Source organism: Mesorhizobium sp. CNPSo 4684, from assembly GCF_057784315.1.
Window position 1 is genome coordinate 1 of sequence record NZ_JBWLUX010000029.1, and the last position, 57671, is coordinate 57671.

Consider the following 57671-nt stretch of genomic DNA (forward strand, 5'->3'; position numbering starts at 1 on the left):
TTATCGACCACAAGCACGGGAAACTGGTTCGCCGAAGCGCCGCGCCAACCAAACCGCTTGGCGCTGCGGCGAACTCAACATAAGGCGAAAACTGTTACCTATGTATCCGGTTCAAACTGTTACCCATCTATCGGCTGGACACCGGCAGGACAATGAGGGGCAGCGCCAACTTTGACCACTGTTCTGAAAGCGGTTCAGTTCACACCGCGATGCCGTACCGCTCAAGATCGGCTCGAAGCGTTTTTGCATCCGTGAACAGCACCGCCTGCCAGCCGGCCGCCTTGGCGCCGTCGACATTTCTGGGGCTGTCGTCGATGAACAGCGTGGCTGACGGTTCGAGGCCGAACGCGGCGACATGGTGATCGTAGATGGCGCGGTCGGGTTTGATCTCACGGATGTCGGCCGACACGGTGACGCCGCGCGGGCGGCTGAGGAAGTCGAAGCGCAGCCGCGCCTCGGCAAGCGTGTCGGCGGCGAAGTTGGTCAGCATCGTCACGTCGTGGCCGCTCTCGATCAGGCCCAGCATGATGGCGACGCTGTCCTCATAGGCATGCGGCACCATCTCGTGCCAATGGCGGCGGAAATTGCGGATGTTTTCAGCGTGATCGGGGTGCTCGGCGATCAGCAACGCCTCCGCTTCTTCCCACGAGCGGCCACGGTCCTGCTCGATGTTCCAGTCATGCGTGCAGACATTGTCGAAGAACCACTTGCGCTCCTGCGCATCCGGGATCAGGCGGCTGAACGGAATGTTGGGATCGTAGTGGATCAGCACGCGGCCGATATCGAACACGATGTGGCGGATTTCAGTCATTTTTATCCCTTCGAGGTGAGCCGCTTTTTGGTCGCGCCCGGTATCGCCGCTTCGATTACCTTTTTCATGACGGTCGGCAGCGCCTCCCCGGAAATGTCATGGGCCAGCGACCAGAAATGTCCTTCCGGGGCATCACCTCTAATGTGGGCATGAAAGACTTCGAGCTCGAGCGCGAAGTGGGTGAAAACATGCGCGATCTCACCGGCGCGCCGCCAGTCGGCGGGGAAGGGCGCCGCTTCCGCAGTCGTCGCGCCATCCACCCGAGCGGTCCATCCGGTGGTCGGCACTTCGGTCATCCCGCCGAGCAGGCCTTTATCCGGACGTTTGCGCAACAGGATGGCGCCGTCGCTGCGTTCGGCAACGAAGGCGGCGCCGCGCCTGAGCGGCTTGTCGGCTTTCGGCAGGCGAACCGGAAAACGCTCGGGGTCGCCCGACAGGATGGCGGTGCAATCCTCGCGCAGCGGGCACAGCATGCAGCGCGGCCGCTTCGGCGTGCAGATTGTGGCTCCGAGGTCCATCATCGCCTGCGCGAAGTCGCCCGGCCTTGTCTGCGGAACCAGTCTTTCGACCAGCGCGCGAATTTCAGGCTTTGCCTCGCTGAGCGGCGTTTCGATCGAATAGAGCCGCGAGATGACGCGTTCGACATTGCCGTCGACCACCGCCGCCGGGCGGTCGAAGGCGATGGCCGCGATCGCCGCCGCCGTATAGGCCCCGATGCCCGGCAATTCCCTCAATCCCGTTTCATTGTCCGGAAAGCGCCCGCCTTGGCTCGCAACGAGATCGGCGCAGGCCTTGAGATTGCGCGCCCGCGAATAATAGCCGAGCCCGGCCCAGGCCTTCATCACGTCCTCGGTCGGCGCCGCGGCCAGCGCCTCGACATCGGGCCATTTCTCGACGAAAGCGCCAAAATAGGATTTTACCGCTTCGACCGTGGTCTGCTGCAGCATCACTTCCGACAGCCAGATACGGTAGGGATCCGCCTGTGCGCCGCCGGCCGCCGCACGCGGCGCGATCCGCCACGGCAACTCGCGATGGTGCAAGTCGTACCAGACGAGCAGGCGGGTCGGGATGTCAGAAGCGGCTCTGCCGCTGTCTCCAGACGCAACTGTGCTGCTGTCCTCGGACGCGGCTTTGCCGCTGTCCTGGGATGCGGGCTTGCGGGTCTGTTCGTGCAGTGCCATTGATCGCGGGCTGGCTCTTGGCTGGTGAGGAGCGTGGCTGGAGAACGTACATGGCAGGGAGAACGCCCTACGGCAATCCCGTTCCGGTGAGCGATCTCGCCACCCAGATTCTCGACCCGGTGCTACGCAAGCGAGCCGGCATTTCGATCGGGCTGGTGCAGTCGTGGGAAGAGATCGCAGGCCCCAGGCTTGCCGGCTATTCGCGCCCTGAAAAGATCCAGTGGCCGCGCCGCATGCACGAAGACGATCCGTTCGAGCCGGCGACGCTGGTCATCGCCTGCGAAGGCATGGCGGCGCTGCATCTGCAGCACGAGACCGGCGAAATCATCAACCGCGTCAACGCCTTCCTGGGCTTCAACGCGATCGGCAGGATCCGGATCGTGCAGAAGCCGGTGCTATCGGAGAAAGCCCGGCCGAAGCCGGCTCCGAGGCCGCTGACATCGGTCGAAAAGGCCAAATTGTCTGATACGGTCGGCAAGATCGAGGATGAAGGCTTGCGCGCTTCGCTGGAGCGGCTGGGCGCCACCATTCTCGGCGAGAGGAAGCGGCCAGGGTAGTCAGCCGGTCATGAACCCGTCACCAATCTCGCGCATTCGTGATGATGCATGTAGAGTTAGGCGATTGGAATGGGGACAGCGATGCCTTAATTCCCGCCAACTCTCGCCTTTTCTAGCCTGTGCATTGCAAAATCCAACCATAGTCAGGTGATTCGCATGAACCGTAGCTTGTCCCGCAGAAACCTCCTGTCTTCGCTGGCCGTTGTTCCGGCAGTGGCACTGCTCGCCGCATGCAGCGACTCCGGCGAGGACGCCAAGGCAGCGGACGTCAAGCCTGCAACGCCTGCCGTGCCAGCCGCGACGCCTGCCACGCCGGCCGCCGCCAAGGCACCGGACTCGACGGGCGACGTCAACATGGCCGAGCTGCTGAAGCCCGGCGCTCTGCCCGACAAGCAGCTCGGCAAGGACGACGCCAAGGTCACCATCGTCGAATATGCCTCGATGACTTGCCCGCATTGCGCGCATTTCGCCGCGACCACCTTCCCTGAGTTGAAGACCAAGTACATCGACACCGGCAAGGCTCGCTACATCCTGCGCGAATTCCCGTTCGATCCGAGCGCCGAGGCCGGTTTCATGCTGGCACGCTGTTCAAAGGACAATTATTTCCCGATGGTCGACGTGCTGTTCAAGCAGCAGGCCAACTGGGTCGGCGTCAACAACACCAAGGATGCGCTGCTTCAGATCTCCAAGCTCGCCGGTTTTACACAGGAGTCCTTCGAGGCCTGCTTGACGGACCAGAAACTTCTGGACGATGTGAGATCGGTCCAGAAGCGCGGCGCCGATGAATTCAAGGTCGACTCGACGCCGACCTTCTTCATCAACGGAAAGACCTACAAAGGTGCGATGTCGATTGAGGAAATATCGGCCATCATCGACCCTCTGCTCTGACGTCCAGGCGGCGCCGGAGCGACTGCGCTTTGGCGTCTGCGCACCTCTGCGACCTGTAGGCAGGCGCGAATGAAGTTTTCGCGCCTTCGCCTCCTCGGCTTCAAGTCCTTCGTCGAACCCGGCGAGTTCGTCATCGAACGCGGCCTGACCGGCATTGTCGGGCCGAATGGCTGCGGCAAGTCGAACCTTGTCGAGGCGATGCGCTGGGTGATGGGCGAAAGCTCCTACAAGAATATGCGCGCGTCCGGCATGGACGATGTGATCTTTTCAGGGTCGGGAACGCGCCCCGCACGCAACACCGCCGAAGTCACGCTGTTCCTCGACAACAGCGACCGCACGGCGCCCGCCGCTTTCAACGACGCCGATGAGTTGCAGGTGTCGCGCCGCATCGAGCGAGAGGCCGGCTCGCTCTACCGCATCAACGGCAAGGAAGCCCGCGCCAAGGACGTGCAGCTTCTGTTCGCCGACCAGTCGACCGGCGCGCGCTCGCCCTCGATGGTCGGTCAGGGCCGCATCGGCGAGCTGATCCAGGCCAAGCCGCAGGCGCGCCGCGCGCTGCTCGAAGAAGCCGCCGGCATTTCCGGCCTTCATACGCGCCGTCACGAGGCCGAGCTTCGGCTTAAGGCGGCCGAGCAGAATCTGGAGCGATTGGACGACGTCGTCGGCGAGCTGGAGAGCCAGATCGAAAGCCTGAAGCGCCAGGCGCGCCAGGCCTCGCGCTTCAAGAACCTGTCGGCCGATATCCGCAAGGCGGAAGCCACGCTTTTGCATTTGCGCTGGACGCTGGCCAAGACCCAGGAAGGCGAGGCGCGCTCGGCGCTGGCCGTCGCCACCGCACTGGTCGGCGACCGCGCTTCGGCGCAGATGGCCGCCGCCCGCGAGCAAGGCATTGGCGCGCACCGGCTGCCCGATCTGCGCGATGCCGAAGCCGCCGCTGCCGCCGCCTTCCAACGCCTGTCGATTGCCAAGGCGCAGATCGAGGAGGAGGCCGGCCGCATCCGCGCCCGCCAGGCCGAGCTCGAGCGCCGCCTGCAGCAACTCGACGGCGACATCGCCCGCGAAGAGCGCATGGTGCGCGACAATGCGGATATCCTCGAGCGCCTGCGCGAGGAAGAGGCCACGCTCAACTCCGAAAATGCCGGCGCTGCCGAACGCGAAGCCACCACTCGGGCCGCTTTCGAGCAGGCCGGCGCGACGCTCGTCCAGAGTGAAACAAAACTCGCCGCGCTGACCGCCGAACGGGCCGAGGCGGCCGCCTCGCGCAACCAGATCGAGCGCACGCTGCGCGAGACCGCCGAACGCCGCGACCGTTTTGCCCGGCAGCTCGCCGACGTCGATCGCGAATTGTCCGAGATCCTGTCTAAGGTCGCGGGCTTGCCCGACCCTGCCGAGAAGCGTGCTCTGGTCGAGGATGCGCTCGCCCGGCTGGAGGAGACCGAGGCCGGCGCCATTGCTGCGGAACAGGCGGTCGCCGAGGCGCGCGCCGCTGAGAGTGCCGCCCGACCGCCGCTGCAGGACGCCAGGGCAGAACTGGCCGGGATCGAAACCGAAGCGCGCACGCTGGCCAAGATCCTGAATGCCGCCAGCGGCGATCTTTTCCCATCGGTGCTCGAACAGCTCAGCGTCGAGCGCGGCTATGAGACGGCCCTGGGTGCTGCCCTTGGCGAAGACCTCGACGTGCCGCTCGACCGCAGCGCGCCGGTGCATTGGGGCGAAAGCCAGGTCCAGCCAAGCGATGCGGCTTTGCCGGAAGGCATTAAGAGCCTCGCCAGCGTGGTGCGCGCGCCTTCGCAGCTTGCACGCCGGCTGGCGCAGATCGGCATCGTCGAAGCCGCCGATGGCCGCCGCTTGCAGGCCCTGCTAGCGCCCGGCCAGCGGCTGGTCAGCCGCGACGGCGCGCTGTGGCGCTGGGACGGCTTGACGGCAAGCGCCGATGCGCCGACCGCTGCCGCTCAGCGGCTGGCGCAGAAGAACCGGCTGGCCGAACTCGATGCCGAGGCGGTGCAGGCGACGCAAATCGTGCGCGAGGCCGAAGCTGCCCTTGCCCAGGCCGAACAGGCGCTGCGTCAGGCAAGCGAGGCCGAAAGAAACGCCCGTCAGGCCGGACGCGATGCCCAGCACGGGCTGGACGCCGCGCGCAACGCGCTGGCCGAGGCCGAAAAGGCCGGCGGTGAGCTGGCAAGCCGTCGCGCCGCCCTGGACGAAGCGCGTGCGCGCATCGTCGACAGCCATGAAGAGACGGCCGCCGCCTTTGCCGAGGCCGAAATGCTGCTGCAGGACGCGCCCGATCTCGGCGACCTGCAATTGCAGCTCGAACAGTCCGCCGCCAATGTCGGCAGGGATCGCGCAACCCTTGCCGACGCGCGCGCCGTGCATGAGGGCCTGCGCCGCGAGGCCGAGGCGCGCACGCGCCGGCTTGATGCCATCGGCGCCGAGCGCAGCAGCTGGCTGCAGCGGGCCGAAAACGCCTCGACGCAGATCGCCTCGCTCGGCGAGCGCAGGGCCGAAGCCGAGGCCGAGCGCGAGACGCTGGCCGATGCTCCCGACGAGATCGACGCCAGGCGCCGCGCGCTGCTGTCGCAACTGACCGAGGCCGAGACTTTGCGCAAGGCCGCTGCCGACCGTCTGCAGGAAGCCGAGAACAAGCAGGCGGAGCTGGACAAGGCCGCCACCGCGGCAATCCAGTCGCTGGCCGACGCCCGCGAAACCCGCGTCCGCGCCGAGGAGCGGCTGACCGCTGCCGACGAACGCCGGCTCGAGGTCGAGGCGCGTATCCAGGAAACGCTGAACACGCCGCCGCATCTGGTCATCCGCCACACCGGTCTGGAAGCCGATAGCCCGATGCCGGAAATGGCCGAGATCGAGCGCCAACTCGACCGGCTGAAGGTCGAGCGCGAGCGGCTTGGCGCTGTCAATCTGCGCGCCGAGGAAGAGCAAAAGGAACTGTCGGACCGGCTGGAGACCATCGTTTCCGAGCGCGAGGACATCATCGAGGCGATCCGCAAGCTGAGGCAAGCGATCCAGAGCCTGAACCGCGAGGGCCGCGAGCGGCTGCTCGCCGCCTTCGACGTCGTCAACGGCCATTTCCAGCGGCTGTTCTCGCATCTGTTCGGCGGCGGTACGGCGGAACTGCAGCTGATCGAATCCGACGATCCGCTTGAAGCCGGGCTCGAAATCCTGGCACGTCCGCCCGGCAAGAAGCCGCAAACGATGACGCTGCTCTCCGGCGGCGAGCAGGCGCTGACAGCGATGTCGCTGATCTTTGCCGTGTTCCTGACCAATCCGGCGCCGATCTGCGTGCTCGACGAAGTCGACGCACCGCTCGACGATCACAATGTCGAGCGCTTCTGCAACCTGATGGACGAAATGGCCGCGACCACCGAGACGCGTTTCGTCATCATCACCCACAATCCGATCACCATGGCGCGCATGAACCGCCTATTCGGCGTCACCATGGCCGAGCAGGGCGTCAGCCAATTGGTCTCGGTCGACCTGCAGGCCGCCGAGGCGATGCGCGAGGCGAGCTGACGCGTCGGCTTGGCCAGTGGCCTCAACCCCGGCTTTCGACTATAGCACCAATGGAATGCAGCCAATCGCCCTGATGGCTGGCTTGGTCATGTGTCTGGAGAACGTTGTTGCCTGTACTCGTCACCGGAGCCGCGGGGTTCATCGGAAGCCATGTCTGCCATCACCTGCTGAACCGCGGCGAAGCCGTCGTCGGCGTCGACAATATGAACGACTATTACGACCTGGCGCTGAAGGAAGGCCGGCTCGCCCGCCTCAAGCCACACAACGGCTTTTCCTTTCACCAGCTCGACATCGCCGAGCCGGGCGCTCTCGCCGATGCGCTGGCCGGACAAGGCATCGTCAAGGTCGTGCATCTGGCAGCACAGGCGGGCGTGCGCCATTCGCTGGATAATCCCAGGCTCTATGTCCGTTCCAACGTGGTCGGCCATCTCGAAGTGCTCGAATTCTGCCGCGCAACGGTCGGCTTCGAGCATCTGGTCTATGCCTCGTCAAGTTCGGTCTATGGCGGCAACCGCAAGGTGCCGTTTGCCGAGACCGACCAGGTCGACAGGCCCGTCTCGCTCTACGCCGCCACCAAGAAGGCTGACGAGCTGATGAGCCACACCTACGCCCATCTCTTCGGACTGCCGCAAACCGGCCTGCGCTTCTTCACCGTCTACGGTCCGTGGGGCCGGCCCGACATGGCCTATTGGCTGTTCACCCAGGCGATGCTCGAGGGCAAGCCGATCCGCGTCTTCAACGATGGCGAGATGTGGCGCGATTTCACCTATATCGACGATGTCGTGCGCGCCATCGTCGCCGTGCTCGACAAGCCGCCGGCGGAAGTGCCGCCATGCCGGATCTACAATATCGGCAACAACCGGCCCGAGCGGCTGGACGATTTCATCGCCACGCTGGAGCGGCTGCTCGGCGTAACCGCGATGCGCAACAACGAGCCGATGCAGACCAGCGACGTCGAGCAGACCTATGCCGACATGACGGCGCTGGAACGCGATTTCGGCTTCCGGCCGAGTGTCTCGATAGAGGACGGGCTGAAGAAATTCGTCGACTGGTACCGGTCGGAATGGATGGCGAGGTCGGCAGGCCGCTGACTGCAGAAAGCCGGCCATCAAGGCGGTGATGGCCATGGCCTCCGACCCCAGAAATCATCCCGCGCGCGAGACGTCGACGGTGCAAGCATCGCCAGCCAAACCGGCTGAAGCGGGTCCCGGCCTGTTCGGCCGCGCAGCACGCATCTTTCGCCGCAAGACGAACTGATTGTCTTTCGGATCAACGCGCAACTTCGGTCGCTTGAAAACGATGGGACGCGTGGCGTCCCTCACCTCAACTCATTCTCCCAAACAAGTTGCGCGAACGCGTTTATCGGAGGCCAAAGAAGCTCAGTATCGCAATCACGATGACCACCGCTCCGACGAGCCAAATTATGTTGTTCACAATATCTCTCCCGAAAATTTGTTGCTGAGAGTGAACTCGTCAGAGCCTACTAATGTTCCCGCATTTTTTCTGCGTCGAAACGAATGGCCGCCATCCGTTTCGTCTGCCGTCAGACTAAGGTCCGAATAGGGTATGACTGAAGTCCTGGCGTCAGAGCCATAGGTCGAAGGCGAGCAACCTATGCCCTCGCAATACATTGCAACCAGGCTGCCGAGTATGAGTCCCTTCATCGGCGGTCAATCGGGTGCCCGCCATTCTCCATAGACTAGCGGGCGCCCGATTGTCGTGGGACCGCCAATCGGCGTGACGTTTCAACAACGAGGCTAATAGTGACCTTTGTCCAGAGATCCGTGCGTGAACGCGCAACCACCCGACCCGCAAACGACAACGACAGTCCTACGGAAGTTTCTTCGGTCCTTGATCTTATACCGCGGGCTGACGACGACAAGGTCGCTGACCTTGTCAGGCGAACAGAGCGCCTGGCAATCGCCGTGCTTATCGCGATGGCGATTTTGCTGATCTTGGCACCGGTGGCCTACTTTGCACTTTCTTACGGAATCTGAGGCGGCCTGCTTGGTCGTCTTCTCGGAAATCGTGAAAGGCCGAGGGTCTTCCTCGCAAGACAGATGCTTTACACCACAGATCAGGTGATCGAACGCGACTACATAGAGGGTTGCGCGCAGCACTGCTTTGTTGGGCTGCGCAACTCCTCGTGGTCAGCTTTGAAAGAAAGCGTCCTGCCAACAAGACCTGGTGTCGCAATTCCCTCTTTCGACATGCCGTATTGCGCGGGAGCGTCGGTCACTGATCGCGCCGCGTGAACCGACGACGCCACCCCGGAACCAAAGGGATGGGAGGTGGTTATCCCCGCGAAGGGATGATTAGCAGATGGATATATTGCAATGAAAACAATGATCGTGAGCGCTTTGGCGCTGTTCATCGCGATGCCGGCGATAGCTTCGGCAGCCGAAGCTGACGTAATCATCACGACCCACCATCGACATCACCACAAGACCGTCAAGATCATCAATGACCAGGGTCAACGCCTTCATCACCGTAAACACGGCACGGTTGCCTTCTACGACCACGGCCGCAGACATCATCGTCCGGATACTGTGATCGTGACCGGCTCGATCGAGCGTCGCCACCATCGGCATCATCATCCCGTCATCATCCAGGACGACAGCGACTACTGATCCTCTTCGCACGGCCCGGCTCTGTGAATGGAGTCGGGTCGCGTGGGGAGCCAGATAGCCGCTGACGACAGCCATTCATGGCATCTGTAAATCATTGATTTCAAAAGGCGCGTAAATTGGCTGGGGCGCCAGGATTCGAACCTGGGAATGTCGGTACCAAAAACCGATGCCTTACCACTTGGCGACGCCCCAGCAGGCGGGCTTTGCCCGCTGCGCGCGGCCTTATAGGACGAGCGGCACGAAAGCTCAATGCCGAGTTGGCCCTGTGCAAAACTGATCCACCGCTTGGCACGGGCGCTCGCTATTCGCCCCAGACCGCCAACTCATTGCCGGCCGGATCAGTGAAATGGAACCGCCTGCCGCCCGGAAACGAGAAGATCGGCTTGACGATCGTGCCGCCGGCATTTTCCACGGCGTCGAGGGTTGCTTCCAGGTCTTGCGAATAAAGCACCGGCAGCGGTTTGGCCGGCGCCTCCGCGCCATCGGCCTGGAAACCGCCGTCGAGCCCTTCGCCAAAGGCCGAATAGGTCGGCCCGTAATCGGTGAACGACCATGAGAAGGCCGCGCTGTAGAACGCCTTGACGCTGTCCAGCGTTCCGGCGGTCGCAGGCAATTCCAGATAGTCGAGTTTTCCGTTGAGTTTCATCACGCTACTCCCAACTTGTTCATGATATGTTCTATATCGCGGGCGGCTGGTCGGCAAGTCTTTTTGACGCAGCTTTTGCTTAATCGATTGTAGTGGCCGGGCTTGGCTGACCACGCCTTGCCTTTCGCACTGCAGCATAATAACGCTCGGGTCGGACGCGGGGGAACCGGGCTTTGGCTTCGGTGTTGTTTCTTCCAAGGACTTGGAGGGCGAGCATGACCAAATGGGTCTACACCTTCGGCGATGGCGCCGCGGAGGGACGTGCGGGTGACCGCAATCTTCTCGGCGGCAAGGGCGCCAATCTGGCCGAGATGTGCAGCCTTGGCCTGCCGGTACCGCCGGGTTTCACCCTCACGACCGAGGTCTGCAACGCCTATTACGCCAACGGCAACACCTATCCGCCCCAGCTGAAAGCCGATGTCACAAAAGCGCTGGACCATATCGGCACGCTGACCGGGCGCCGTTTCGGCGATCCGTCGAAATTGTTGCTGGTCTCTGTGCGCTCCGGGGCGCGGGCTTCGATGCCGGGCATGATGGACACAGTGCTCAATCTCGGCCTCAACGACGAGACCGTCGAAGCACTGGCCACCGATTCCGGCGATGCCCGCTTTGCCTATGACAGCTACCGCCGCTTCATCCAGATGTATTCCGACGTCGTCATGGGTCTCGACCACGAAGTGTTCGAGGAAATCCTCGAGGACCAGAAGGCGAGCCTCGGCCATGAGCTCGACACCGAACTGACCGCTGAGGAATGGCAAGGCGTCATTGCGCTCTACAAGGCCAAGGTCGAGGAGGAACTCGATAAGCCGTTTCCGCAGGACCCGCACGAGCAGCTCTGGGGCGCGATCGGCGCGGTGTTTTCAAGCTGGATGAACAACCGCGCCATCACCTACCGGCGCCTGCATGACATCCCGGAAAGCTGGGGCACGGCGGTCAATGTCCAGGCCATGGTGTTCGGCAACATGGGCGAGACGTCAGCCACCGGCGTCGCCTTCACCCGCAATCCCTCGACCGGCGAAAAGATGCTCTATGGCGAGTTCCTGGTGAATGCGCAGGGCGAGGATGTCGTGGCCGGCATCCGCACGCCGCAGAACATCACTGAGGCGGCACGCATCGCCGCCGGCTCCGACAAGCCGTCGCTGCAGAAGCTGATGCCGGACGCGTTCCGCTCTTTCGTCGACATCTCCGACCGCCTCGAACAGCACTACCGCGACATGCAGGATCTCGAATTCACCATCGAGCGTGGCAAATTGTGGATGCTGCAGACGCGCTCCGGCAAGCGCACCGCCAAGGCGGCGCTCAAGATCGCTGTCGAAATGGCGCGCGACAGGCTGATCACCACCGAAGAGGCGGTCGCCCGCATCGATCCGGCCTCGCTCGACCAGCTGTTGCATCCGACCATCGATCCAAAGGCGCCGCGCGATGTCATCGGCGTCGGCCTGCCGGCTTCTCCGGGCGCGGCGACCGGCGAGATCGTTTTCTCGTCGGCCGATGCAGAAGAACTGAACACGCAAGGGCGCAAGGCGATCCTGGTGCGCATCGAAACCAGCCCCGAAGACATTCACGGCATGCATGCTTCGGAAGGCATCCTGACCACGCGCGGCGGTATGACCAGCCACGCCGCCGTGGTGGCGCGCGGCATGGGCAAGCCTTGCGTGTCGGGCGCCGGCTCGCTGCGCGTTGACTACAAGGCCGGCACGCTGATGTCGATGGGCCAGACCTTCCGCAAGGGCGATATCATCACCATCGACGGCAGCAACGGCCAGGTGCTGAAGGGCGCCGTGTCGATGCTGCAGCCGGAACTGTCCGGCGATTTCGCCGCCATCATGGAATGGGCCGATGCGACGCGCCGCATGAAGGTGCGCACCAACGCCGAGACGCCGCTCGATGCGCGCATGGCGCGCTCCTTCGGCGCCGAAGGCATTGGTCTGTGCCGCACCGAGCACATGTTCTTCGACGGCGAGCGCATCGTCGCCATGCGCGAGATGATCCTGGCCGATACCGAGAAGGACCGCCGCACCGCCTTGGCCAAGCTTTTGCCGATGCAGCGCTCGGATTTCCTCGAACTGTTCGAGATCATGGCCGGCCTGCCGGTGACGATCCGGTTGCTCGACCCGCCGCTGCATGAATTCCTGCCCAAGACGGAAGCCGAGGTGGCCGAAGTCGCCGCTGCCATGAATGTCTCGCCGGACAAGCTCAGGCAGCGCACCGAGGCCTTGCACGAGTTCAACCCGATGCTCGGCCATCGCGGCTGCCGTCTCGCGGTCTCCTATCCCGAGATCGCCGAGATGCAGGCGCGCGCCATTTTCGAGGCCGCCGTCGAGGCCGGCAAGAAAGCCGGCGCGCTGGTCGTTCCCGAGATCATGGTGCCGCTGGTCGGCCTGGTGAAGGAGCTCGATTACGTCAAGGCGCGCATCGATGCCGTCGCCAAAAGCGTGATGGAAGAGACGGGCGTCAAGATCGACTATCTCACCGGCACGATGATCGAGCTTCCGCGCGCGGCGATCCGCGCACATGTCATTGCCGAGTCGGCCGAGTTCTTCTCCTTCGGCACCAACGATCTCACCCAGACCACCTTCGGCATCTCGCGGGACGATGCGGCCTCCTTCCTTGAGACCTACCGCCGGAAGGGCATCATCGAGCAGGATCCATTCGTCTCGCTCGACATCGAGGGTGTCGGCGAACTGGTGCGCATGGCGGCCGAAAAGGGCAGGGCGACGCGGCCCGACATCAAGCTCGGCATTTGCGGCGAGCATGGCGGCGATCCGGCCTCCATCCGCTTTTGCGAAGAGGTCGGCCTCGACTATGTCTCGTGCTCGCCCTACCGCGTGCCGATTGCGAGATTGGCCGCCGCGCAGGCCGCGGTGCAGATTGCCAAGATGGTCGCGCCGCGCCCCAAAAAGAGCGCCGCGGCATCCTGATTTCGACATAGTTCTTTCCGCGTCAATGAGACGGCCACCTGTACGGTGGCCGCTCCGGGCTAAGCTTACGATTTTGTAAGCAAATTCACGCTGATGTGCGCGGCTCAGCACGCAATCCCGACATCGTTTCTGCCCAATTTCACGGTCCCCCAACCCGCCCGGTGCCGAGAAACAGATGTTGCAGATTTCGCCCAAACCCTTCCGCTCGATCCTGATCCTCCAGACCAAGTTCATCGGCGATATTGTTCTCTCCTCCACGCTCGCCAGGAACCTGCAGCTTGAATATCCCGGCGTCAGGATCGTTTTTCTCTGTGAGGCCCGCCTCGCCAGTTTCGTGACGGCGCACGGCATCGCCTCGGAGGTCGTGACCTTCCGCCGCGCGGCCATGCGCGGCACCCCGCTGGAGCGGGGGCGGGAACTCTATTCGATGATCAGCAAGCTGCGCCAATTTCGCTTCGACCTGACCATCGACCTCACTGATTCAAAGACCTCGCGCATCATCGTCAGGTTCCTCAATGCCAGGACCCGCATCGGCTACAATCCCTCGGAAAGGCCGCTGCGTTGGCATGAGCGTCAGCCGGCCAATCTGTTTGCCAGGCCGTTCGGCTTTGGCGAGCAGCACTATCTCTACCGCTATCTCTCGCCGCTCGAGCCGCTTGGCGTGGCTCTGCGCGTGCGCGCGCCGTCGATCCGGCCCTTGCCGCTGGAGACGGCGAGGGTCCAGGCATTGCTCGACAGACATCGTTTGCGCCCGAACGGTTTCATCGCCGTGCATGCCGGCGCGAGCTTTCACGGCCGGCGCTGGCAGCCGGAACGCTTTGCCGCTGTGATCGACACGATTGCGCGCGAGACCGGACTGGACTTTGTGCTGGTCGGCGGACCGGACGAGCGCAAGCCCGCCGAGCAGATCCTCGCTCAGGCCGCGTCGCCAATCGTCAACCTCGTCGGCGCACTGTCGCTGGAAACGCTGCTGGCGGTGTTGCAACAGGCGCGACTGTTTGTCGGCAATGAGAGCGGCCCCATGCACATGGCGGCAGCCGCCGCAACGCCGGTTGTCGGCCTGTATGGCCTGACCAGCCCGGCCGTTTGGGGGCCGGTCGGCGTGCCCAGCCTCGCTTTGCAGCCGTCCATGCCGTGCAATTGCGTCGCGGGCAGCCTGTGCAATCCGCTCGATCCCAGCAAGGCGTGCTGCGTCTGGCGCCTGGAGGTCGAACCGGTCGTCGCCGCGGTGCGCCAAGTCCTGTCGCGGACGCAAGTGGAGCTGGAACACGCCGTCTGATGGTGCGCGGCGGTCACATTGTCGGGATATCGGCTTTCTGCATGGCCGATATCCCGATTTCCGCCTTGTTGCGGGTCTTGGGATGCGGCTATGACAGCGCCGATTCTGAAACAAAACAGGCATCCCTTGCAAAAGCTGCTTTGCGCCATCGCTCTATCGGTCTGGGCCGCGTCGGCGGCCCACGCGGCGCCGCTTGTCGAGCCGACGCTGCGCCTCAAGGCGGACGCGAGCGGCAATGTGGGCCGCGTCGCGCTCACGCTCGACGCCTGCGGCGGGCAGACCGATACGAGGATACTTTCGGCCCTGGTGGAGAACCGGATTCCGGCGACGATCTTCGTCACCGGCATCTGGCTGAAGCGCAATGCCGCCGCCGTCGAGATCATGCGCGCGCATCCCGATCTGTTCGAACTGGAAAACCATGGCGGCCATCACATCCCGGCCGTCGACACGCCGCAAAAAATCTACGGCATCCGCAGTGCCGGCAGCCCTGAAGCGGTGCGGGCCGAAGTCGAGTCGGGCGCGGCGGCTCTCGCCCGGACCGGCGAGCCGGCGCCGAAATGGTTCCGCGGCGCGACCGCCGAATATAGCCCGTCAGCCATCGCCATGATCCGCAAGCTCGGCTTCAAGATCGCCGGCTTTTCGATAAACGGCGATGGCGGCTCGCTGCTCGGCGCAAAAGAAACCGCCCGCCGCATTGGCGCCGCCAGGGATGGCGATGTCATCATCGCCCACATCAACCAGCCGACCCACGCGGCCGGCGAGGGCGTGGTGCAAGGTCTGCTGGCGTTGAAGGCGAAGGGCCTCATCTTCGTCAGGCTTGATGATGCCGATGGCGTCGGCAATGACGGAACGACGGATTAGCCGTAACTTCGTCATCCACGGGCGAAGCAGGAGCGAAGCTCCGTCGCGAAGACCCGAGGATCCATGCCGTGACATCGACCCAGAACGCCACGGAGCATGATCTGCACCGTGGCAACGCTTTGACGTAACGGCATGGATCCTATGGTCTGCGCCGCGTCGCTTCGCTCCTTGCTTCGCCATAGGATGACGACGCGACGGGGGTTCTGGCTGACCTTCAACGCATGCAACCCGCCAACGCAACCGCGTCGGTACGTGCCAGGATAAGTTCGAAAACGCTCAAGCCGGCGTGGCTTCGATCGTCACCCTGTTGGCGTAAAACGCGCCGTGGTCGCGAATCTCGACCATTTCGTCGAAGGGTCGCTCATAGGCCCACATCGCGTCCTTGCCGGTTTCGCCGGCCGGCAGCACGCTCCAGTAGCTGGCGTCGCCCTTGTAGGGGCAGTGGGTCGACAGGACGGTTTTGCCGAGCTGGGTGAAATCGATGTCTTCGAAGGGGATGTAGAAATGCTGGGGGTAGGGTGGTTCGGACAGAAGCTTCGCCCGCGTCGATGAGGCGATAACCGTATCGCCGGCACGCACGACCACGGTGCCGCGATAGGGTTCGACGGTGATGACCTTGCCGGGATTGCTCTGGAAGCCGGGGGCGGGGTTGGCGATCTGGTCCATGCGGGGGGTTCTCCTTGTCCGGTTGGGAGCACGAGGGGGGATTGCTTCCCATGCCCTAAAAGTGTGTGCGGAGAACCAGTTGCGCAAGGCCATCGTGACAGCCAGGCGTGCCTGGTCGGTCGTTGAAACGATCACATATATGCGAACGTCAGGCCGCGGTCTTGAACACGTCCATGAGGCCGGCATAGGCAGCGGCAATGCCGGCCACCGGATTGGTGCTTCTTGACGTGGTCTCGACCTTCAGCGCGCCGCCGCCGGTCGGCAAAGTGAGCAGCAGGAACTGGCGATTGCCGCCATCGCCGATCGATGCGGCGGCGACATGCTGGCCTTCGCCTTCGTTCTGGACGCACATTTTGAACAGCAGCGTGCCGCCGACCGCCTCGAGGGCGCCGCCGACCACCTCGACAAATTCGTCCTCGGAAACCTTTTTGGCTTCCGGCACCAGATCGGCCAGACTTGCGGCCAGCGTATCTTCAAGCTCTTGGTCGTCGAGCTGAATGTCATCCAACTGCACGTCGTCCAACTGCACGTCTTCGGCCTGGCTCTCGTCCAACGGCCTGTCGTCGAGCTGCGCGTCCATGCGAACCTCTTTCAGTCGCCTATCGCACCCCTTGCCCCGTTAACGAACGTTAACACCGACGATGGCCGGATTGTGGCGGTTTCCCCAGGGATTCGATCACTGCTTGCTTCAGCCGTTAACGGTTGGAGACTTGATGACTGGACAATCTGTCCGTTCGTCTCACAATGGAACAAAAACGGAAGAACGAGGAACCAATGGGAGGAACCAGATGCTCGGACTGATGCAGGAATGGCCGCTGCTCTGCCACAAGCTGATCGACAATGCCGAGCGGCAACACGGGACGCGAGAGATCGTGTCGCGCTCGATCGAAGGTCCGGTCGTTCGCACCACCTATGCCGAGATCCATCGCCGCGCGCTGAAGGTTGCCCAAAGGCTCGAACGCGACGGTTTTGTGCTCGGCGACCGCATCGCAACCCTGGCCTGGAACACGGCGCGCCACATCGAGGCCTGGTACGGCATCATGGGCATCGGCGCCATCTATCACACGCTGAACCCGCGTTTGTTTCCCGAGCAGATCGTCTGGATCATGAACAATGCCGAGGACGAAGCGATCTTCGTCGACCTGACATTCGTGCCGCTCTTGGAAAAGATCGCCGGCGCCGTCAAATCGCTGAAAAAGGTGATCGTGCTGACCGACAAGGCGCATCTGCCCGAGACGACGCTGCCGAATGTGGTCGCCTATGAGGACTGGCTGAACGAGGCCGATGGCGACTTCGCCTGGAAGACGTTCCCTGAAAACACTGCCGCCGGCATGTGTTACACCTCCGGCACGACGGGCGATCCCAAGGGCGTGCTTTACAGCCACCGTTCGAACGTGCTGCACGCCATGATCGCCGCAATGCCCGACGCCATGGGCATCTCCGCGCGGGACACGATTCTCCCCGTCGTGCCGATGTTCCATGCCAATGCCTGGGGCCTTGGCCAAAGCGCGCCGATGATCGGCGCCAAGCTGGTCATGCCTGGCTGCAAGATGGACGGCGCCTCGATCTGCGAGCTGCTCGACACCGAGAAGGTGACTTTCAGCGCCGCCGTGCCGACCGTGTGGATGATGCTGCTGCAACATCTGGAAGAGACCGGCAAGAAACTTCCCCATCTGAGCAAGGTCGTCATCGGCGGCTCGTCCTGTCCGCGCGCCATCACCAGGAAATTCCAGGACAATTACGGCGTCGAGGTCATCCATGCCTGGGGCATGACCGAAATGTCGCCGCTCGGCACGCTGTGCACCATGAAGCCGCAATATCAGCAGCTCGAGGGCGAGGCCCGGCTCGATGTCCAGGGCAAGCAAGGCTACCCGCCCTTCGGCGTCGAGATGAAGGTGACGGACGATGACGACAAGGAACTGCCCTGGGACGGCAAGACCTTCGGCCGGCTGAAGGTGCGCGGCCCGGCCATCGCCAGCGCCTATTATGGCGGCGTCGGCGCCGAGCAGTTCGACAAGGACGGCTGGTTCGACACCGGCGACGTCGCCCATATCGATTCCGGCGGCTACATGCAGATCACCGATCGCGCCAAGGATGTGATCAAGTCGGGCGGCGAGTGGATCTCGACCATCGACCTGGAAAACCTCGCTGTCGGCCATCCCGACGTCGCCGAGGCCGCCGCTATCGGCGTCCATCATTCGAAATGGGGCGAACGGCCCTTGCTGGTCGTGGTCGCCAAGCCGGGCAAGGAGCCGAGCAAGGCCGACATCCTGGCTTTCATGGCCGGCAAGGTGGCGAAGTGGTGGATGCCCGACGACGTCGCCTTCGTCGGTGAAATCCCGCACACCGCCACCGGCAAGATACAGAAGATCACCTTGCGCAAGCAGTTCAGCGACTACCGCCTGCCGACGGATTGATCGGGACCGTGCGATTCTTTGACCTTCGAAAACGTTAGAGCAGGGATGTTCAATTTGCGGCTGCTTTGCTCTATGCGTCTGTGCGGGTTGGGGCGGTGCTGAAGACAATGGAAATCGACGAGCGGCAGACATCGAAGGCGGCCGGCTGGTCGCGGCGCACGGGCGCTTTTGCCCTGGTGCTGCTGCTGACCGTGCTGGCCGGCCATCATTTCGAACTGGTCGAAACGCCGGCCTTCCTGTGGGTGCTGGCGATCGTCGCCCTGCTTGCCGCGTTCGCTTTGCTGTTTGCCGGCCTCGCTCTGTCCAGGTTGTGGCATTTCGGCGGCCGTGGCGGGCGCGACCTCTCGGTCGGCGCCTTGCTGGCGCTGCTGGTGCTGACGCCCTACGGCATCGCTGCCTATTGGGCGGCGACCACGCCGCCGCTCAGGGACATCTCGACCGATCTCGACAATCCGCCGGTGCTCGACACCAGCGACCGCACCAAGGATATGAACCTGCTCGCGCCGCCAACCCCGGGCGAAGCGCGCCTGCAGACCGACGCCTATCCGCTGGTCACCGGGCGCAGCTACGATCTGCCGTTCGAAACCGTCGTCGACGCCGTCGAAACCGTGCTCGACCGCCGCGACTGGCAGCTTACCGCACCTTATCCGGTGACGGACGGCCAGGACGAGGTAACGATATCGGCCGTGGCCCGGAGCTTCGTGGTCGGCCTGCCCGCCGACGTCGCGATCCGGGTGAGCAATGACGGCGACACCATCGTCGTCGACATGCGCTCGGCCTCCCGCTACGGCCGCTACGATCTCGGCGACAACGCGGCGCGTATCGTTGGATTCCTCGCCGAACTCGACCAGGAGGTTGCCGGCCAGGTTGGGGCGGCACCGGCTGAGTGACATCCAGAGCACCTGACGGCCAATCGGAATCGCTTGGCGCCGCAAAAATGCGGATTGAGACCGCGGGCAGACTACTCGGCCGGGTCGAATTTGCCTTGCAACAAGACTGTCACGACCGGCCCAAGCGGATTGGCGATCCGGCTTTCCAGGACTTCGATGAGTTTGTGGCCGACGTCTGCCATGTCTACGGAATGAACGCCGATCTTCGCCGGCAGGAAGCGCGCCAGACGCGTGTTGTCCCGGGTGACGATGTGGACGTCGCGGCCGGGCTCTAGACCCCGCCTGCCGAGAGCGTGCAACGCTCCCAGAAGGCCCAGTTCGTTGGCGCATGCCAGGCCCGTCGGCGGATCTGATGACGCCAGCAGGCGATCGAACCAGGCTACGCTCGATTCCATCGTGAACGTGCCGTGACCGATCAGCGATTGGTCGATCGGAATACCGGCCTCGGCCATCGCCCTGCCATAGCCGGCAAGACGCATGGCGCTCGCCTGATCCTTCGCCACGAGGAGTTGCAGGGCAATACGCCGGCAGCCCTTGTCCATGAGCCGTTGCGTCGCATCGTAGGCAATCTGCTCATTGTCGATATCGACATAGGGATACGCGAAGTCCAGGTCGGTTCTTCCAAACGCCACGAACGGGATGCGTTGATCCAGCAGTAGCTTGACGCGCGGATCACCCGAGACCATGCGCGTGATGATCAGGCCGTCCGCGCTGCGCGCGTCGAGCAGGCGCTGTACGCTTTCGACGGGATCGTCATCGGGCGTGGTCGAATAGATGGACAGACTGTAGCCTGCTTGCCGCGCCGCCAGCGTCATGCCTTCGATCAAGGGAAGCTTCGCCAGATCGGACAGGTAGTCGCGTGTCTCCATCGGCAGCACTGCCGTCAGCATCAGGGTTCGTCCGGTTTTGAGCGCGCGACCGTGATGATTGGGAACATACCCGACCCGCTTCGCCACTTCCTTGACGCGGGCTATGGTCGACGGCTGCACTTCCGGCCCATCCTTCAGAGCGCGGGACACCGTGGTCACCGAAAGGGAAAGTTCTGCCGCGATCTGTTTTAAATTGGCCATATCGCCCGACTTCATCTGCGAAAGCGCCGGCTGATCCTGCTGGGCATCGCAACGTTACCGGATTCGACCTGAGGGTCAAATCCAGGCCTCCAGCCTGAACGGACCTGCCGGCGTCAGCTTGACTATAGGGCGGTTTTCGGTAATCGTAACGTTACGATTAACAAAAAAAGCCTATCTTGTCGGCATTTTGATAAATCCGGAGGAGGAGAAATCATGTCCCGGTTACTACGCATTTCCCTGGCAGCGATCGCAGTCTCGGCGGCCTTGCCCGTCTATGCCCAAACGGTCACCATCACCACGGCGGGCGGCGACTATGGCAACGCCATAAAGGAGGCCATGTGGGCTCCCGCTGCAAAAGAGCTCGGCTATGATGTCCGCGAGGAGACGCAAAGCGACGGCCTGGCTGCCGTCAAGATGCAGGTAACCTCGGGTGCGGTTACGACCGACATCATCCACCTCGGCTCACCGGAAGGCGCGCAGGCGGCCGCACAGTCGCTACTGGAGCCGCTCGACTACAAGATCATCGATCCCAACTCCGTGCCGGCCGGCGCAAAGTCCGACTACTGCTATCCGTTCGACTCCTATGGCACCGTCATGTCGTGGAACACCAAGACCTATGGCGACAATCCACCAAAGACCTGGGCGGAGTTCTGGGACGTCGCCAAGTTCCCGGGCCGTCGCGCGCTGCGCGCCAATGCGCAGGACTTGATCGAGATCGCGCTGCTCTCGGACGGCGTGGCACCGGCGGACGTCTATCCCGTGCTCAGCACGCCGGAGGGTTTGGAGCGCGCCATCAAGCGGCTTGACGCGATCAAACCAAATGTCTCGGTGTGGTGGACCTCCGGAGCGCAGTCGGCGCAATTGCTGAAAGACGGCGAGGCGGATCTGGTCGTCACCTGGAATGGGCGAGCCCAGACGGTGAAGACGGATGGCGGCGCGATCGACTATACGTTCAAGGGTTCCGTCATCGGCACGGACTGCCTTGCGGTGCCGAAGGGGGCGCCGAACAAGGAGGCTGCCATGAAGCTCATCGCGGCGATGACGCAGCCCGCACGGGTGGCGAAGCTGACCGACTTCATCGCCTATGGTCCGGTCAATCCTGCCGGCTATGAGGGTGGTCTTATCCCCAAAGATCGCCTCAAGACCCTGGCGACGGCGCCTGAAAATGCCGGCACTTCGGTGTTTTCGAACGCCGACTGGTGGGTCAAGAACGGCGAGGCCGCCCAAAAAGCCTTCGATGAGATGATGGCCCGCTGAGTCTCAGCTCTAAGGCTGAAGCACATGATGAAGTCGCTCCCGATCACCATCGACAGCGTTCGCAAGACCTATGGATCTTACGTCGCGCTGGACGATGTCTCGCTCGACATTCAGGCTGGCGAATTCCTCACGCTGCTCGGGCCCTCCGGGTCGGGCAAGACCACGCTGCTCATGGCTCTGGCCGGTTTTGTCCGGCCCGATTCCGGTAAACTCCTGTTGGATGATCGCGACATTACCCGCCTGGCCCCCAACAAGCGGGACATCGGCATAGTGTTCCAGAACTACGCCCTGTTTCCCCACATGAACGTTCTGGCAAATGTCGAATATCCGTTGGTGCTGCGCAAGACGCCGAGAGCACAGGCGCGTCAGCGGGCCCTTGACACCTTGGCCCGCGTGAAGCTGGAGGGTCTGGCGGAGCGCAACATTGCCGCATTGTCCGGCGGCCAGCGCCAGCGCGTAGCGCTGGCACGGGCAATCGTCTTCGAGCCACGCGTGATGCTGATGGACGAGCCGTTGTCGGCGCTCGACAAGAACCTGCGCGAGACCATGCAGTACGAGATCCGGCGTCTGCACGACGATCTGGGGATCACCACGATCTATGTGACGCATGACCAGCGCGAAGCACTGATCATGTCAGACCGGGTTGCGGTGATGAATTCCGGCCGCATTCAGCAGATCGACACACCACAGCGGATCTATGATCGTCCGTCGACCCGCTTCGTCGCGGAGTTCATGGGTGAGGCAAACATTGTGGCTCCGGGCGCGGTGCGCAGAATAGACGGCACCGATGCGTTAGGCGAAGCTTTGATGATCCGCGCGGAAAGCTTCCATCTTGATGCGAAGCTCGTTGGGCGGGACGGGATGGCGCTTGAGGGAACGCTGCGCGCCAAGGCGTTTCGCGGCGAGAACTGGCTTTTGACGCTGGCACTTGACGGCGGGCAAGAGATTCTTGTCTGCATTCCGGCGGCGCTGGCCAGTGGCTGCGCCGAGCTTGCCACCGGTCAGCGGGTGACCGCCTATGCACCAGCGGCGAAAGTCCACGCGATACCGGGAGCGAGAGCGTGACCGTCATCGCCGATCCTGCGCTCGCGGCAGACGCTCGGCGCGAGTGGCGGTTCTTCCTCTCGCTTTCGCTGCCGGCGCTTTTCATCGTTGGACTGGCGGCGATACTGCCTATCCTCTGGATCATCCGGCAATCCTTCCTGACCACGGGGGGCGAATACACCGTCGGCAATTACGAGAAGGTGCTGTCGAGTGGACTGACATGGTCGGCGCTCGTCACAACCCTTGAGCTATCCCTGGGCACTCTGGCGATCTGCATTCTTCTCGGCACCCCCCTGGCGCTCGCCCTGGCCAGCGCCAGACCGAAGGTGGCCAATTTGCTGATGGCCTTCGTCATGCTGCCGTTGTGGACCTCCATTCTGGTGCGGACCTATGGTTGGCTCGTGCTCTTGCGGCGCGATGGCCTGATCAACGCGGCATTGACCGGTTCAGGCCTGACAGCGGAGCCATTGCCGCTGGTCTACAACTTCACGGGAACGCTCATCGGCATGGTTCACTACATGCTGCCGCTCTTCCTGCTGCCCGTTTATGCAGCGATGCGCGATATCGACGCAAACCTCATTCGCGCGTCGGCGAGCATGGGCGCTACCCTCGGGCAAGCGATCCGCACGGTCATTCTGCCGCTTTCTGCCGGCGGTATCTTCTCGGGTTCGATGATCGTCTTCATCTACACCATAGGTTTCTTCATAACGCCGGCGGTGCTTGGCGGCGGCAAGGTAAATCCGCTCTCCATCCGGATCGAGCGCACGCTTTCGACCTTTCAGGATTGGGGGTCGGCGAGCGTCTTGGGTATTCTGTTGCTCGTTCTCATGGCGCTGATCGGCATGATGTTCCTCGCGGCGCGGCGACTGATGGCGCGCAACGATGTCGGCGCGACCGATGCTTGAAGCCTATCCGGACAACAGGCTGGCCCGTATCCTTCTGTGGAGCTTCTGCGCGCTCGTAATGATTTTCCTGATGCTGCCGACGCTCGTCGTCGTCCCGCTCTCCTTTTCGGCATCCAATCTTCTCGAGTTCCCGCCGCACGCATACTCGTTGCGCTGGTACGAGACGTTCTTCGGTTCGGCGACATGGATGGCCGCGCTCAGGACGAGCCTGATCCTGGGGACATTGACGGCGACGGTCGCGGTGCCGCTGGGGCTGCTGGCCTGCATCTCGATGAACAGGCTCGGCGGAAAGGCCGCCCTGACCATTCAGGGCGTTCTGCTCACCCCGTCCATTGTGCCGGGCATCCTGCTGGCGATCGGTCTGTTCTTTGTCCTGGCGGCGCAACGTCTGGTCGGAACGCTGTTCGGCGTGCTGGTTGGACACGTTGTGCTGGCCATCCCGGTCGCGTGCATTGTGTTGCTGCCGGCACTGATCCGCTTTGACTGGAACCAGGTTCAGGCGGCGCGCAGCCTGGGCGCAAACTGGGCAAAAGCCATTGGCGGCATAATTGTCCCGCAACTCCGGATCAGTCTGTTGTCGGCCACGCTGATGGCCTTCCTGACCTCGCTTGACGAGTCAGTCATTTCGATCTTCGTCGCCAGCGGTCAAAACAGCACGCTGCCGAAGCTCATGTTCCTGTCGCTGCGCGATCAGATCGATCCAACGATTGCGGCGATCTCGACATTGTGGACGGTCATCGTCGTGGTCGCCGTCCTGATCGTGACCCTTCGCCAAAAATCCTGACCGAGACTGGAAACATGCCTCCCAATCAGCACGCAGCCGACGATCCAGCTTATCATTCAACGGACATACCCCAAGTGGGGTTGGCGATCATCACCGGGTCGGCAAACTGGGGGCTTGCCTTCCCGGAAGATGTCGAATTCGAGGGCGTGCGGACCTTGCGGCGGGACATGAGTTTTGAAACGCCTTTCGGTCGCACCGACAACTGGAAGCTGCTCGAGTTCGATGCGTCGATTACCACTGAAGGCAGAGCGAAACGTGCCTTGTGCATGTATTCGCACGGCAATCCCCGCGACCATATCGACCATTCCTGCCATCGCCGCGCGTTCTGGGTATTGATGAACGCGGGTGTACGGCAAGTGCTGTCCTGCTCGACCATCGGCGCCGTCAACAAGGCGATCAAGCCAGGCGACATGGTGGTGAATGCCGATATCATCGAACTGACGCAGACCCCGTTTTCACTGCTTCCCGGCCGCCAGAGCTTCGATTGCTCGGGCAAGCAGATTGTCTGCCCAAGATGTGCGGCAGTTCTGGTCGAAACCGCCCGCCGTCATTGGCCGGCCGAATGCCGCGTTTATGGCATCGAACAGCAGCTGGTCGCCGGCCACTGTTACGGGCCACGGCTGACCACACCTGCCGAAGCCCTAGCGTTTCGAAACATGGGGGCGGATGTGCTCAACCATTCGATCGCCCCCGAAGCTACCTTGTCACGCGAGATCGGAGCATGTTTCGTGCCCTGCGCGTTCGTAACGGCTGGTTTCAACGATTATATGGACCGCAATCGCCAGCAATTGCTGCAGGAGGACGTGTTGCCAAACCTCTCCATGACGGCCTCGCGGGTCGCGCTGGAGACCGCGGCGCGACTTCCGGCCAATCCGGAATGCTCTTGCCATGGTCTGAAGTCGCCTCAACCGGAAGAACGTTCCAGCCGGTTTTAGCCAACCGGCGTAAAAATACCATCTATGGCCGCATCACCCTCCGTGCTGACCAAGCCGCGCGCCACCAGATCCTCGAGATGGGCAAGCACCGACAGGCCGGCGGCGCCATGCAGGCGCGGGTCGGTGTCCCTGTAGATCGCCTTGACCATGGCGGGAATAGCCCGGTCGCCGCCCCGGATCCGCTCCAGGATCGCCCGTTCGCGCATCTTGCGGTGGGTTTTGAGCCCGCGCATGAAGCTGCGCGGCGCGGTCACCGGGCCGCCATGGCCGGGCAGCAGCAGGCGGTCGCCGCGCGCGATCAATCTGTCGAGCGAGGCCATGTAGTCGGCCATGGCGCCGTCCGGCGGCGCCACGATGGAGGTCGCCCACGCCATCACATGGTCGGCTGAAAACAGGATGCCGGTGCCTTCCAGCGCAAATGCCGCGTGATTGGCGGTGTGGCCCGGCGTCAGCACGGTTCGGATCGCCCAGCCGTCGCCCTCGATCAGCGAATCGTCGGGCAGCGCGATGTCCGGGACGAAAGCCGTGTCGGCGCTGGCGTCGAGCGGGTTGGTCTCGCCGATCCGCAATGGCCGCGCCGGGCGGTGCGGCCCTTCGGCCAGCACCGGAGCACCAGTGTGCTCCTTCAGCCGCGTGGCCAGCGGAGAATGGTCGCGATGCGTGTGGCTGACGAAAATGTGGCTGACCGGCCGGTTTGCGATCACCTCGAGCAGCGTCCGGAAATGCGCCTCGTCATCCGGACCCGGGTCGATCACTGCCAGCGTGTCGCGGCCGATAATGTAGCTGTTGGTGCCGTGAAAGGTGAATGGACCGGGGTTTTTGGCGGTGACGCGCAGAACGTCCGGCGCAACGGTGACGCCCTGGCCATAGGCCGGATCGAAGCTGGTGTCGAATTTGAGCGCCATGGCGGTGTCGTTGAGCTCAGGTCAAGGGGACGGCAAAAGCGATTGCCGCATAGCACGGAAGCCAATATAGGAAAAAGCGAGGCCGCGACCCGCGGCAATCCGGATTGGGGAAGACCATGGCACTTGCAACGACGATGCGCCCGCTTGTTTCTCTCGCTTTGCCTCAGGAGGGCGCGCTGCGCCTGGCAACCCAGCTTTTGCTGGCGATTGCTGGAACGCTGCTTTTGACCCTGTCGGCCAAGACGAAAGTCGTGCTCGGGCCGGTCGACATTTCGATGCAGACGCTGGCCGTCCTGCTGATCGCCACCGCATTTGGCCTGCGGCTTGGCGTCGCTACCCTGCTTCTCTACATGGCCGAGGGCGCCATGGGCTTCCCGGTCTTCCAGAGCACGCCTGAAAAGGGCATCGGCATCGCCTACATGATCGGCGGCACCGGTGGTTATCTCGCCGGCTTCGTCGTCATGGCTGCTATTGTCGGCTGGGCCGCCGACCGCGGCTGGGATCGCCACCCGATCAAACTGTTCAACGCCATGCTGGTCGCCGAAATCGTCATGATGGCCATGGGCTTTGCCTGGCTGGCCACCCTCATCGGTGTGGAAAAGTCGTGGCAGTTCGGCGTCGTGCCGTTCATCGTCGGCGACCTGATCAAGGTTGCGCTCGCCGCCAGCCTGGTGCCGGCGGTCTGGTCGCTGCTGCCCAAGCAACCCTGAAATCGCTTGAACGCAAATGAGCCGGCGGGTGCGAGCCCGCCGGCTTTTTGTTGTCATGCGTCCACCAGTCGGTGGCGGAAATAGGCGACGGTTTCCTTCAACCCGTCTTCGAGGCCGACTTTCGGCTCCCAGCCCAGCGATTTTCTTGCCAGCGAAATGTCCGGGCATCGCTGCCTGGGGTCATCCTGCGGCAACGGCCTGAATTCCAACCTGGAGCGGCCGCCAACGATGCCAAGCACGAGCTCGGCAAGTTCCAGCATCGTAGATTCGATGGGATTGCCGACATTGACCGGACCGGTGAACTCTGCCGGCGTTCCCATCAACAGCACCATGGCTTCGGTGAGGTCGTCGACATAGCAGAAGCTGCGTGTCTGGCTGCCTGTGCCATAGATCGTCAGCGGCTCGCCCCTTATGGCCTGGACGATGAAATTGCTGACCACGCGCCCGTCATTCGGGTGCATGCGCGGACCGTAGGTGTTGAAGATGCGCATCACCTTGATCTCGAGCTGGACCTGGCGCCAATAATCGAAGAACAGCGTCTCGGCGCAGCGCTTGCCTTCGTCGTAACAGCTGCGGATGCCGACCGGGTTCACCCGCCCCCAATAATCTTCCGGCTGCGGGTGAATGTCGGGGTCGCCATAAACCTCCGAGGTCGAAGCCTGCAGGATGACAGAGCCGTTCCGCGTGGCGAGATCGAGCATGTTGATCGCGCCAATCACGCTGGTCCTTGTCGTCTGGATCGGGTCGTGCTGGTAATGAATGGGCGCTGCCGGGCAGGCGAGATTGTAGATGCCGTCGACGTTGGCATCGAACGGCAGCGTGACGTCGTGACGGATCAGTTCAAACAACGGATTTTGCGAGAGGTGGCGGACATTGTCCAGTGATCCGGTCAGGAAATTGTCTGTGGCGACGACATGGTGCCCGAGGCCGACAAGTCGGTCGCACAAATGCGATCCGAGGAAACCGGCGCCGCCGGTCACAAGCAATCTGGCCATGGTATTCCCTTCCCGGGCTGGCAGCATGACGAAATTGCTCCGAGGCGCCGTCTGTCGCTGTGTAACACTGGACAGCTATTTGCCCAATCGCGATACCCCCGGTTGTCTGCGCTTCCAAGAGAAGTCCTGTCGCGACCAGACGGAGCTTTGCGAACGCCCTAAGACGCGTCGCGTTGAAACGGATTCAGGCGACGCGTTTTAAGTCTTTGTTTGTATGCATGTCGTTGCCCCAAACTCGGGGCCACTTTGGGGGCGACATGCGTTAGCGGCGGTGGTCGGCATGTCGAAGCATGCAAGTTGATGCCCCTTGCCGGAGGCTAAACACAGGCATCCTAATCCGATGATGGCGACCATGCGGGACTGGTTCACCGGCTCCTGCAGAAGCAAGGCTGCCTTTCAGCGTCGGTGGCTGTCGAGACGATGATAGAGCTCGACGTAAGACTTCCCCATTCTGTCGGCGGTAAAGAGACGAACGTACCGATCACGCGCGGCTTTCCCCCATTTCTCCGCTTCGGCCGGTGAGGCGATCAGCCGGTTGATCGCCTCGGCAAGACGCGTCGCGTCCGATGACGGAATCACCAGTCCGGTCTCGCCAGCCTTGTTCACATAGCTTGTGCCCGTTCCGAGTTCGCACGAAATCATCGGCTTGCCGCACATCGCTGCCTCCACGAGCGACAGCCCGTAGGCCTCCGACCGTTGGTTCGAAGGGAAAACGAACCCGAGGCAGTTGTGGAGCAGCGCCATCTTGCGCGGCTCGGTCACCTCGCCAAGAAAGATCACATTATCACGGCGCAGTGTCTCGGCCTGGAGCTTGAGTTGCCGTTCAATCGGCCCGGATCCGGCGATGACAATCTTGCATCGCACCTGGTCGGCAGCCTGGATCAGGATATCCAGTCCCTTGTAGTAGCGCAGGACACCGACGAACAGCACGAACGGTTCCGTGATCATCGATCGGCACCAGTCGTTGTCGGCTTCGGTTGGCGCAGGATAGGCGTCTTCGTCGATGCCAATGGGAATGACTTTCGACTTGGCCCTGAATGCCCTGAGAACCGGGCTCGATTCCAGGTAGTCGGGCGATGTCGCGACGATCGCATCGACATCCCTGAGGAAGCGCGTCATCAGCGGTCGGTAGAAGGGCAGGATGAGCCGCTGTTTCACGATATCGGAATGATAGGTGACGACAGTCGGCTTGCCGTGGCCGGAATGAAAATGGACTAAGTCCATGAGCGGCCATGGAAAATGATACTGGATCAGGTCTGCTGTCTTCGAGAGGGCTCCGAATTTCCGAAAAACGTCGCGAGAAAACCCGGTCGACGCCAGCTCGAAATCCAGTCTGGCCTTTCGGGCTAAATGTCCGTCGAGGCGTTGAGTGGCCTCTTCGGGAGTGCGGCTCAGCGAAAGCACTTCCGTTTCGATGCCATGGCGGGCCGTGCTTTGGGCGATGGCATGTATTGTTCGTTCAACGCCGCCAAAGGAATCCGGCCAGTATGTCTTGAAGAAATGCAGGACTTTCAAACGAGTGTCTTTCGTCTTTTCTCGATGGCTAGTTCAAAAATATGAAGCATGCCCTTGGCGTGGTTTTCCCACGTGAAGCGCTCCGCGTTTTTGCGCGCTCCGGCAGCGATCTTCTGGCGCAATTGCGCATCGACGCAAAGCTGATCGAATGCACCCGCGATTGCCTCGGGGTTGCTCGGGTTGACAAGGATACCGCTGTCGCCGGCGACTTCCGGCATCGACGATGTGTTCGATGTCAGCACTGGCTTGCCGAAAGATTGCGCCTCGACGATCGGAAAGCCGAAACCTTCATAGAGCGACGGCATCGCCAGAAAAAGACAATTCGAATAGAGCGTGGCAAGCTTTGCGTCGTCGACGAATCCGGTAAAGATGATATTTTTTTCAAGCCCGCCGAGACGCACATCATTGGCCAGGCTCGATTGCTTCCAGCCGCTGCCGCCGACGATCACCAGGTGGCAGCCCGACCGGGTGCTTGCCGGCAGCAGGCCGTAGGCCTTTATCAGATTGCGCAGGTTCTTTCTTGGCTCGAGCGTGCCGACAAAAAGCGCATAGGGCCTGGTGATGCCGAGATGCTCCAGGCTTGAAAAGCTGCCCGGAGCGGGCAGGGGGGACGTGCCGGGGGCAATCGTCTTGATCGGCGATCTCAGCCAGGGAAACTCTGTCATCAGCGCGGTTGCCATGGCAGTCGAATCCGTCGCCACGACGTCGGCTTTTCGCAAAGCAGGTTTCATCAACAGGCGTTCGCCGACCCAGGTCCGGACGCGCATGGTTTCCGGCGCGTGCATCCAGACAAGATCGTGGATTGTGACCACGCGTGCTATCCGGTCGTCCAGGATGAGGGGCAGGCGGTGAGCCGGGCCCCACAAGACCTCCACCTCGTCGCGCGCTGCCCAGGAAGGCAGCACAGCTTGCCCCCACAGCGCGCGCGCGGGCAGCGGCCTGAAGCTGCCTGTTCGCAAGGCTACGTCGCGCGGGAGCTCATAGTTGGCGTTGATCTCAGCGGGAGCGTAGACACGCACCTCGGCGCCGAGCGCCGAAAGTGCCTTGATCGACCTGTGCACGAACCTGCCGATCCCGTCAGTGGCTGATCCCAGGTTCCTGCCGTCGATCCCGATTTTCAATCTTTTCTCCGGAAATGAACTGAACGAAGGATTCCGGACACTTGCACCGGTAAGGGAAGCGCGATCCGTCCGCAGCGTGTTGCGAGACTAGCCCTGACATACACCTCGCCAATTCGATACACGAAACTAGAAAGGCAGTCTCGCGTGGGGAAACCGCTTGCGCCTCAGCCGGATGATGGTAGATGCACGGTTATCCCAACCTCCCATTCGAGAGCGAACTTCTGCCAAAACTGATTATCCAGATTCCTTGCTATAACGAAGCCGAAACACTGGCGATAGCGCTAAGCGATCTGCCGCGGACCGTCACAGGTTTCGACAGCGTGGAATGGCTGGTCATCGACGACGGCAGCAGCGACGAAACCGTCAGGGTTGCCGAGGAAAACGGCGTAGATCATATCGTACGCCATACAAGCAATCGCGGTCTTGCCTACGCCTTCATGACCGGCATCGAAACCTGCCTCGCACGAGGCGCCGATGTCATCGTCAACACCGATGCCGACAACCAGTATCATGCCGGTGACCTTCCGGCCCTCACCAGGCCGGTCCTGGAGGGGCGCGCGGACATGGTTATCGGCGCTCGGCCGATATCGGAAATAGAACACTTCTCGCCAGTGAAGAAGCTTCTGCAGAAGGTGGGAAGCTGGGTGGTTCGCGTCAGCAGCGGCACCGACGTGCAGGACGCACCAAGCGGATTTCGCGCGATCTCGCGCAACGCGGCCCAGCGCCTGATCGTGTTCAACAACTACACCTACACGCTCGAAACCATCATCCAGGCCGGCCGCAAGAACATGCGCGTGGTCTCGGTGCCGATCCGCGTCAACGGTGATTTGCGGCCGTCGCGGCTGGTCAAGAGCATTCCCTCCTACCTCAAGCGTTCGATCTTCACCATCGTGCGCATCTTCGTCATCTACCAGCCGGCACGGTTCTTCGGCATGGTCGCGGCGATCCTGTTTGGCCTCGGCTTTCTGATCGGCCTGCGTTTCATCTATTTCTATCTCACCGGAACTGGTGGCGGTCACATACAGTCGGTGATCCTGGCGGGCGCGCTGATGTCGATGGGCTTTCAGTCGCTTCTCGTTGCCTTCCTGGCCGACGTGATAGCGGCCAACCGCAAGCTTCTCGAAGACATTCGCTATACGCAGCGTACGCAGGGGGAGGCTGGCAGTACCGCTTCCGTCCGGCCAGGCAGGAAAACGGGATAGGTCGATGAAAGTAGCCGGCGGCCAAGCGGAAGACGGCATCGTCATAGGCAACACCTATGACAAATACGGCACGCGAAACCCGATCGCCCGCCGGATGGTCGCGGGCTTCGACGGCGCGTTGTCCGACCTTGTGGCAAAGGTCAGCCCCTCCAGCATCCACGAGGTCGGATGTGGAGAGGGCTATTGGGTCATGCGTTGGCTTGGTCAGGCCATCGATGCGCGCGGTACTGATTTTTCCACGCAGATCATCGGCATGGCAAAGGAGAACGCCCGCGGGCGCGGCATGGATCCCGGATGTTTCTCGGTGCGCAGCATTTATGAAGTGACGCCGGAACGCGATAGCGCCGATCTCATTGTCTGTTGCGAGGTGATGGAGCATCTCGAGGAGCCGGAAAAGGCGCTGGAGGGGCTGCAGCGCATTGTACGTGCAGATCTCATTTTGAGCGTACCCCGAGAACCGCTTTGGCGTGTGCTCAACCTGGCGCGCGGGAAGTATGTTTCGGCGCTGGGAAACACGCCGGGTCATCTGCAGCACTGGTCCCAGCGCGGCATCGTCTCGCTGGCATCGCAGTTCTTCGATGTGACGGAGATCCGGTCGCCGCTGCCGTGGACCATGCTGCATTGCAAGTCGAAGAAAAGACGCTGACGATGACGCTCAGCCCGGGCGCCAGGATATGGCTCAACCGCACCGGAGCGCTGTTGGGATTGGCTGGCGTGGTCTTCGTGGGGATCAGGCTCCACAACTATGCCGGCGAGATCGATTTTCATCGGTTGGGGGTTGGCGGCTACGCGGCGATAGTCGCCTTTGGCGGCTTGTATGGAGCGTCGAACCTGCTGCTGGCCCTCGGTTGGCGGCGGCTCCTGCTTCATCTTGGTGTGCCGGTCTCTCGGTCTTGGGCGATCCACGCCTATGCAGTCTCGCAACTTGCCAAGTATGTCCCCGGCAATATTTTTCAGTTCGCTGGGCGGCAAGTCATTGGTGTGGCGGCGGGCATCGGCAATCGGCCGCTGGCTAAGTCGACTGCTTATGAACTCGCCATCCTCATCGTTGGCGGAGCTCTCTTTTCACCGCTTTTGTTATCGCTGGTTGTCGCCGGCACTCCGGACTGGGTCGGCTGGGTTTCTTTCGCTGCGGTAGTCGCGGTAGCGCTTTGGCTGGCCGCCACCAGAGGCGCGGATTTTGGCGTGGCCGCTATTTCCTACCTCGTTTTTCTGGCATTTTCCGGTCTGGTTTTTGCGGCGGCGTATGATCTCGCTGGGGGTTCCGGCGAATTCGCGCGCTATCCGGCGATCGCCGGCGCCTATGTGCTGGCGTGGCTCGTGGGACTTGTGACCCCCGGCGCGCCCGCCGGCATAGGTGTCAGGGAGGCCGCTCTGCTCTTTCTGCTCGGCGGGCTCAGCCCCGGCCCGGTCATTCTCCTGGCGGTGGTGATTGGGCGGACGGTCACTGTCCTGGGCGATCTTTTCTTCTTTGCTGGCGGGCTGATTGCCTGCCGATTCTATCGGATAGCAAATGAACAACGCTGAAGACATAGCAGGTTTGCTCTACAGATCGAATTCGAAGGCAGGAAGTCTATGAAGCTACCAATTCCTCAGTTGATGCACACCAGGCACATTGAGTTTCGCGGGCAAGATATCATCCTCTGCGGGCGCGAGGGTGACAGCTACTTTGACCACGCTGCCCCTGACGAGCCTTTTGCATTTGCAATGCGTGCACTCCCCAATGGTGCTGTTGTATTCGACATCGGATCCAATATCGGGATGACAGCGGTTATCGCAGCGAAGTCCGGTGCTGCAAAGGTCTATGCTTTCGAGCCCGACCCGAATGTCTTCCCGTTCCTGCTGGATACGATCAAGGCTAACACAGCTTTTGTGGACGCTCATAACATGGCTCTGGGGGCGAGAGAGGGATCACTCTCCTTTTTCTCCAACCCCGATTCGACCTCTGCCAGTCACCTTGTTACAGAAGAGACGCTTGGACATTCGCCGACAGGAATTGTTCAGATGTCGACGTTCGATGCGTTCGTGAAGGCTCATCGCATCGAGAGGATCGACTTCATTAAGATCGACGTGGAAGGCTTCGAAATAGACGTTCTGCGGGGTGCACGAGAGGCGATAGAGCACCTGAAGCCTTCGTTGCTCATCGAGTTCAACGCCTTCACGATGGTAGGCTTCCGTGATATCAACCCGCGCGACCTGTTGCGGTTGTTGCGGGAGATGTTCCCGTATGTCTATCGCTTCAAGGACGGGCAATCGCTATTAGTCGATAGCGACGCCGCCGCCTTGGGCTTTATTCACGATAACCTTGTATCCGCCGGATGCGTAGATGACCTCTACTGCTCTTTTAGGCCGGATGCCGATGCCGCAATATTGATTGAGCCCACATCATAGGCCATCACGCTGAGATACAGCCACCATTCTCGTAGTGGCGCCATCGGGATCGGCCGGATTATCTGCCCCTCTGCCTTCGGGTATGAGGACAAGCGCCCGTGCTAAACCTACGGTCTATGGCCTCCCTCTCGGCTCTAAAAAGCCGCCGAAGCGAGCTTTCTAATTTCTAATCACGGATGTACCGCAGTTGTGGATGGCTTTTCAATTTGGATGGCGCAGCCTGATAATCGCACAGTGTTGCAGTCTGCTAGGAGTCCAGTCTGTTATCATCAATCGCGCTGGGGCCGACAGGCTTGTCAGAGACATTGATTATTTAATCACAGTCAGAGATTGGAGAAGAATACCAAGCATTCGAGTATCGCCGTTCCCGTATGATGAGGGCGAGCGCAACTGGTCGACACGGAAATCCAATTGACCAGTCTTTGCCAAACCGGCTCGCGGAAGTTCGGCGGAGATCCAACCGGAAACGCCACAATAGCTGTGGTCTAACAACACTGTCGTTCCGCTGCCAATTTCGACTTCCGAGCAGGCATCTCCTGGGGCGAAGACCGAAAACGTAACGCTCAATTTTCCACCGTCCGGAATGTCATTGGGGTCGAGCAGGATTGACGCCTGCTTGTCGCGAGACCATGTCCCGATTGGTTCAGGCAAGTACCAGCCGCGTCCGATGAGATAGCCTTCGCCTATCTCTCCACTGACGAAATTTACCGGTTTGCCTAAGTCGATTGGAGGCATCGCGTTCCATATCGACAGACTGCCAGCGGGATCGACCCCGTGTGCAAGACGGATGACAGCATAGTGAGTCATAAAATCGGCATCGTACCTGTCCTCGGCGTCGAGAGCCTTGGCGATTGGGGAAAGCTCCTTCTCCCGATCATTAGGGGCTGGCCACTCATGAGCCGCCCACAGCAGGTCGATATAGGAGAGAACAACGGCGTCAGCTTTTCCGCTCTCAAGAAATGCCTTCACTTTCATCGCGAAGTCTGGCGCTACCTCGCCCAACTCGATGTCCGTCATCTCCAAGGGCCAGTTACCCATGGCGGAAATGAGATTCTTGTCGCCCCCCACGTTGTAGGCTCGAATATCCAGTTCGCTTGCGACATAGTTGATGAGAAAGTCATTGCCGTACGGCAGAAATGCCACCTTCTCACCCTTATGAAAGTGCGATTTCCACGAAGCGACCTCAATTGTCACCTCATTGACGACGTTTCGAAAATGTCTGTATGCCAGCAGTTGTCCTTGGCTGGGGATGTTGAGGATCAGCAATAAAATGAGCAGCACGGCCCGCGTGTTCATCGACAACTTGCCACTTGCCAGCATCAGCACAAAGATGGCCCAGCACCCGAACATTCCGAGAGCCGTCCAGCGATAGCTGGCTCGTATGCTCCTGAAACCAGGCAGATACTCCGAAATCCATGCATTTCCGGTTTCGAACCATCCATATGAGGCGGGCATGAGCGGACTGACATCCGCAGGCCGGTAGGTCAGAAATTTTACAGTCGGGCCAAGCGCCATATAGAACCCAGCTATTGCAATCAGCCCAAAGGCTATTGACAGCCACCTTCTCTCCTTCAGCACAACCGTGCCGTAGAGTGCCACGATCATGATTCCAGCGCAGAACGTTGAAATAAATGTCGATGCATCTCCGAAATAACTATCCTGCAGCCTCGCTGCACTAAGACCAATGATGTCCGGGACCGCCAATACGCCAGATGTCGGCACAAAGAAGAATTCGACGCTAGCGCCCCATCCACGGAAAAAATCAATCGGCTGCGCGCCGAAGTCTGGAGTTCCTTCGTAGAGCGCATAAGCCACATAAGACGCAGCAAACGCGAAAGCTATGATGACAGCGCGATAGAACAGATCCAAATTTAGATTGCGGCGACTGCTGACAATCGTGCACCCAAAAATCAAAGCAGTGCCAGACGCGAACATCATGAACGTATAGCCGTCCATAAACACTGCTACGAAAGCAGCAGCAATAAAGGCGAGACTTGACCAAGCAGAGAGCCGATCCGTCGAGACCCTCATTGTCATGAGAAAGTAGAGAGGGAGCAACGCGATCCCGATGGCTACAGTCGAGAAGCTGTTATTCATCCAAACTATCGGGAATGTGCACCAGATCAGTGCACCCAGTAGCGATGCCGGCCGCCCAGCGCCGACATGCCTGGCGAAGCAGAACGCTCCGGCAAAGGCTACGGCAAGCCACATAGCGAACACCGCCGAATAGGCATTGGCCGGCGACACGCCCATTTTTAACAACACGGCCGCAGGAAGTGCTGCAGACATTCCGAAGGATATCGCCGCCGGCTCCGGAAGTCCGAAATTGTGAGCGTACAGGGATCCGGAATTTGCGAAAGACTTCGAGAAGCCGAGAAGCCAAAAGACCTGCCCCGTTGTCGGGCTCATGTAGCCCGGAATTGCCCCATTTGTAGCAAGGACCAACGGAAGAAGGACAACTCCCGCCAGAAAGGTTCTCAAGCTGTTCGACATTTACTCAATGACTACGTTACTTTCCGGATCGCCATTTCGAATGGCACGAAAGAGCAACCAGCACAACGACAGGACTAGCTCAATCCCCAACGTCGACAGGCTGTCCGCGCGCGCCTGCTCCCGGTCTCGACATTATCCCGTCACGGTATTTCCAGACTAGGCGCCGAAGGCTTTCGCCGGCCGGCGAGTCCGAAAGGCAAGTTCCAGTGTTAATCCCGGTTTGCAGGCAATCCAACCGATCAAGCCTGGTTCTTCCGCGAAATGCTCGATTTCGAAGCCGCACCGCTTCACGCCATCCCATGAAACCACCCGGTTACAAAGCCACGCGAAGGGGACTGCCGAACCAACGAATTCCCTCCTGGACGAGTTCTATGTCGACGAACGCGCCGCCGCGCTCTTTCAATGAGGCGGGTACGTTAAGGGCCATATAGTGCGTATCACCCGGCGCCAGCACGAACGGAATGCGAGCGCGCGCATTGTCGTACTGGAAGCGCTCGCCCTCAGCGTCGATCGCATAGTAACCCAGCGCAACTCCCAAGCGTCCGTCGGTCAGGCCGAGGCTCGACCAGACCGTTTCGGATAGGTTGGTCACACTGACAACGATCTTCAGTGCGGCGCCGTCATCGGTCCTGTAAGGGCCTTCCACAAGTTCGAGGCGATGGGCGCGCTGCTCCTCCTCGAGGACGGCCGTCATCCGCGTGTCGCCAAGGTCGGTCTGCGGTGTGAAAGGCCTGGGGGATTGCGGTTCGTAGACCTTGTACCAGTTCTGCCCGGCGACGACGTTTTCAAGCTGTGCTGCGCTTTCGGACCAGGTCGGCCACGACGTATTGCGGAGCTCGGCAGGAATGCGCTTCAGGAAAGTCTTGACCGCCGTGGCCAGCGCGACAGGGGAACCGACCTCGAAGAAATGCGCCTCGGCCGCACCCTTGCCCACCTCGCGGAACACCGGAATGTCGCTGGCAAGCACTGGCTTGCCGAAATGGCCTGCCTCGACGATGGGCAAGCCGAAACCTTCGGCAAAGGAGGCCGCAATCAGGGCGTCGCACTCCTTGTACAGGGCGCCCAACTCGCTATCGCCAACCTTCTCGTGCAAATGTAGACGCTTGCCAAATTCCCCATGGCGCCGAATGCGGTCGGCAAGATGCGAGATGCCCCATCCAATTTTTCCAACGATAACCAACTCGATATCGACGCCGTCGGCCCACAATGCCTCGAAGGCATCCAACGCAACGCGGTGGCCCTTGCGGGGTTCTAGCGTTCCGACCATCAGGAAATAAGGACGCGCCGCGCTCTTGCTTCGTCGAACCGGCTTGGAAGCGGACGGCTCGGTCGCGAAATCAGCGCCGAGCTGCCAGTAGCCGACCTTCATGCGGCGCGGAAACCCGATGCCGGTGAGCAGATCCAGCAATTCGTCGGCAACTGCGCGCGAGATGCAGACGATGCCGGTGGAATAGACAAGCGCGGTTTGAAACCACGCACTGAAAATGGGCGGCATGCCCTCATGGCAAAAGGCGGCCGAACGCAGGGGAACCATGTCGTAAAGGCAGGATATGACGTCGCCGCCTTTGAGCAAGACCGGGCGAAGAAATGCCGGATGGAGGGTGTGAAAAGGCCAGGAACTGTCGAGCATCAAAACCGTATCGCCGGCCTGCGGCCGGAGCCGGTTCGACGACTGCTTCGAAGGCGGCCGTCCCGTCCACTCCCTTGCAAAGTACCAGCCGGATGCGTCGTCGCAAAACGAGATGTACTTGCCCTCGTCGCTTGAGCGCTGCGGGAACATGTTTTCGCAGATACGTCGGACCACGCGTTGAATGCCGGTCCTGTGGTCGTCTATTAATGTTGCGCTTGCGTCCACCAGCAGGCGCGGCCGCGTGGCTTCAGGCTCGGCGAGGGCCATCAAGGTCGACACGTCTTCCTCTTCATTTCTCTTGATGGTGCCAAGCGCTTCGACCAGGTCGAGCCGTGGCGCAGTCGTGTGGCGGTCGAGTCCGTGCAGGCCCCGGACCACACGGTCTGCCACGTTTCGCCAAGTGAACGTGTCAATTCTTTCCCGCGCGAGTTCTTTCAGCCTTTGCGCATCGAGCTTGCCTGCCGCTACCGTTTCGATTTTCTCCGCAAGGTCCGAAGGTGACGTGGGGTCAAAGAGCAGTGCTCCATCTCCGACAACTTCTGGAAGCGCGCCCGCTCTGGCCGCGATTGCAGGTGTTCCGCAGGCAATTGCTTCTAGTGCAGTCAGCCCGAAGCCTTCCATGAAGGATGGTTGGATCAGTGCAAGCGCCCCTTTGTAGAGACGAACCAACGTTTTGTCGTCGACCGCGCCTGCGAATACGATTCGGTCAGCGGGCAAACCATGAGATTGCCAAACGTTGGAGTATTCAACCTTTTCACGGGCGTTAATCTCCCCGGCGATGACGAACTTTAAATTATCTTGCAATGATTTAGAAATTTTTCGAAACGCTTCCGGTATTACTTCAAGGTTCTTTCGCCAGTCCAGGCCACCGACGTATAGAATATATTTACCATCGATTGAATTCTTATCTACACCATCGTCGATAAGTTGAACAAAACTTTCAGATATGCCGGCGCCAATGCATATCCCTTTCTCTGATCCAGAGAACAATCGAAATTCCTGAGAGGAGAAATCTGAAATGGTGAACACCAGATCAAAATTCTTGTAGCTAGAAAGACGCCGATAGTAATACTCCCGTTGACGGGGGTCTAGAATGTATTTGTTAGGAAACCTGAACGGAATCGCATCATAGAACATGGCTGCGGTCCTAACCGACGCCAATGAGCCGCCGAGGTATGGAACTGCAGGGTCGACGGCGCCTTCGAACGGACTCGCAGACAGGGCGATGTCTGGACTGAGTTGATTGACGTGATGGACGAGGGCCAATTCGCTGCGGCGGCGCCATGCCGTGTGGCCGTAGTCGGCTTCACCGCCTTCGACTTTACCATGCCAGACGTGAATGCGGTCCGGTGACACGATGCCGGAAAGCAGCGATCGCGCAGCAATTGTGGCCTCAGGCATCGCGGCATTAAGCGAAACCGAGAGCTCGATGCCGCTTTCGTGGGTCGAAAGGGCGCGGAGCAAATCCAGTATGTAACGCCCAATTCCGCGCTTCCGGCTATGCGTCTGCAGGCATTGGCCGTCAACCCAGAGTCTCAATGGCTGCGAGGTCATGCCGACTTTCCAGCCTTGAGGCGTTTGCGCCATGCGCTAAGGACAACGGGGTCCGGATCGAGCTTCCAGCGCGTATCGATAGCGACCAAATCGCTGCTTGCTCGTGCGAAACCTAGAAGACGGCGTTCGAGCGGTGGCGCGAACCGTACTGCGCGTTGGACAAATGCCGCGGCGCGAGGCCTTCGGCGCAACCACAGCAACCCATGTTGCATCACAAGCTTGGCATTTGACCACCGTATGATGGCCAGGGTCACGTACTTTGCGCCCCGAAGGGGGGCTGTGACTCTCCATGAGGTCGAATTCTGAAAAGCGTCTGTCAGCGCCGTAACGCTTTCCAGTTGCCGGGCGAGAGAAGTCACCGTGTCCTGAAGCGCAATATTTCCCGTTCGCATCAACTCTGCCTGGGCGGCTAGTTTGTCGGTCAGTTGCTGGAGCTGATCCGTAGTGGAGGACATATTTGCCTTGACCGCTTCCGATATGCCAACGATCTCGTCATCGGCGGAACGGAGCCACTCTTTTATTTTTCTCGTGTCAGTAGGGATCGGTTGTGACGCTGCTTGGACAAAGGCGGCAAGCGAGCCGAACGCTTCCGCAGGTTGTTTGTCGTGTTTCTTGGCCAGACAGGCATAATCGCGCGCTACTTCGAACATGAGATGAATGCTACGCTCAATCGGCCCTGCTTCGATCATTGGCGCGCCGTTCAGCCTCAGGATTGCTGTTTCCCCGAAACCGGCCTCCCCCACCAGGAATTCAAGCAAATCTGGTGGCAAAGGGCTTTTGTGTGTCGGATCCAGATGAAAAGTATGTGTGCCGACCGAGATATTCTCCGGATTGGGCGTCTCGAGGATCAGCAGTCCGTCGTCGACTAGCACTCTGTTACATTCTTCCAGTAGTTCGATCAGGTAATCCGTCGGCACATGCTCGACCATGTGGAAGGCCGAAATCACGGCCACACTGCCGGTCGGCTGCCCTCCGAGATATTCGAGCGCGTCGTGCAATACGATGTTGAGGCCACCCTCAATGGCTTCTTGCGCCATGCGCGCATTAGTATCCACGCCCGTCGCAGCCAGACCGGCTTCGCTGAGTATCTCCAGCCATTCGCCGCGCCCACAACCGAGATCGATCGCAAGGTTCGGCCCTTCAGCCTGTCGCGGCACCTGCGCCAACAAGGGCTGGTAGATCTTGAGCCGGTCCTTGACGAGCTCCCTTGACCCGCGAAAGCGGTCCTCGAAGCCCTTGTAGAGGTCGTCGAAAGTTTTCTTCATCGGACAATTTCGAATGCATGTTCGAGCCGGCTCGTCCCTATAAAGAATGGGCGGCCCGTATTGATGACGTCGAATACTTCCACGTTTTCAATCCAGTCGAAATTGTTGTCGATATGAACGTCTCCCGTGTGGAGCGACACGGAAAGGCCGTATGAACCCTGGCCAAGAGCGCAGGACAGTCGCAGGCGGCATTCGACCTTGTCCCCGGCCGAAACGTTGGAGAGAACTTGGCCCGTATGCCAGGTGTTGGTTCCCCAGACGATATGGCCGGCGCGGTCCTTTAGCATGAAACCGATGACAAGCTCCGGAATATCCTCTTTTGCGACTATTCGGGCTCGAACCGTCATGCTTTGTCCTGAAACGGCGGTCTTGATCGGATCCCCGCTATCACTGTCGAGCAGCGCCACCGATTCAACCGCCACCGCCTTGGTCCCACTTCTGCTGTAGAGCCAATCATCTTTTTCCCGCCGTTGCTCAATTGTCAGCTTCGCGTTCTCCTTGGTCGCGACCAGGGCGTTGTAATAGTCGGCCACCTCGTCGGGCGGCCCGTCCTTCAACACATGGCCCTTATCCAGCAGGATCACCCTGTCGCACAATGATCTGACGTCGCCCATGCTATGAGTGACCAGAATGATCGACGTGCCTGCGGCCCTGAAACTGCGTATCCGGTCGAAGCTCTTGTGCTGGAAATAGCTGTCGCCAACCGAAAGCACCTCGTCGACAATCAGCACCTCCGGCCGCTCGGCGGTGGCGAGCGCGAAGGCCAGCCGCGCCTGCATGCCGCTCGAGTAGGTTCGCAGCGGCTGGTCGAAGAACACGCCGATTTCGGCGAAGTCCTCGATATGCGGCATCAGCTCGGCCAAACGCCCCTGTGAAAGGCCCATCAACCCGCCGGCATGGAAGGCGTTCTGCCTTCCGGTGAACTCCGGGTTGAAGCCGAGCCCGAGCTCAAGGATGGCGCTGATGCGGCCGCCGACATGCGCCGTACCTTCGGTCGGCCGCACCGTGCCGGTGATCAGCTTCAAAAGGGTGCTCTTGCCCGCGCCGTTCTGTCCGATGAGACCGAGCGCCTCTCCGGCCGCCAGTGAGAACGAGATATCCTTGACCGGCCAGAATTCCTCGGTTGGCTTGACTGGCGCGCCGAACCAGCCCGCAAATCTCTCGAGGCTGCTCGCATAGTTTGCATAGCGTTTCGACAGGTGACTGACGGAAAGCACGGTCATGGCTACAACACGTCAATGAGTTCGGGGCTTGCGCGACGAAAGAAAATCATCGCGAAGGTCACGCTCAGGAGCCCCAAGACCGCCGGCATGATCAAGCTTTCCGGATTCGGCCAGCGGTTGAACAACAGCGCATCCTGATACAGCGCCACCAACGGCGCAACCGGATTGAGACCGATCACAAAACTGTACTTCTCGGGCAGTACATTGGCCGGGTAGACAATTGGCGTCAGCCAGTACCAGAGCTGCAGCACGATCGTCATCACCTGCGCGATGTCGCGGATGAACACGTTCATCACTCCGAGGATGACGCCGAGACCGAAGCCGATCGCCGCAATCAGGACGATCCCGATCGGCAGCAGGATCAACGCGCGGCCCGGAATATGTCCCAGGAAGATGAAGATGATGAACAGGGCGACGAGCAGCAGCAGATGATTGATCAACGCCGTGCCCCCCACGATCACGGGCAGGCACAGACGCGGAAAGGCGATCTTCTTCATCACCGGTGCCTGCTCGATGAAGACCGTCATGCTGCGAGTGAGAATCTCGCTGAACAAATTCCACGCGGCCATGCCGGACAGAAGATAGATCGGATAGGCAGCTGGGCTGTCCGTATCCGGAAGCCGAGCCTTGAGAACTTCCGAAAGGACAATCGAGAAGATAAGCGCCTGTGCAAGTGGATGAAGGATGAACCAAAGGCCGCCCAAGCGTGAGCGCACGAAACGTCCCTTCAGTTCGCCTCTGATGGAGGAGATGATGAAATGGCGGTATTGCCATAGACTTCGGAACATGTGCTCGGTCCTTGCGCCCTGCCGCGACAGAGTCAGCGGGCGTTACATAGCCGGTGCCAATATCCGAAAACGTCGGCGATTGTCTGCTCGAATGGCACCAAAGGCGTCCAATTCAGCTTGGCGCGTGCCTTTGACGCATCACCCCAGGCAACAGGGATGTCGTTCGGACGAAGTTTTTTAGGGTCGGCGCGGACTTCGATGTCGATGCCCGACTGCGCAATCAGCGCGTCCAGGATATCCCGGATCTTCCGCGGCTGTCCGGATGCCAAGTTGTAAACATGGTCCGGTTCGGCATCCAGGTCGAGAATCGCGGAACTCGCATATGCGCGCACAACGTCGCGAACATCCAGGAAATCGCGCTCGGCTTCAAGATTGCCTACGTGAATGATCGGTTCGCTTTTGCCGGACACGATCTCGGCGATCTGGCGTGCGAAGTTGGAGACCACGTAGGTATCGGACTGACCAGGGCCGGTGTGATTGAACGGGCGAAAGCGGACAGCGCGCAGACCGTCATATGCCATTTGCCCGATCATCAGGTCTGCGGCCGCCTTGGTGGCGCCGTAGACGTTCATCGGCCGAAGCGGCGCGCTTTCCGTCACCGGGCCGGCTACGTTGAGGAACGAAGCGCCATAGGCCTCCGAACTCCCAACGTAAACGAACCGTGCCTTCGGCGCGTGTCGCAGCACGGATTCGGCAAGATTCATCGTTCCCGTGACATTGACGTTCCAGGCGTGTCGTGGCGCGTTGCGTGCATCGGAAGGTGCGGCGACCGCTGCCAAATGGATAAGCGCGGTCGGCTGTACCTCGCGGACGGCGGTGTCAACCGCTTCCCGGTCCAGCAGGTCGATTGCGTTTTGTTGCTCTTTGCCGTGACCAAGCGCGAACACCTTGCAGTCGCCGTGGTCCCGTTCCAGCAGCTGCAACAGTGCCGAGCCGACGAACCCGCTTGCCCCGGTTATGAGGATGCGATGCGTGAACCTATCGACCATAACGCAAATGGGGCTTTCTGCTCAACTCAGCCTCTCGACGGGTTGGTATGGCGTTCGAGATCGGCATCCACCATTTCACGGATCATCTCTTCCAGCGAGATCGTCGCTTCCCAGCCCAGCTTCTGCTTTGCCTTCGCAGGATTGCCGAGCAGGATTTCGACTTCGGCCGGTCTGAACAACGCCGGATCGATGACAAGGTGGTCATCAATCTCAAGTCCGACATGTTGGAAGGCGATTCGGCACATATCGCGCACCGTCGTCGTCCTGCCTGTCGCGATGACATAGTCATCCGGCTGGTCCTGTTGCAGCATCAGCCACATGGCGCGGACATAGTCCTTCGAGTGACCCCAGTCCCGCTTGGCGTCGATGTTTCCAAGCCGCAGTTCCTTGGACATGCCCTTCTTGATGCGCGCGACCGCGTCCGTGACTTTGCGGGTCACGAACTCGATGCCGCGAAGTGGTGATTCGTGATTGAACAAGATGCCGCTCGAGGCATGCAGGCCGAAGCTTTCGCGATAGTTGATCGTTATCCAGTGGCCATAGAGCTTCGCTACGGCATAGGGGGAGCGAGGATGAAAAGGCGTCGTCTCCGATTGCATTGGTTCCTGGATAAGGCCGTACATTTCGGACGACGACGCTTGATAGAAGCGCGCCTCGGGCGATTCGAGGCGGAGCGCCTCAAGAACGTTGGTCACGCCTATGCCGGTGACGTTGCCCGTCAGGATCGGCTGCTGCCACGATGATTTGACGAAGGACTGGGCCGCAAGATTGTAGACTTCGTCCGGCCTTATGTCGCGCATGGTTCGAGCCAAGCCTGACAGATCCGTCAGGTTTCCGTCAACGATCCGGACGTCTTTCTCGATGCCAAGCCATTTCAGTCGCGTGGTGTTCACGTCTGCAGTGCTCGATCGCCTGGCCAGCCCGTGAACTTCATAGCCCTTGGAGAGCAGCAGCTCAGCCAGGTAGGCGCCGTCCTGCCCGGTGACGCCCGTTATCAGTGCTGTCTTTGTCATCAATTCTCTCGATTGTGTCTGATGATTGCTCCGCCCCAGCCCAGAATTGATGTTTGCTCGCCCCAAGCCCTGCGAGCCAAATGAATTGTCAGGTGCGACCGTATACGTCGTCGAACCGCACGATGTCATCCTCGCCGAGATACTCGCCGCTTTGGACCTCGATCATCACCAAGCCAATATTGCCGGGGTTTTCCAGCCGATGTTTGTGGCCGCACGGGATATAGGTGGATTGGTTGGTGGTCAGGAGCAATTCCTGGTCCCCGTTGACTATCTTCGCCGTGCCGCTGACCACGACCCAGTGCTCCGAACGATGATAGTGCATTTGCAGGCTCAAGCGCCCACCCGGCTTCACCTCGATGCGTTTGATCTTGAAGCGTTCGCCTTCCTCCAACACCGTGTAAGTGCCCCACGGTCGATGCACGGTGCTGTGAAGCAAATGCGCATCATGTCCGGAAGCCTTGAGGGACTCGAACAACTTCTTGACGTCCTGGACGCGGTCGCGGGACGCCACGAGCAAGGCATCCGGGGAATCCACGATCACTAGGTCGCTGATGCCGACCGTGCCGATGACGCGCTTGCCCGAACTTATGTAGCTGCCGGTTGTGTCCACCATGCGAACGTCGCCGCGAATTCTGTTCCCGCTCTCGTCGGCTGCGACCAGTTCGGCCATCGCGTTCCACGATCCAATGTCGTTCCATTCCATGTCGCAGGGGACGACCGCCAGGTTTTGGGTCTTTTCCATTACCGCGTGGTCGAGCGAAATACGCGGAGCCAAGGCGAAATGTTCTGATGAGAGTTCGACGTTCGCAAAGCCTTCGCCATGGCTAACGCGACCGTCCTCGTAACTGGCGAGAACGGCCTCGATCACGGCAGGAGAATGCGAAGCCATTTCATCAAGCATGACCTGCGCTCTGAAGCAGAAGATGCCGGCGTTCCAGAAGAAGCGCTTGGACGCGACATAGGCCTTAGCCGTCTCGATATCCGGTTTTTCGACGAAGCGGACAACTTTTTCGCCGTCTGTCTCGATATAGCCGAATGCCGTGTCCGGCCGGGTCGGGTTTATGCCCAGGGTTGCGATACGTCCTTGCTTCGCATGTTCGATTGCCCTGGCCATGACGCTTAGAAATGCCGGCACGTTCCCGATCATGTGATCGGCGGGAAAGATGCACAGAATGGCGTCGGGGCCTTGCGTTGCCTTGACGTGGATCGTGGCCGCTGCCACAGCGGCGGCAGTATCGCGCCCCTCTGGTTCAAGCAGAAAGGTGCGCGGCAGGATGACTGATTCCAGCTCGTCGAAATCGTCTTTCGTGAGGAAAAGGTGTTCCCTGGACGTCACGGTGACAAGCTCGACGACATCCGGGATCGAGGCAGCGCGCAACACAGTATGCTGTATGAGCGAATGTCCGTCCGCCACCTTGAGGAAGGGTTTGGGATGCGACTGCCGGGAGGCCGGCCATAGTCGCGAACCAGCTCCACCGCTGATGATGACCGGAACAACTTTCATCGAACGACCTCAGTGTCTGTGGACGCGGTTGCCCGCACCTTCTCCAGTGTCTGCGCTACGAGCGCTGTCGCCCTGTCGAAGTCCGCGGCCTCTGAATAACAGCGCAATTCCGGCGCATTTCCGGACGGCCGCAAGTGTATGATCTCGCCTGTATGCATCCGCGCCCTGATGCCATCGGTTTCATCGACGTCGGCAACAGTGCCAAACGGGGCTAGAAACTGCTGGAGCGAATCCAAGCTCGCCAGGTGGCGCAGCAGTTTGCGCGAGCTCTCCAGGGGAAAGTTCTCAAGTCGTTCGCTTGCGCAGGATGGGAGCTTCCACATCTCGCGTAAGCGAGACAAGGGAGTTTTTGTCGATGCCACAGTGCCGAGCACTGCCAGAATCGGGAGGAGCGCGTCCCGTGTCGGCAGTGCCGTCAGCGTCTTGTCATTCAGCTGGCAGTCCGATCCCAGGAGCACGCCGCCATTGGCCTCGAAGCCGACGACAATCTTGTCATCGTCGTATGCAGCTTCCATGCCCGCAATAACAAATGGCGATCCGACCTTTGTTCTTCTCACCTCCAAACCCAGGGCATTTGAAATGCCCGAATTGGAGGTCACCGGTGTCACGACAGTATCCGCAGTCACGAAAAGCGCCGTGGCGAGCCCGATCAGGTCCCCCCGAAACAGATCACCGTTCTCGTCAGCGACAAGGGGTCGGTCGGCATCGGCATCCGTGGACACAATGGCGTCAAGCTTGAATTCGTGGGCCCAACCCTTCAGCTTCGCAAGCGTGGCCGCATCCACGGCTTCGGTATCGACTGGCACGAAGGTTTCAGTTTTTCCGACGGGAACGACGTTGGCCCCGAACGATTGAAGAACCTCTACCAGCAACTCCGCTGCGACCGAACTGTGCTGATAGACACCGACCCTCATGCCCGAAAGAGAGCCCGGCTCCAATATGTCATTGGCGCGGTCTCGATAGGACGCGACCGCTTCGTCATGACAAACCGGCCACGTTCCGCGCGCGGGCGGCCATTGGTACACATTTGACCGTTCGGCGACATAGTTCGTGATCGCAGCCTCATCTGCTTTGTCGATCTCACCTTTCTGGCTGTAAAACTTGATGCCGTTGCGATCCGCGGGGATATGCGAGCCAGTTACCATGATGGCCGCGGCACAGTGTTTTTGGGCATATAGAGCGAGAGCCGGCGTAGGGAGGATGCCGCAATCCAAGGGCTGAAACCCGCTTGCGGCCAAGGCTGCCATGCAGTTGTCCGCAATTGTCTGACTGCTATCGCGTCGATCACGGCCAACGAAGACCTGGCCATTGGATTGGAATCCACTGGAAACCAAACGCTTAGCAAAAGCTTCAGTATAAAGGCCGGTTGGCTTTCCAACCAATTCCGAAGCCAAACCCCGAACACCGCTTGACCCGAATTTCATCATTCTGCTTTTGTTATTTTAAATTCAGGCCGCTACTTATTGAAGTCAGTTCACCTGTCAACAGCAAAAATGGCTTCGGAATCCGCGTCTTTTCTAATATGCCAAGGAAATATCTCGTTGCCAGCAGCATTTTCGACGGCGCCCAGCGTCTCTTCTAGGCTGTGGAGAAGCACTGGCAACGGCTTAGCGGGCGCTTCCGTATCGCCCGCCTGAAGGCCTCCGTCGAGCCCCACAGCAAGGCCGGCCTCATGATCGGTGAACGGCCATGAAAAGGCGGCTGCGCGGAAGGTCGTCAGCCGTCTCGCTTTGCGCCCATCACCCGCGGGCTGCCAGTACTCTTGGATCGTTAATGGCTGCTCCTTTGGCATCGGACGGGATGCCAAGAGAGTAGCCACCATTCGTCCGCTGCAAAAATGCGGCCACCGGCTCTATCCTGTGTTACCTTTTGCGGGCGGCGGGAAGCAGGCGCCGAGCAGAGGCTCGGCAACCGGCAGGCCCTGCCTGGTCAGCACCTCGCGATAGGCACGGGCGCGCTCTGACCGGCTTGGGTAACTCAAGGAGATTCGGTTGAAGGGGATTATACTTGCTGGAGACAGCGGAACCCGCCTTTATCCTATAACATTAGCGATATCTAAACAAATTCTACCGATACATGACAAGCCGATGATCTACTATCCGCTGAGCGTATTGATGCTCGCCGGAATTCGCGAGATTCTTATCATCTCGACGCCACGCGACTTGCCGATCTTTCGCGAGTTGCTGGGTGACGGTTCGGAGTTCGGGCTCGAATTGTCCTATGCCGAACAGCCGCGGCCCAACGGCCTTGCCGAAGCCTTCATCATCGGCCGCGACTTCATCGGCAAGGACAATGTTTCGATGATCCTCGGCGACAACATCTATTTCGGCGAGGGCCTGTCGCAGCTCTGCCGCACTGCCGCGCAGCGGGAAAGCGGCGCGTCGGTGTTCGCCTACCATGTCGAGAATCCGCAGCGCTATGGCGTGGTGTCGTTCGACAAGGTCAGCGGCACCGCTTTGACGATCGAGGAAAAGCCGGAGAAGCCGAAGTCCAACTGGGCGGTCACCGGCCTCTATTTCTACGACAACGAGGTCGTCGACATCGCTTCGACGATCAAGCCCTCGGCGCGCGGCGAGCTCGAGATCACGGCGGCCAACAACGTCTATCTCGAGCGCGGGCAGCTGCATGTGCATCAGCTCGGCCGCGGCTATGCCTGGCTCGACACCGGCACGCATGACAGCCTGCATGAGGCATCTTCCTTCGTGCGCACCATCGAGCACCGCCAGGGCATCAAGGTTGCCTGTCCTGAAGAAATCGCTTTCGAGCAGGGCTGGCTGACCGCCGACAAGGTGCTTGAGCGCGCCACGCGCCTGGGCAAGAATGAATACGCCGCCTATCTGCGCCGGCGTGTCACCGAGCTGACGGAGAACTAGAGTGGACGTCAGGCAGCTCGGTCTTGATGGCGTGCTCGAGATCGTGCCGAAGCGGCACGGCGATGCGCGCGGCTATTTCATCGAGACCTGGAATGCCGAGCGCTTTTTTGAAGCCGGCATCGATTTGCGTTTCGTCCAGGACAATCACTCCTATTCGGCGGCGGCAGGTGTCGTGCGGGGACTTCACTATCAGCTTCCTCCACGCGCGCAGGACAAGTTGCTGCGTGTGATCAGAGGCAAGATCCTCGACGTCGCGGTCGACATTCGCCGCAGCTCGAAAACCTTCGGAAAATGGGTCGCGCTCGAAATATCGGCCGAGAAAGGCAACCAGATCCTGGTGCCGAAGGGCTTCGCGCACGGCTTCGTCACGCTCGTGCCGGACACCGAGGTCCTGTATAAGGTCACCGACACCTATTCGCCGGCGCACGACCGATCGATCCGTTTCGACGACCCCGACATCGGCATCGATTGGCCATCGCCCGCCGGCGGCTTCGAGCTCTCGGCCAAGGACCTCAAGGCGCCGACGCTCGCCGCTGCCGAGGTGTTCGCATGACGCGCGACGATGTGAGGAGAGCGCCATGAATTTTCTGGTGACAGGCGGTGCCGGCTTCATCGGCTCGGCGGTGTGCCGTCATTTGTGCGCCAATCCGGCCTACCATGTGACCAATCTCGACAAACTCACCTATGCCGGCAATCTGGCCTCGCTGCGCACGATCGAGAATGCGCATAACTACAAATTTGCGCAGGCCGACATCTGTGACGAGCGGGCGGTCCTCGACATCCTCCACCGCGACGAGATCGACGTCGTCATGAATCTCGCCGCCGAAAGCCATGTCGACCGCTCGATCGACGGACCCGGCGCCTTCATCGAGACCAACATCGTCGGCACCTATCGGGTGCTGAATTCGGCGCTCGAATATTGGCGCGGCCTTGGCGAGGACAGGAAAGCCCGCTTCCGCTTCCATCATGTCTCGACCGACGAGGTGTTCGGCGATCTGCCCTTCGACAGCGGCATGTTTGTCGAGGAAACGCCTTACGCGCCGTCCTCGCCCTATTCCGCCTCGAAGGCGGCGTCCGACCACTTGGTGCGGGCATGGCACGAGACGTATGGCCTGCCGGTCGTGCTCTCCAACTGCTCGAACAATTACGGGCCCTATCACTTTCCCGAAAAGCTGATCCCGCTGGTGATCCTCAACGCGCTCGACGAAAAGCCGCTGCCGGTCTACGGCGCCGGCGCCAATGTGCGCGACTGGCTGTTCGTCGAGGATCATGCGCGCGCCCTGGAACTGGTCGCCACCAAGGGTCAGCCGGGCGAGAGCTACAATGTCGGCGGCAATTCCGAACGAACCAACTTGAGCGTCGTCGAGACGATCTGCGACCTTCTCGACGCCAGAAGGCCACGCGCCGGCGGCAAACGCTATCGCGACCTGATCAGCTTCGTCACCGATCGCCCGGGTCACGACCGCCGCTACGCCATCGACGCCTCCAAGATCGGCCGTGACCTCGGCTGGACGCCTGCCGAGAGTTTCGACAGCGGCCTGGCAAGAACGGTCGACTGGTTCCTCGACAACAAATGGTGGTGGGGCCCGATCCGCGAGCAGCGCTATGCCGGCGAGCGGCTCGGGCAAGTCCAGCCCCGCGGCCAGATTGAAGGCAGGAAGGGCGCGGCGTGAGGCTGGTTGTCACCGGACGCGACGGTCAGGTCGCCACCAGCCTGCTGGAGGCCGGGCAGAGGCGCGATGACGTTGAGGTCGTCGCGGTCGGTCGGCCGACGCTCGATCTCACGCAGCCCGACACGGTGTTCGATGCTCTCGCAGCAGTGCGGCCGGACATCGTGGTGTCGGCTGCCGCCTACACCGCGGTCGACCAGGCCGAGGACGAGCCCGATCTTGCTTTCGCGGTGAACGCCGTCGGCGCCGGCAAGGTCGCCGAGGCGGCCGCGAAGCTCGGCGTGCCCGTCATCCATCTGTCGACCGACTATGTCTTCGACGGTTCCAAGGACGGCGCCTATGTCGAGACCGACGCCACCGCGCCGCTTGGCGTCTACGGCGCCTCCAAGCTCGCCGGCGAACAGGCGGTGGCAGCGCTCAATCCGCACCACCTGATTCTGCGCACCGCCTGGGTCTACAGCCCGTTCGGCAGGAATTTCGTCAGGACCATGCTGAAGCTGGCCGGCGACCGCGACGAGATCGCTGTCGTCTCCGACCAATGGGGAAATCCGACCTCCGCATTTGATATTGCCGATGCGATCCTGCATGCGGCGGCGATGTTGTGCGACGACGAGGGCTTCGATGGCTATGGGATCTACCATCTCGCCGGAGCTGGCGACGTCAACTGGAGCGGCTTTGCCCGTCACATGCTCGACACGAGCGCACGGTACGGCGGCCCCACAGCGCGGGTGCGGGACATCGCGACCAGCGACTTTCCGACCAAGGCACGGCGCCCCCCCAATTCACGGCTGTCGATGGCAAAATTCGCCACGACTTTTGGCTGGAATGCGCTGGATTGGCCGAAATCGACGCAAAAGGTGGTTCTATATCTCCTTCGGCCTGCTTGATGATGCCGTTGCCAGGATCTGTCCATAAAAGGGGCGCGAATCGGCAAATTCGCGGATTCTTGATCACGAACAGAGGCGCAACCTCGCCTCGCAGGTGCACTCCTGCTTTTGATGCCCCCCGTTGCACCTGTCGTCCCAGCGGCTCGACTTTTTGCGAAAATCTCGCGAAAATATTAGCCGATGATCTCCCAATCCCTTAACCAAGCAGCTTGCGAAAAAAATATCTGGCGACGACCTCAACTCCACGCTATGCGATACAAAGCGGCGGGGCTGGGATTGGCACTCTAAACTGGTGATCGGTGACGGGTTTCCGTCGCTCTCGCACTACGTTAGTGTCCAAGTCCTTGTGCCTGGAGTTCAGTACTACCCAATGACATCCTATGTAGAAGCCGTATCGGGACTTCGGCCGAAGATGCGGCGCGCCATTATAATGATCCAGGACCTGGTCATGGTCTTGGTCGCGGTGGCGCTGAGTCTCGGGCTTTCGCAGTCGAGACTTTCATTCGACGCGCTCTCCTGGCCGGGCCTGGCGTGCTGGGTGAGCATTGTTCTTCTCAGCCATCTCTTGTTTCGCTATTGCGGCCTCTACAACACCGTTTGGCGTTTCGCCTCCACGCCGGACTTCTTCAACATCCTGAAGAGCTGCGCGATCCTGACCGTCACGCTCTATGTCGTCTCGCTGGCGGTCCGATGGTTTCAGCCGGTGACCGGCCTCAACGAGCGCCAGTTCATCGTCTTTTTCCTCGTCTCGTTCACCATCATTTCGGCGCCGCGGCTCTACTACCGCTTCCTGCGCGACGGGGCGAGCTGGCGAATCCTGAGCCGCAACGCAAACAATGTTGCGATCAAGCAGGCGCTGTTCGTCGGCAGGCTGGGCGAAGCCGACGTCATCATTAGGTTCACGCGCACGGCAGCGCCGGCCGAGTATTCCATCGCCGGCATCATGGCCATCGAGAACGGCGCGCCGCTGGGCACGCAGATCCAGGGCGTCCCGGTGGTGGCAGTGCGGCCCCACCTGGTCGAGGTGCTGGAAGAATATGCAAGAGGTACCAAAAGCCTCGACATGCTGATTTTCGGCAATGGCACCGAACGCGAGATCGAGGAGTATTCGGAGCTGGTCCGTGTCGCCCGTCACAGCGGCATCGCCGTCGTCCAGTTCTCCGGCGTCTCGGAGCTCGGGCAGGGCGGAAAGCTGGTTCTCGACGCTGTCGAGATGGAAACCATCCTGCGCCGCTCCACGGTTCCGTCGGACGTTGAGCGCATTGGCGACTTCGTCGGCGGCAAGCGCGTGCTGGTGACCGGCGGCGCCGGCTCCATCGGCCGCATCCTGGTCAAGCGGGCGCTGGAACTCGGCGCCGAGGCGGTTTTGGTTGCCGACATCTCGGAGTTCGGGATTTTCCAGCTCGACCAACAGGTCGACGAGAAAGATCATGCCCGGCTCAAGAGCCGCATCGTCGATGTCACCGACCGGCGCCAGATCACTCGCGTCGTCAGCGACTTCAAGCCCGACATCATCTTCCACGCCGCCGCGCTCAAACATGTGCCGCTGCTTGAGGAAAACTGGGAATCGGCGATCCAGACCAACATTTTGGGTACTCTCGTCTGCGCCGAGGTTGCCGCCAAATGTGGCGTGCCGCAGTTCCTGCTGATTTCCAGCGACAAGGCGGTCGATCCGACCTCGGTGCTCGGCATGACAAAGCGCGCCGCCGAGCAGATCGTCTCTTCGCTGCACGACACGCACGCCACCGAACCCAATGGCCGTCGCTCCGGCACCAAGTTCATCGCCGTGCGGTTCGGCAATGTCTTCGGCTCCAACGGTTCGGTCGCCACCATCTTCCAGGCGCAGATCGAGGCCGGCGGTCCGGTCACCATCACCGATCGCCGCATGACCCGCTACTTCATGACGGTGGCCGAAGCCGTCGACCTCGTCATCATGTCGGCGGCCGATGCCGAGCGGCGCCAGGGCAAGGACGATTACGCCATCTATATGCTCGACATGGGCAAGCCGGTGCCGATCCTCGAAGTCGCCGAAACCATGATCCGCATGGCCGGCAAAAGCCCCTACACCGACATTCCGATCCGTTTCACCGGGATCAGGCCGGGCGAGAAGCTTCACGAGGTGCTGCACGGCGGCAACGAGGAGATTGTCGCGCTCGATATCCCCAAGATCTTCGGCCTCAGAACCGATGTCGTGGGGTGGCCCAGGGTCCAGGCGGCGCTGACGTCGCTGCAGGCGGCCATGCGCGACCAGGACAAGGCCGCCGCGCTCGCCGTCATGGCCGGGCTCCATCAGGCGGAAGAGCCTCAAGCCGACGCACGCCGGGAAGCAGTTGTGAAAACAGTCGGACAAGCGGGTTAGAGCCTGTCGCGAGCGGCTGTGAATGGGCCGGCCACGATCCGCGGCCATTGGTGCGATACTGACAGCATGAGGCAAATCTGATCGGGGCCAACGTGTCGTGCTTGCCTTGTGCGAGCGGATGGCCGCGTACTACCCGACCGTCATTTTGCCTCCGGCTTTGGCCGGCATTGTTGTTTGAACCTGGGAGCATGCAAGGACGGCCATGAGGGGACCCAAGCGAGCTTTCGACCTCGTCGTGGCGGCGGTTCTCTTGCCGCTGACCTCGCCCGTCATTCTGCTTGCCATGCTGGCAATCAGGCTGTCGTCGCCTGGACCCGCATTGTTTTCGCAAATCCGGGTCGGACAAAATGGCGTGCCGTTTCGCTGCCATAAGCTGCGGACGATGGTTGCCGGAACGCCGTCTCTGCCCTCGCATCAGGCGCCGGCAAACTCCGTCACTTCCGTCGGCGCGGTGCTGCGAAAATTCAAGATCGACGAGCTGCCGCAGCTGTGGAATGTGCTTAAGGGCGAGATGAGCCTGGTCGGGCCGCGTCCTTGCCTGCCCACGCAAACGGAGCTGATCGAACGCCGCAGGCAATTGGGTGTGCTTGCGGCGCTTCCGGGCATTACCGGGCTGGCGCAGATGAAAGGCATCGACATGTCCGACCCGAAACTTTGCGCCGAGATCGATGCCGAATATCTCAGGATGGCCTCGATCGGTCTCGATGTCCGCATTCTCGTCGGTACGATCTTCTACCGCGGTTGAGCAACGCCGGATTTATAGCGGCGCGCAAGCTCGGTCAGTTGTTCGAGCGTGTCGGTCCGCGGCGCCCAGCCTTCGGAGACCAGCAAGGATGGATCGCAAATCTGTGTCGCTGTGATCGCTTCCCATGCTTTGCGTTTGCCCAATAAGGTCAACACTGCCCGCATCAGGCCGGCAGGCACTCTAGACAGCCGCAATGAGTAGCCAAAACCGTTCCGGAACGCCCCGATGATTGCCGAGACCGGGAGAGGAGGGAGATCGCAGGCGACATAGACGGGGCGAAGCGGCTGCTGACGGCTCAACAGATACACCGCGGTCCGCGCCGCCGCCTCGCATGACATCAGCGATCGTACGCCGCGGAAGGCCGCCGCCGGCAGCGACAAGGCCATAGGCATGCCGCCCAGGCGCATCAGCGTCGCCAGGTTTCCCTTCATGCCTTCGCCATAGATCGACGGCAGGCGCAGCGCGGTGGCATCGGTAGGTCTGGACGCATAGGCTTCCAGCGTCCTGATCTCGCCTTCGCGTTTCGAGCGGCCATAGGCGCATTGCGGGGCTGGCGGCGTCGCCTCGCTGATCGTTCCGCTGAAGCCGGGACCGGCCACCGCCCGGATCGAAGACAGATAGATGAAGCGCCCGCTGGCCTGCGCGGCGGCCGCGCGCGCCAACTGGGCGGTCAGTGTCGCATTGGCGGCCAGGAAGTCGGCCTCGCTCGCCTTGCGGTCATTGTTGAGAGCCGCACAGTGGACGACATGGGTGATATCTCGCATCAGCGCCTGGAATGCCTGGGCCGGCGCGTCGAAGTCCGGCAACAGCATGGCATCGCTCGCGGCATCAAGCTGTTCCGGGTGACGCGACGCCATGCGCACCTCGAACCCTGCTTCGCCAAGCTGGTTGACGACCTGCCTGCCGATGAGGCCCGTCGCGCCTGTGACCAGCACTTTCACGGCTGGCTTGCCTGCGGCATCGAGGCCGGTTCGGGCAACGCCTGTTGGCGGCCCGAAGCAAGATAGGTCCCGGATACCAGGAACACCATCAGTGTCGAATCGAGGATGTCGTGGCCGATCAGGATGCCGGTCAGGCCGGCGATCAGATAGGTGATCACGGTAGCGACGATCATCGTGGCACCGAACCGCTCGATGGTGTCGGTGCTGGTGCGCAGAACGATTGCTGCGTTTCTGGCGGCAACGACGAACACCGCCGCAAGCGTGATGGCGCCGATGAGCCCGGCCTCCACCAATGCAGTCAGAAAGCCGTTGTGGAAATGGCTGAAGCCCGTGTATGGCATGTTGAACTGATTGTTGAATCCATCCTTTATCAGCTCGCGGCTTGCAGCAATGCCGTGACCGAAAATCGGCATGTCGTGGAAAGCGCCGAGGCCGATCTGCCAAAGCGCTGCGCGGAAGCCGAGCGCCGTGGCATGGTCACCTTTCGTGGCCAGCGCATCCCAGTCGCTGAACAGGAAAGCTGCGCGCTCGTAAATGATCGGGAATCCGATGGCGGCGACAACCACGCCGATCGCGCCAGCAATCAGCAGCAGACGAATGGCGTTTCGGCTGGTGAGCCTGCGCCGGTTGATCAGCAGGACGGCGATGCCGGCCACCGGCAGTGCCAGCCATATGATCCGCGACCCCGAGTAGAGGATGGCGACCGCCCCGGCCAGCGCTGCGCAGGCAAGCAGGACCTTGTTCTTTTCGACGTTTGAAAGGGCGCCCGCCAGACACATCAGAACACTGAGGCAGGTGACCGTTGCAAACACGATCGCATTGCCCGCGCCGCCTTCGGCCCGCATGCCCAACCAGTAATATTGCACGATCGCCAGCAGCAGGGCGCCAAAACATGCGGCAGCGCTCGCCAGCACGACGATGCGCGCCAGCGTGGTTTTCTCGGTGATGCTCCAGGTTGCGTATGAGACGGGGAAAAACAGGAAGGTGATCAGCCCTGCCAGATGAGGCGCATCCTTGGCGATCGAATTGTTGACGATAGAGGCGAGCACGAAGGCTGCACAATAGGCATAGATGGCCACCGTCATCGCGACCATTGGCCGGTCGGTGTTGAAACGCCGTCTTTTCAGGGCAAGCAGAAACACCGACCACAGGCCGCCGCCATTGAACACAAAGCTGACCGCCGACCCCAGCACAGGCGGGCAAAAGAAGCAGAGAATGGAGAAGGTGATGTTGATCCGTGACGGCGAGAGGTGCTGCTTGATGGTGGAAATCGGGGTCAATGCTCTGGTTCACAATGCGCTGGGGTCGCTTGGCGACGGACGGTGTTTGGTGGCGACTTTTTTGCAGCATCCCGCCCGGCGCGGGTTCAGGAGCCGGTATAGCGGCTGGGCCCGGTTTTCGATAGTGCGGCGAGGATCTTGCAACCATCGAAATCCGTGGCATGGCCGCATCGCATAGCGACAGCATCCACCGGCCCGACCGTTTTCCCGAGGGTTCCGCCAAGATTTTTCACGGCCTTTGGGGGCTATCAACCTGCCGGGCAGAAATTTCCGGATTCCGGGCTTTTCATGGAAAATTCGTTCCTTATCGGCTTGGCCGCCGGCCTTTCCAGCGTTGTTATATCAGGT

At 61.0% G+C, this 57671-nt stretch carries 48 protein-coding genes and 1 tRNA gene; 26 read left to right on the top strand and 23 right to left on the bottom strand.

Annotation, left to right across the window (positions count from 1 at the left end; translation table 11 throughout):
- Positions 1-199: 199 nt before the first annotated feature.
- Together AC04SG_RS24225 and mutY are read right to left on the bottom strand one after the other, a co-directional pair.
- Entirely contained in the window at positions 200-811 is a 612-nt protein-coding gene (locus AC04SG_RS24225; RefSeq protein WP_488553091.1) for an HAD family hydrolase, read from the bottom strand.
- Between the two features lie 2 nt (positions 812-813).
- A complete protein-coding gene (gene mutY / locus AC04SG_RS24230; RefSeq protein ID WP_488553092.1) occupies positions 814-1992 on the bottom strand; it encodes an A/G-specific adenine glycosylase in 1179 nt (392 codons plus the stop codon).
- Positions 1993-2042: 50 nt separating this feature from the next.
- Between mutY and AC04SG_RS24235 the strand changes: the two genes are divergently transcribed.
- The 5 genes from AC04SG_RS24235 to AC04SG_RS24255 all read left to right on the top strand — a co-directional run bounded on the left by AC04SG_RS24235 (position 2043) and on the right by AC04SG_RS24255 (position 9595).
- Positions 2043-2549: a DUF721 domain-containing protein gene (locus AC04SG_RS24235; protein ID WP_488553093.1), complete on the top strand. Its 507-nt coding sequence runs from the start codon at positions 2043-2045 to the stop codon at positions 2547-2549.
- Between the two features lie 156 nt (positions 2550-2705).
- Positions 2706-3437, top strand: a complete 732-nt coding sequence (locus tag AC04SG_RS24240) for a DsbA family protein (protein ID WP_488553094.1) — start codon at positions 2706-2708, stop codon at positions 3435-3437.
- A gap of 69 nt (positions 3438-3506) precedes the next feature.
- Complete coding sequence (gene smc / locus AC04SG_RS24245) at positions 3507-6965, top strand: chromosome segregation protein SMC (protein ID WP_488553095.1); 3459 nt, start codon at positions 3507-3509, stop codon at positions 6963-6965.
- Positions 6966-7072: 107 nt separating this feature from the next.
- Entirely contained in the window at positions 7073-8056 is a 984-nt protein-coding gene (locus AC04SG_RS24250; protein ID WP_488553096.1) for an NAD-dependent epimerase/dehydratase family protein, read from the top strand.
- A 1245-nt stretch (positions 8057-9301) separates the two neighbouring features.
- Positions 9302-9595, top strand: coding sequence for a hypothetical protein (locus AC04SG_RS24255; RefSeq protein WP_488553097.1), 294 nt, complete (start codon positions 9302-9304; stop codon positions 9593-9595).
- A 117-nt stretch (positions 9596-9712) separates the two neighbouring features.
- On the opposite strand, the gene AC04SG_RS24260 is transcribed toward AC04SG_RS24255, so the two are convergent.
- Together AC04SG_RS24260 and AC04SG_RS24265 are read right to left on the bottom strand one after the other, a co-directional pair.
- A tRNA-Gln gene (locus AC04SG_RS24260) sits at positions 9713-9787 on the bottom strand.
- A 109-nt stretch (positions 9788-9896) separates the two neighbouring features.
- Entirely contained in the window at positions 9897-10241 is a 345-nt protein-coding gene (locus AC04SG_RS24265; RefSeq protein WP_488553098.1) for a VOC family protein, read from the bottom strand.
- A 215-nt stretch (positions 10242-10456) separates the two neighbouring features.
- Here AC04SG_RS24265 and ppdK point away from each other — a divergent pair, with 215 nt between their 5' ends.
- The 3 genes from ppdK to AC04SG_RS24280 all read left to right on the top strand — a co-directional run bounded on the left by ppdK (position 10457) and on the right by AC04SG_RS24280 (position 15302).
- Positions 10457-13162 (top strand): pyruvate, phosphate dikinase, encoded by a 2706-nt coding sequence (ppdK, locus tag AC04SG_RS24270; RefSeq protein ID WP_488553099.1) that lies wholly within the window; start codon positions 10457-10459, stop codon positions 13160-13162.
- Between the two features lie 175 nt (positions 13163-13337).
- Positions 13338-14441, top strand: coding sequence for a glycosyltransferase family 9 protein (locus tag AC04SG_RS24275; RefSeq protein WP_488553100.1), 1104 nt, complete (start codon positions 13338-13340; stop codon positions 14439-14441).
- Between the two features lie 90 nt (positions 14442-14531).
- Positions 14532-15302, top strand: a complete 771-nt coding sequence (locus tag AC04SG_RS24280) for a polysaccharide deacetylase family protein (RefSeq protein WP_488553101.1) — start codon at positions 14532-14534, stop codon at positions 15300-15302.
- A gap of 276 nt (positions 15303-15578) precedes the next feature.
- On the opposite strand, the gene AC04SG_RS24285 is transcribed toward AC04SG_RS24280, so the two are convergent.
- Positions 15579-15968, bottom strand: coding sequence for a DUF427 domain-containing protein (locus AC04SG_RS24285; protein ID WP_488553102.1), 390 nt, complete (start codon positions 15966-15968; stop codon positions 15579-15581).
- Positions 15969-16116: 148 nt separating this feature from the next.
- Positions 16117-16548: a hypothetical protein gene (locus tag AC04SG_RS24290; protein WP_488553103.1), complete on the bottom strand. Its 432-nt coding sequence runs from the start codon at positions 16546-16548 to the stop codon at positions 16117-16119.
- A gap of 208 nt (positions 16549-16756) precedes the next feature.
- Between AC04SG_RS24290 and AC04SG_RS24295 the strand changes: the two genes are divergently transcribed.
- Both AC04SG_RS24295 and AC04SG_RS24300 read left to right on the top strand, forming a co-directional pair.
- On the top strand, positions 16757-18385 hold the full coding sequence (locus AC04SG_RS24295) for a fatty-acid--CoA ligase (protein WP_488553104.1): 1629 nt from the start codon (positions 16757-16759) through the stop codon (positions 18383-18385).
- Between the two features lie 107 nt (positions 18386-18492).
- Positions 18493-19275: a DUF1499 domain-containing protein gene (locus AC04SG_RS24300; RefSeq protein ID WP_488553148.1), complete on the top strand. Its 783-nt coding sequence runs from the start codon at positions 18493-18495 to the stop codon at positions 19273-19275.
- Between the two features lie 71 nt (positions 19276-19346).
- Here the strand turns inward: AC04SG_RS24300 and AC04SG_RS24305 are convergent, their stop codons facing one another.
- Positions 19347-20360, bottom strand: a complete 1014-nt coding sequence (locus AC04SG_RS24305; protein WP_488553105.1) for a LacI family DNA-binding transcriptional regulator — start codon at positions 20358-20360, stop codon at positions 19347-19349.
- A gap of 198 nt (positions 20361-20558) precedes the next feature.
- Here AC04SG_RS24305 and AC04SG_RS24310 point away from each other — a divergent pair, with 198 nt between their 5' ends.
- The 5 genes from AC04SG_RS24310 to AC04SG_RS24330 all read left to right on the top strand — a co-directional run bounded on the left by AC04SG_RS24310 (position 20559) and on the right by AC04SG_RS24330 (position 25270).
- Positions 20559-21602 (top strand): ABC transporter substrate-binding protein, encoded by a 1044-nt coding sequence (locus AC04SG_RS24310; protein WP_488553106.1) that lies wholly within the window; start codon positions 20559-20561, stop codon positions 21600-21602.
- Between the two features lie 27 nt (positions 21603-21629).
- Positions 21630-22667, top strand: a complete 1038-nt coding sequence (locus AC04SG_RS24315) for an ABC transporter ATP-binding protein (protein ID WP_488553149.1) — start codon at positions 21630-21632, stop codon at positions 22665-22667.
- Positions 22664-23551 (top strand): ABC transporter permease, encoded by an 888-nt coding sequence (locus tag AC04SG_RS24320; protein ID WP_488553107.1) that lies wholly within the window; start codon positions 22664-22666, stop codon positions 23549-23551. The genes AC04SG_RS24315 and AC04SG_RS24320 overlap by 4 nt, the downstream gene beginning before the upstream one ends.
- Positions 23544-24335: an ABC transporter permease gene (locus AC04SG_RS24325; protein ID WP_192256411.1), complete on the top strand. Its 792-nt coding sequence runs from the start codon at positions 23544-23546 to the stop codon at positions 24333-24335. Before AC04SG_RS24320 ends, AC04SG_RS24325 begins: the two co-directional genes overlap by 8 nt.
- Before the next feature lie 74 nt (positions 24336-24409).
- Positions 24410-25270: a phosphorylase family protein gene (locus AC04SG_RS24330; protein WP_488553150.1), complete on the top strand. Its 861-nt coding sequence runs from the start codon at positions 24410-24412 to the stop codon at positions 25268-25270.
- On the opposite strand, the gene AC04SG_RS24335 is transcribed toward AC04SG_RS24330, so the two are convergent.
- Entirely contained in the window at positions 25267-26175 is a 909-nt protein-coding gene (locus AC04SG_RS24335; RefSeq protein ID WP_488553108.1) for an MBL fold metallo-hydrolase, read from the bottom strand. The two genes, AC04SG_RS24330 and AC04SG_RS24335, sit on opposite strands and share 4 nt — an antisense overlap.
- 116 nt (positions 26176-26291) lie before the next feature.
- Here AC04SG_RS24335 and AC04SG_RS24340 point away from each other — a divergent pair, with 116 nt between their 5' ends.
- A complete protein-coding gene (locus AC04SG_RS24340; protein ID WP_488553109.1) occupies positions 26292-26885 on the top strand; it encodes a biotin transporter BioY in 594 nt (197 codons plus the stop codon).
- Between the two features lie 53 nt (positions 26886-26938).
- Here AC04SG_RS24340 and AC04SG_RS24345 read toward each other — a convergent pair whose 3' ends face one another.
- The 3 genes from AC04SG_RS24345 to AC04SG_RS24355 all read right to left on the bottom strand — a co-directional run bounded on the left by AC04SG_RS24345 (position 26939) and on the right by AC04SG_RS24355 (position 30516).
- Positions 26939-27880: a UDP-glucuronic acid decarboxylase family protein gene (locus AC04SG_RS24345; RefSeq protein WP_488553110.1), complete on the bottom strand. Its 942-nt coding sequence runs from the start codon at positions 27878-27880 to the stop codon at positions 26939-26941.
- Between the two features lie 396 nt (positions 27881-28276).
- The gene (locus AC04SG_RS24350) at positions 28277-29395 is read right to left on the bottom strand and encodes a glycosyltransferase (RefSeq protein WP_488553111.1); all 1119 of its coding nucleotides are present in this window, start codon (positions 29393-29395) and stop codon (positions 28277-28279) included.
- Positions 29392-30516 (bottom strand): glycosyltransferase family 4 protein, encoded by a 1125-nt coding sequence (locus AC04SG_RS24355; protein WP_488553112.1) that lies wholly within the window; start codon positions 30514-30516, stop codon positions 29392-29394. Before AC04SG_RS24355 ends, AC04SG_RS24350 begins: the two co-directional genes overlap by 4 nt.
- A 182-nt stretch (positions 30517-30698) precedes the next feature.
- Here AC04SG_RS24355 and AC04SG_RS24360 point away from each other — a divergent pair, with 182 nt between their 5' ends.
- The 4 genes from AC04SG_RS24360 to AC04SG_RS24375 are packed head-to-tail and all read left to right on the top strand — an operon-like array spanning position 30699 to position 34109.
- Positions 30699-31718, top strand: coding sequence for a glycosyltransferase family 2 protein (locus AC04SG_RS24360; RefSeq protein ID WP_488553113.1), 1020 nt, complete (start codon positions 30699-30701; stop codon positions 31716-31718).
- Positions 31719-31722: 4 nt separating this feature from the next.
- On the top strand, positions 31723-32364 hold the full coding sequence (locus AC04SG_RS24365; protein WP_488553114.1) for a class I SAM-dependent methyltransferase: 642 nt from the start codon (positions 31723-31725) through the stop codon (positions 32362-32364).
- Positions 32340-33245, top strand: coding sequence for a hypothetical protein (locus AC04SG_RS24370; protein WP_488553115.1), 906 nt, complete (start codon positions 32340-32342; stop codon positions 33243-33245). The genes AC04SG_RS24365 and AC04SG_RS24370 overlap by 25 nt, the downstream gene beginning before the upstream one ends.
- 48 nt (positions 33246-33293) lie before the next feature.
- Positions 33294-34109 (top strand): FkbM family methyltransferase, encoded by an 816-nt coding sequence (locus tag AC04SG_RS24375; RefSeq protein WP_488553116.1) that lies wholly within the window; start codon positions 33294-33296, stop codon positions 34107-34109.
- Between the two features lie 309 nt (positions 34110-34418).
- Here the strand turns inward: AC04SG_RS24375 and AC04SG_RS24380 are convergent, their stop codons facing one another.
- The 10 genes from AC04SG_RS24380 to AC04SG_RS24425 all read right to left on the bottom strand — a co-directional run bounded on the left by AC04SG_RS24380 (position 34419) and on the right by AC04SG_RS24425 (position 48360).
- Positions 34419-36398, bottom strand: a complete 1980-nt coding sequence (locus tag AC04SG_RS24380; RefSeq protein WP_488553117.1) for a hypothetical protein — start codon at positions 36396-36398, stop codon at positions 34419-34421.
- A 517-nt stretch (positions 36399-36915) separates the two neighbouring features.
- Positions 36916-39786, bottom strand: coding sequence for a glycosyltransferase family 4 protein (locus tag AC04SG_RS24385; RefSeq protein ID WP_488553118.1), 2871 nt, complete (start codon positions 39784-39786; stop codon positions 36916-36918).
- Positions 39783-41051 carry a class I SAM-dependent methyltransferase gene (locus AC04SG_RS24390; RefSeq protein WP_488553119.1) on the bottom strand — a complete coding sequence of 423 codons (1269 nt, stop codon included), beginning with the start codon at positions 41049-41051 and terminating at the stop codon, positions 39783-39785. Before AC04SG_RS24390 ends, AC04SG_RS24385 begins: the two co-directional genes overlap by 4 nt.
- The gene (locus AC04SG_RS24395; protein ID WP_488553120.1) at positions 41048-42274 is read right to left on the bottom strand and encodes an ABC transporter ATP-binding protein; all 1227 of its coding nucleotides are present in this window, start codon (positions 42272-42274) and stop codon (positions 41048-41050) included. The genes AC04SG_RS24390 and AC04SG_RS24395 overlap by 4 nt, the downstream gene beginning before the upstream one ends.
- 2 nt (positions 42275-42276) lie before the next feature.
- The gene (locus AC04SG_RS24400; RefSeq protein WP_488553121.1) at positions 42277-43062 is read right to left on the bottom strand and encodes an ABC transporter permease; all 786 of its coding nucleotides are present in this window, start codon (positions 43060-43062) and stop codon (positions 42277-42279) included.
- Positions 43063-43094: 32 nt separating this feature from the next.
- Positions 43095-44051 carry a GDP-mannose 4,6-dehydratase gene (locus AC04SG_RS24405; RefSeq protein ID WP_488553122.1) on the bottom strand — a complete coding sequence of 319 codons (957 nt, stop codon included), beginning with the start codon at positions 44049-44051 and terminating at the stop codon, positions 43095-43097.
- Positions 44052-44077: 26 nt separating this feature from the next.
- Positions 44078-45064 (bottom strand): GDP-mannose 4,6-dehydratase, encoded by a 987-nt coding sequence (gene gmd / locus AC04SG_RS24410; RefSeq protein WP_488553123.1) that lies wholly within the window; start codon positions 45062-45064, stop codon positions 44078-44080.
- Positions 45065-45152: 88 nt separating this feature from the next.
- Complete coding sequence (locus AC04SG_RS24415) at positions 45153-46568, bottom strand: mannose-1-phosphate guanylyltransferase/mannose-6-phosphate isomerase (protein WP_488553124.1); 1416 nt, start codon at positions 46566-46568, stop codon at positions 45153-45155.
- Positions 46565-47992 carry a phosphomannomutase gene (locus AC04SG_RS24420; protein WP_488553151.1) on the bottom strand — a complete coding sequence of 476 codons (1428 nt, stop codon included), beginning with the start codon at positions 47990-47992 and terminating at the stop codon, positions 46565-46567. The genes AC04SG_RS24415 and AC04SG_RS24420 overlap by 4 nt, the downstream gene beginning before the upstream one ends.
- 50 nt (positions 47993-48042) lie before the next feature.
- On the bottom strand, positions 48043-48360 hold the full coding sequence (locus AC04SG_RS24425) for a hypothetical protein (RefSeq protein WP_488553125.1): 318 nt from the start codon (positions 48358-48360) through the stop codon (positions 48043-48045).
- A gap of 199 nt (positions 48361-48559) precedes the next feature.
- On the opposite strand from AC04SG_RS24425, the gene rfbA reads away from it, so the two are divergent.
- The 6 genes from rfbA (at position 48560) to AC04SG_RS24455 (ending at position 55102) form a co-directional block, all read left to right on the top strand.
- A complete protein-coding gene (gene rfbA / locus AC04SG_RS24430; protein ID WP_488553126.1) occupies positions 48560-49441 on the top strand; it encodes a glucose-1-phosphate thymidylyltransferase RfbA in 882 nt (293 codons plus the stop codon).
- A 1-nt stretch (position 49442) separates the two neighbouring features.
- Positions 49443-49994, top strand: a complete 552-nt coding sequence (gene rfbC / locus AC04SG_RS24435) for a dTDP-4-dehydrorhamnose 3,5-epimerase (RefSeq protein ID WP_488553127.1) — start codon at positions 49443-49445, stop codon at positions 49992-49994.
- Positions 49995-50019: 25 nt separating this feature from the next.
- Positions 50020-51114, top strand: coding sequence for a dTDP-glucose 4,6-dehydratase (rfbB, locus tag AC04SG_RS24440; RefSeq protein WP_488553128.1), 1095 nt, complete (start codon positions 50020-50022; stop codon positions 51112-51114).
- Complete coding sequence (gene rfbD / locus AC04SG_RS24445) at positions 51111-51998, top strand: dTDP-4-dehydrorhamnose reductase (RefSeq protein ID WP_488553129.1); 888 nt, start codon at positions 51111-51113, stop codon at positions 51996-51998. Before rfbB ends, rfbD begins: the two co-directional genes overlap by 4 nt.
- Positions 51999-52368: 370 nt before the next feature.
- Positions 52369-54357, top strand: a complete 1989-nt coding sequence (locus AC04SG_RS24450) for an SDR family NAD(P)-dependent oxidoreductase (protein ID WP_488553130.1) — start codon at positions 52369-52371, stop codon at positions 54355-54357.
- A 202-nt stretch (positions 54358-54559) separates the two neighbouring features.
- A complete protein-coding gene (locus AC04SG_RS24455) occupies positions 54560-55102 on the top strand; it encodes a sugar transferase (protein ID WP_488553131.1) in 543 nt (180 codons plus the stop codon).
- Here AC04SG_RS24455 and AC04SG_RS24460 read toward each other — a convergent pair.
- A complete protein-coding gene (locus AC04SG_RS24460) occupies positions 55090-56043 on the bottom strand; it encodes an NAD-dependent epimerase/dehydratase family protein (protein WP_488553132.1) in 954 nt (317 codons plus the stop codon). The genes AC04SG_RS24455 and AC04SG_RS24460 overlap by 13 nt on opposite strands.
- Complete coding sequence (locus tag AC04SG_RS24465) at positions 56040-57323, bottom strand: O-antigen ligase family protein (protein WP_488553133.1); 1284 nt, start codon at positions 57321-57323, stop codon at positions 56040-56042. Before AC04SG_RS24465 ends, AC04SG_RS24460 begins: the two co-directional genes overlap by 4 nt.
- Positions 57324-57671 lie beyond the last annotated feature (348 nt).

Coding starts and splice junctions, on each gene's coding strand:
- AC04SG_RS24225 (WP_488553091.1), bottom strand. CDS start 811: ATGACTGAAATCCGCCACATCGTGTTCGATATCGGCCGCGTGCTGATC.
- mutY (WP_488553092.1), bottom strand. CDS start 1,992: ATGGCACTGCACGAACAGACCCGCAAGCCCGCATCCCAGGACAGCGGC.
- AC04SG_RS24235 (WP_488553093.1), top strand. CDS start 2,043: ATGGCAGGGAGAACGCCCTACGGCAATCCCGTTCCGGTGAGCGATCTC.
- AC04SG_RS24240 (WP_488553094.1), top strand. CDS start 2,706: ATGAACCGTAGCTTGTCCCGCAGAAACCTCCTGTCTTCGCTGGCCGTT.
- smc (WP_488553095.1), top strand. CDS start 3,507: ATGAAGTTTTCGCGCCTTCGCCTCCTCGGCTTCAAGTCCTTCGTCGAA.
- AC04SG_RS24255 (WP_488553097.1), top strand. CDS start 9,302: ATGAAAACAATGATCGTGAGCGCTTTGGCGCTGTTCATCGCGATGCCG.
- AC04SG_RS24265 (WP_488553098.1), bottom strand. CDS start 10,241: ATGAAACTCAACGGAAAACTCGACTATCTGGAATTGCCTGCGACCGCC.
- ppdK (WP_488553099.1), top strand. CDS start 10,457: ATGACCAAATGGGTCTACACCTTCGGCGATGGCGCCGCGGAGGGACGT.
- AC04SG_RS24275 (WP_488553100.1), top strand. CDS start 13,338: ATGTTGCAGATTTCGCCCAAACCCTTCCGCTCGATCCTGATCCTCCAG.
- AC04SG_RS24280 (WP_488553101.1), top strand. CDS start 14,532: ATGACAGCGCCGATTCTGAAACAAAACAGGCATCCCTTGCAAAAGCTG.
- AC04SG_RS24285 (WP_488553102.1), bottom strand. CDS start 15,968: ATGGACCAGATCGCCAACCCCGCCCCCGGCTTCCAGAGCAATCCCGGC.
- AC04SG_RS24290 (WP_488553103.1), bottom strand. CDS start 16,548: ATGGACGCGCAGCTCGACGACAGGCCGTTGGACGAGAGCCAGGCCGAA.
- AC04SG_RS24295 (WP_488553104.1), top strand. CDS start 16,757: ATGCTCGGACTGATGCAGGAATGGCCGCTGCTCTGCCACAAGCTGATC.
- AC04SG_RS24300 (WP_488553148.1), top strand. CDS start 18,493: ATGGAAATCGACGAGCGGCAGACATCGAAGGCGGCCGGCTGGTCGCGG.
- AC04SG_RS24305 (WP_488553105.1), bottom strand. CDS start 20,360: ATGAAGTCGGGCGATATGGCCAATTTAAAACAGATCGCGGCAGAACTT.
- AC04SG_RS24310 (WP_488553106.1), top strand. CDS start 20,559: ATGTCCCGGTTACTACGCATTTCCCTGGCAGCGATCGCAGTCTCGGCG.
- AC04SG_RS24315 (WP_488553149.1), top strand. CDS start 21,630: ATGAAGTCGCTCCCGATCACCATCGACAGCGTTCGCAAGACCTATGGA.
- AC04SG_RS24325 (WP_192256411.1), top strand. CDS start 23,544: ATGCTTGAAGCCTATCCGGACAACAGGCTGGCCCGTATCCTTCTGTGG.
- AC04SG_RS24335 (WP_488553108.1), bottom strand. CDS start 26,175: ATGGCGCTCAAATTCGACACCAGCTTCGATCCGGCCTATGGCCAGGGC.
- AC04SG_RS24340 (WP_488553109.1), top strand. CDS start 26,292: ATGGCACTTGCAACGACGATGCGCCCGCTTGTTTCTCTCGCTTTGCCT.
- AC04SG_RS24345 (WP_488553110.1), bottom strand. CDS start 27,880: ATGGCCAGATTGCTTGTGACCGGCGGCGCCGGTTTCCTCGGATCGCAT.
- AC04SG_RS24360 (WP_488553113.1), top strand. CDS start 30,699: ATGCACGGTTATCCCAACCTCCCATTCGAGAGCGAACTTCTGCCAAAA.
- AC04SG_RS24365 (WP_488553114.1), top strand. CDS start 31,723: ATGAAAGTAGCCGGCGGCCAAGCGGAAGACGGCATCGTCATAGGCAAC.
- AC04SG_RS24375 (WP_488553116.1), top strand. CDS start 33,294: ATGAAGCTACCAATTCCTCAGTTGATGCACACCAGGCACATTGAGTTT.
- AC04SG_RS24380 (WP_488553117.1), bottom strand. CDS start 36,398: ATGTCTGCAGCACTTCCTGCGGCCGTGTTGTTAAAAATGGGCGTGTCG.
- AC04SG_RS24385 (WP_488553118.1), bottom strand. CDS start 39,786: ATGACCTCGCAGCCATTGAGACTCTGGGTTGACGGCCAATGCCTGCAG.
- AC04SG_RS24390 (WP_488553119.1), bottom strand. CDS start 41,051: ATGAAGAAAACTTTCGACGACCTCTACAAGGGCTTCGAGGACCGCTTT.
- AC04SG_RS24395 (WP_488553120.1), bottom strand. CDS start 42,274: ATGACCGTGCTTTCCGTCAGTCACCTGTCGAAACGCTATGCAAACTAT.
- AC04SG_RS24400 (WP_488553121.1), bottom strand. CDS start 43,062: ATGTTCCGAAGTCTATGGCAATACCGCCATTTCATCATCTCCTCCATC.
- AC04SG_RS24405 (WP_488553122.1), bottom strand. CDS start 44,051: ATGGTCGATAGGTTCACGCATCGCATCCTCATAACCGGGGCAAGCGGG.
- gmd (WP_488553123.1), bottom strand. CDS start 45,064: ATGACAAAGACAGCACTGATAACGGGCGTCACCGGGCAGGACGGCGCC.
- AC04SG_RS24415 (WP_488553124.1), bottom strand. CDS start 46,568: ATGAAAGTTGTTCCGGTCATCATCAGCGGTGGAGCTGGTTCGCGACTA.
- AC04SG_RS24420 (WP_488553151.1), bottom strand. CDS start 47,992: ATGAAATTCGGGTCAAGCGGTGTTCGGGGTTTGGCTTCGGAATTGGTT.
- AC04SG_RS24425 (WP_488553125.1), bottom strand. CDS start 48,360: ATGCCAAAGGAGCAGCCATTAACGATCCAAGAGTACTGGCAGCCCGCG.
- rfbB (WP_488553128.1), top strand. CDS start 50,020: ATGAATTTTCTGGTGACAGGCGGTGCCGGCTTCATCGGCTCGGCGGTG.
- AC04SG_RS24450 (WP_488553130.1), top strand. CDS start 52,369: ATGACATCCTATGTAGAAGCCGTATCGGGACTTCGGCCGAAGATGCGG.
- AC04SG_RS24455 (WP_488553131.1), top strand. CDS start 54,560: ATGAGGGGACCCAAGCGAGCTTTCGACCTCGTCGTGGCGGCGGTTCTC.